This is a genomic window from Demequina litoralis (genome assembly GCF_030418455.1).
In the GTDB taxonomy this organism is placed as follows: domain Bacteria; phylum Actinomycetota; class Actinomycetes; order Actinomycetales; family Demequinaceae; genus Demequina; species Demequina litoralis.
Map to the genome: position 1 here is coordinate 57,672 of NZ_JAUHPW010000008.1, position 55,812 is coordinate 113,483.

The window sequence follows — 55,812 nt, forward strand, 5'->3', positions numbered from 1 at the left end:
TCGTCGCCCGCGGGCATCCGGAACGGCGGCTGGAACTGGAGCGCATGCTTGCTGGGGATCGACCACAGGACGGCGACGTCGGCGTCGGGCTCGTAGCCGTCGAGCAGGCCGCCGAGGCCCTTCAGCCGGGTGCCGATCCCGGCGATCTCGTCGTAGACACGGCCGGGCTCGAGGCTGTGCGGGAGCACGCCGCCCCAGTAGGTCTCGGCCCCGTAGGGCAGCGTGTTCCACTGCCAGTACTCGACGAGCGCCGCGCCGCGCGAGATCAGCGCGAAGGCCGCCTGCGCGAGCTGGCCCGGGTACGGCGGGTAGTTGGAGGCGGAGTCCCCGATCGCCTGCGCGTTGGTCTCGGTGACGAGGTAGCGCGCCTGCTTGGAGGAGAACATCCGGTCGCCCTGGCGGAAGAGGGTGGGCACGCCGCTGGTGGTCCAGTACTCGGTCGTGGGGCGGCGGTCCTCGATCGCGAGGCGGTCCTGCATCCCGTAGTAGGGGTTGCCGGCTGTCACGGTGAGCGCCTCCGCGGTGCGCTGGTCGTCGAGCGCGGCGCGCGGGTACTGGAAGCAGGTGGTGACGAACTGGGCGGGGTCGCGGTACTCCTCGACGAGCCCGGCCTGCCACGCGATGAACTCGGCGGTGAGGTCGGCCTGGAAGGTGCGCCACGCGAGGTCGTACTGGGGGAACGAGTTGCCGTCGGGCCGCCACAGCTCCGACCAGTCCTGGAGGCGGTGCGACCAGTAGGTGAGGCCCCACTCGCGGTTGAGCGTGTCGACGTCGCCGTAGGTCGCGGCGAGCGTCGCGACGAAGCGTGCGAACACCTGGTCGTTGTGGAAGATCTCGATGCCGGGCTCGTTGTCGACCTGGAAGCCGACCACCGACGGGTGGGACGCGTACCGGTCGAGGATCGCGCGGATGAGCCGCTCGGCGCGCGCGAGGAACTCGGGGTGGGTGAAGTCCATCTCCTGGCGGGCGCCCCACGGGATCGGCTCCCCGGTGGCGCGGTCGGCGGCGATCTCGGGGTGGGCGACCTGGAGCCACGGCGGCACCGCGTAGGTGGGGGTGCCGAGGATGACGCGGATGCCTCGCTCGTGCGCGGCGTCGAGGGTGGGCGCGAGCCACTCGAGGTCGTACCGGCCCTCGCGGGGCTCCCACGTCGACCACACGGACTCCCCCACGCGGATGGTGGTGATGCCCGCTTCGACCATGAGGTCGAGGTCGGTCTCGAGTCGGTCGTGACGCTGGTACTCGGGGTAGTACGCGACCCCGAGGTCGATGCGCCCGGGGGCAGCGGCGGTGCTGCTGTGCTCCATAGATCCACTCCGTTGTTGATCCGGCTGGGCCCCTGCTTCCCGGCTTTGTTACCGGCCACATTGGGGCATAACGGCGATGTTACCGGTAATATCGGGAAGCGCAAGGCCCCGAGATGTCACGGTTTCGTGACGTTGGGGCGGTACGGTTCAGCCATACGGCGTGCGATGGAGGGCGATGGGCATGACCGAGCAGGCAGCCCCGTCGGCGGGCTCGGGCTCCCGCGGCGAGCGGGAGGCCGGCGCGCGCGGCGAGCCGGGCGCAGGCGACGGCGCCGGCGACGAGCCGATCGCGCCCGAGCGCAAGGTCCGTCACGGCGCTGCCGCCGCGGGCAAGCCGGCGACCATCTACGACGTCGCTCATGCGGCGGGCGTGTCGCACCAGACGGTGAGCCGCTTCCTCAAGGGCTTCGCCGGCATCCGGCCGGAGACGCGCGCCAAGGTCGAGCGCGCCCTCGCGGAGCTCGACTACCGGCCCAACCTCACCGCGCGCTCGCTCACCACGGGACGGTCGCACCGCATCGGCGCCCTCACGCACGACATCGACAAGTACGGCCCCAGCAAGATCCTCGGCTCGGCTGCCGCGGCCGCCCGCGACGCGGGCTACGTCCTCGACATCGTCACGCTCGACACCACGGACGCCGCCTCGATCGACGAGGCGCTCGCGATGATCGCGGAGCACGACGTCGAGGGCGTGCTCGCGCTCTCCTCGACCGACGAGATGACGCACGCCTTCGAGCGGATCGACTTCCGCGTGCCGGCCTTCGTGGTCACCGAGCCCGACGAGCCGAGCCGCGTCCGGTCGCAGCTCGCGACCGAGGGGATGCCGGCGCTGGTCGCGCACCTGGCGCGGCTGGGCCACCGCAGGATCCTCTTCCTCGCGGGGCCGCACCACTGGTCCGCGGCCCGCAACCGCACGCGGGCGATCGAGGCCGCCGCCGAGGCGCTCGGGCTCGAGGTCACCGGGATCATCGAGGGCGACTGGTCGGCCGCCTCGGGGTACGCGGCGATCGCCGACCTCGAGGACCTCGATGCGACCGCCATCGTGTCGGCGAACGACCAGATGGCGCTCGGCGCGATGCTCGCGTTGTCCGAGCGCGGCCTCGCGGTGCCTCGCGACGTGAGCGTGACCGGCATCGACGACCTCCCCGACGCGGCCTTCTACACCCCGCCGCTCACGACGCTGCGGATGGATCTCGCGGGGCGCGGCCGCGCGGCCTTCGCCGAGCTCCTGAGCCGCATCGAGGGCTCCGCGGCGCACGAGCCGCCGGCCGTGCAGGCGGAGCTGATCGTGCGCCAGTCGACGGGCCCCGCGCCGAGGCGCACACCGCTCGATTCCCAATGACAAAGGTGACAGGTGGGACGGCACGTCCCACCTGTCACCTTTGTCATTGGGAATCAGAGGTCAGCGGGGGTTGCGGCGGCCGAAGATCACGTGGCCCAGCGGGATGAGCGAGCCGATCATGAGCACCCAGCCCTGACCCGGGTCGTCTGCATGAAGCCTGGCGCCCCCGACCAGCAGCGCGCAGAAGATCAGCGCGGACACGAGCCGCCGCGCCGTGAGCTCGAGCTTGGAGAACGTCTCCTCGAGGCGCGGCGTCGTCACCGCGAGGTTGCCGGTCTCGACCTTGTGCAGCACCGCGTCGAGCCGCTTGGGCATGTGGCGGATCACGCCGACGGCCTCGACCGCGTCGCGACCGACCTCGCGCGCCATGCTGCTGGTCTCGTCGCGCAGCAGCCGCTGCGCGTACGGCTCGACCGAGTCCCAGATGTTGTACGCCGGGTCGAGCGAGCTGCACAGCCCCGAGGTCAGCGACACCGCGCGGATGATGAGCAGGAAGTTCTCGGGCAGCTGGAACGGCAGCGTGAGCATGACGTCGGAGAACTCGAGCGCGAAGTCGCGGAACTCGCGCGGGTCCACGCGCCGCAGGTCCGCGAAGCCCATGCCGCCGAAGCGCGAGAACACCTGGGTCATCACCCGCTCGAGCTCGACGGTGTCGGCCGAGGGCAGCAGCACCCCCGCATCGTGCATCGCGCGGACCATGCCCTTGCCGTCGCGCGAGGCCGCCGCGATGACGACGGCGCGCAGCGCGCTGCGCAGGCGGTCGGGGACCTCACCCATCATCCCGAAGTCGACGAACGTGAGCCGCCACTCGGGCCCCTCCTCCCCCGCGGCGCGGGGCGTGACGAAGAGGTTGCCCGGGTGCGGGTCGGCGTGGAAGAAGCTGTGCCGGAAGAGCTGGTCGAGCATGACGTCGGCGAACACGTTCGCGACCTCGGCCGGGGAGATCCCCGCGGCCCGGATGCCCTCGACGTCGGTGATCTTGATCGCCGTGACGTCCTCGAGCGTGAGGACGCGGCGGGTGGTGCGCTCCCACACGACGGCGGGGACGTGGACACGCTCGTCCTCGGCGAAGGTCTCGGCGAAGCGGTCGGCGTTGGCGGCCTCGTGGAGGTAGTCGACCTCCTCGAGGCTGGTCTGCGCGAACTCCTCGACGAGCGCGGGCAGGTCGACCCGCTGATGGATGATCCGGATCCGCATGAGCCACATCGAGATGCGCCGCAGCGCGGACAGGTCGATCTCGACGATGTGGCCGATGCCGGGCCGCTGGATCTTCACCACGACGTCCGCGAAACCCACGGCATCCTTGTCGGTGGCGGCGAGCGTCGCCCGATGCGCCTGCCCGATCGACGCGGACGCGACGGGCGTCTCGTCGAAGGACGCGTAGATGTGTCGCAGCGGCACGCCCAGCTCGTCCTCGGCGAGCGCGTGGATCTGGTCGAAGGGCACCGCAGGGACCTCGTCCTGGAGGTCCTCGAGCTCCCTGGTGATCTCCGGCGGCAGCACGTCGAGGCGGGTCGACAGGAACTGGCCGAGCTTGATCATCAGCCCGCCGAGGTCGACCGCGAGCACGCGGAAGCGGCGCGCGAGGCGCTGCATGCGGGCCTCGCGCGTGCGCTCGGCGATGCGCGCCATGCCGAAGCGCGGCAGGAAGAGCTCGTACCACCACGTGACGATGAGGTGCCGCGCGGCGAAGCGCAGGATGCGGCGGTAGCGGGCGCGTCCGCGGGTGGCGTCGGGCATCGATTCTCCTCGATCCCCGACGGCCCGACGGCGTCTCGTCAGCCCTGCGCGAGGATCGAGTAAATCCTACGTCGTGCCTCGTCCAGGACCTCGACGACCTTCTCCTGCTCCTCCTTGGTGCCCGTGCGGGCGGCCTGCGCGGCGGCCTGCGCGAGCTCGAAGCCGGACTTCGACAGCGGGCCCAGCTTGGAGTTGTCCCACAGCGGCTGCGTCTCCCACGGCGCGTCCTTCGCGGCCGCGGCGGCCTCGTCCCGGCCGGCCTCGGTGAGCGAGTAGATCTTGCGGTCGTGCTGGGTCTCGGCGGACACGAGGCCCTCGTCCGCGAGCAGCTGGAGCGTGGGGTACACGGAGCCGGCGCTGGGCTTCCAGCGGCCGCCGGTGCGCTCCTCGATCTCGCGGATGATCTGGTAGCCGTGCATGTCGCCCTCGTGCAGCAGCGCGAGGATCGCGGCGCGCACGTCGCCGCGGCCCATGCGGGTCCCGACGCGCTTGTCGAAGCTGTGCTTGATCTGGTCCATCGCGTCCCACATCGCGTCCATCGCCTCGGACGGGCTGCGCGGGTTGAAGCCCCCGCCGCCTCCGGGTCGGGTCGTGCCGGTCATGGTGGCCTCCTTGCCGTCCGGCGGGATCGCCGAACGATAGCGAGCGATACATCGTTCAGTGTCGCTCCCGGTGGGACGATGCGCAAGGGGCTCCGCCGGATCCGGCGCCGTCGGGACGATGCGCGGGTCGGGCGGACCTGCGCGGACGGGTCAGGCGTGGACCGAGGATGCGACGAGCACCGCGGTCGCGACCACCACGGCGACGAAGAGCGCGGACTCCCAGCGCACCACCCCGCGGAGGTGCGCGTCCTCCGGCGCATCGTGCTCCCCCTCGCCGGACCTGGCGGCGAGCCGCGGCACGATGCGGAAGTGCGTGTACGCGCCGATCACGGCGACCACGGCGACGAGCGCCACCTTGACGAGCAGGACGATGCCCCACGTCGAGGTCCACAGGTCGGAGAGCTCCTCGAGGATCTCCCACGCGAGCACCACGCCGGCGATGCCGACGACGACGAACGACGCGGCGGCCACCACGCCGAACCGCGACGCCATCGCGCCGGCGTCGAGGGGGCGGCCCTCGCGGCTGCGGCGGCGCAGCACGGCGGCAAGGCTCACGACGCCTCCGACCCAGACCGCCGCGGCGACGAGGTGCGCGATGTCCGCCGTGAGCACCAGCCATCGCGGCTCGGCGGTGTTGCTGTGACCGCCGAGCACGTGACCGGCGCCCGCGACCAGCACCCCGACGGTCGCGAGCCACGAGCCGGCGACCGTCCGCATCGTGCCGACGAGCATGAGGAGACCACCGAGCGCCTGGAGGCCGAGGACCCACGCGAAGGTGCCGGCGAGGGCGTCCTGGAAGGCGTCCGCCTGGAGGCCGTCCGCGAACGACCCGCCGGCGATGAGCGCCGACCGCCCGATCACGCGCAGGGCGAGGCCGCCGAGCAGCAGCGCGCCGCACCACCGCACGCCGGCGAGGAGGCGGGGGACGTCGTCGGAGTCGCGTCCGCGCATGGCGATGCCGGCGAAGGCGAGCGCGCCGCCGGCCACGAGGAGCGACCACAGCGCGATGGCCGCGCCGCCGCGGGCGACGATGCGTGCCGCGAGGTCGCTCGCGGCTCCGCCCGCGGACTCGGGATCCATGGCCATGGTGGCCGTCGGGGAGGGCGAGGCCGACTGCTGCTCGGTGCTCGACGGGGAGGCGCTCGCCGTGGCGTCCGGCGTCGCCGATGCGGTGGCGGTATGCGTCGGTTCCGGAGCGACACCGGCGACGTCGAAGGAGAATGTGCCGTCGAGCGGGTGGCCGTCCTCGGCGGCGACCGTCCACGCGACCGTGTAGGCGCCGTCGCCCAGCGGCTCGGCGGGGGTCGCGACGATGACGATGCCGTCGTCGGTCTGCTCGATCGCCGCCTCGACAGGCCCGTCCGGCCCGGCGATCTCGACCGCCTCGCCCAGGGGCGTGACCGGCAGCGTGAACGTGAGGACGATCTCCTCGACCGCGTGGTCGACGGTGACGCCATCGGCGGGGTCCGAGTGGTCGAGGTCGGTGTGCGCCCACGCGGTATGGCCGTTCACCAGGGCGAACGCGAGCGCGAGGACGAAGATGAGCACCCATCGCGCCGCGGCCGGGACGGCGACGGCGGGTGGCGGGCGCAGGGCGGGGACTCTCTGCGGGGCGGACATTGCCGACCACCATAGGCATGCCTCGCGCGATCACGGTAGGGCCCGACTCCGTGCCGCACGTCCGCCCCGGCGCCACAGGTGCGGCGTCGGGGCGGACCGGTGCGGGCGTACAGGCCCGGCGTTCAGACCTGCGCGCGGCGGGCGCGGGCCGCGGCGGCGTGCCAGGCCTCCTGGTCCACGCCCTTGACGATCAGCCAGAGCGCGAACACGAGCTCGCCCGGGATGGCGAGCACGAGCACGATCGTCTCCCACGTGCCGGCCAGGCCGGGGGCCAGGAAGGTGCCGAAGCTCTGGACGAGGTAGCCGACGCCCGCGAGCGCCAGCAGGATCCCCGCGAAGCGCGGCAGGAAGCCGGAGCGCATCACCAGCCAGCCGGTGAGCAGGAGCGAGAGCGCGAAGCAGAAGCCCCAGATGAGGACGATGCCGTCGTTGGCCTCCTGGAAGTACAGCGCGAGGGAGTCGCGCTCCGCCGCGTCGAAGGCGGCGAGGGCTCCGCTGTCGCCGACCGCGACGAGCGTGAGGACGCTCGTGACGAGGCAGCCGGCGGCCATCACCACGGCCTCGGCCACGCGGGCCAGCGCGCCTGCCAGGGACATGGACCGGCTCACGGGCCGCAGCAGCGTGTAGAGGACGCCGGCGAGCACGATCTCGATGATCACGATGAGCGCCTCACCGGCCAGGCCCCACCGGAACAGGGCCTCCTGCGTGCGGACGTTGGCGGCGGTGGCGGCGGCATCCCCGGGTACCACGAGGCTCGCGCGGGCGAACGTCGCGAGGGGGTAGATCACGAAGATGGCCAGGTAGAGCGCTCCGGCGACGCGGGTGAGGCGACGCAGCCGCGGGCGGGTCGGGGACGCCGGCGCGGCGTCGGCGGGCTGGGTGACGGTGGTGGTCGACATGGCTGCTCCTCCGGGGTGAGCGGGTGGGTGGGGTGTCAGGGGACGAGGACGACCTTGCCGCGGGCCTTCCCGCGGTGGACGAAGTCGACGGCGTCGGCGGCGTCGCGCAGGGCGTACGCGGCCTCGACGGACGGGCGCACGCGGCCGTCGGCGACGTGGGACAGCACGGTCGCGAGGTCCTCGCGCCTCGGCGTGGCGAACAGCGGCCGGAGCCGCTGCGCGACGAAGGGCGAGAGGATGGCGGCCGCGGCGAACCGGCGCATGCCGGTGAGCGTGCGCGCCTTGCCGCCGCCGACGACGATGTAGGCGCCGCGGCGCGACGCGAGGCGGCGGGCGCGGGCGAGCGGGATCCGCCCGGCGAGGTCGACGACGAGGTCGTAGCCGCGGAGCGCGGCGACGTCCTCGACGGCGTAGTCGACGACGTGGTCGGCGCCGAGCGACCGGACCAGCTCCACGTTGCGGGTGGAGCAGACGCCGGTGACCTCGGCGCCGGACGCCGCGGCGAGCTGCACCGCGAACGATCCGACGCCGCCGGACGCGCCGAGGACGAGCACGCGCCGCGCGGTCTCGATGCCGCCGGCCTGGAGCGCCTGGAGCGCGGTGACCGCGGCGGTGGGCAGCGCCGCCGCCTCCTCGAAGGTGAGCCCCTCGGGCTTGGCGAGCAGGGACGATGCGTCGGCGAGCGCGTGCTCGGCGAAAGCGCCGACGGCCCAGCCCACCACATCGTCCCCCGGCCTCCAGGCCGTGACATCGGCGCCCACGGCGACGACGGTGCCGGCGACGTCGGTGCCGGGGACGGGCCGCTTGGGGCGGGTGAGCCCATAGGAGAGGCGGGCCGCGTAGGGCAGGCCCGCGATCGCGAGGCCGTCGCCGCGATTGATGCCGGCGGCGCGGACGCGGACGACGACCTGGTCGTCTGCCGGCGCGGGGATGTCGACCGTGCGGTGCCGCAGCTCGGCGGGCGAGCCGTAGCGGTCGAGCTGGACGGTGCGGGTGGTGGTGGGTGCTGTGGTGTTCATGCCCCTCACGCTAGGAACCGGCGAAGGGCCTGGTCTTGGCATCCGGGGCCGTTCCATTGACCGTTGCGGCCACCCCCGCACTAGGGTGGATCAACCCGCGCCCGAGGACCCCGAAGCGGAGGGATCGCATCGTGACGAGCGTCCGGAGCTCCGTCGTGAGGATCGTCGCGCGGGTCGCGAGCGCCCCGGTCCCGCCGGAGGAGCTGCTGGCAGGCCTCGGGCTGTCTCCGGACGCGGACGCGCAGCGCGCCGCGCAGGAGCGGGTCGAGGCGGACGACTACTACGACGTCCTCGAGCGTGCGACCCTGCCTCACGACGACGGGCTTCCGTACCGGTACGGCGCGCTGCTGCGGCCGGACGACCTCAGCGCGCTCGGGCTCGGCCTCAAGACGGCCGACACCCTGCGCGACGCGCTGCGCCGGCTGGTCCGCTACATCGTCCTGCTGAGCGATTCGCTCGAGTACGCGCTGGTCGACGAACCCGGCGACGTGACGACGCTGACCCTGTCGCGACCCGCGCCCCGCCGCGGCGCGAGGCTCGCGAACGAGTGCGCGTTCGCGGCGGTGATGACGATGCTGTCCGAGGCCGCCGGGCGCCGGGTGGTGCCGCGGGCGGTGACCTTCCGCCACCCCCGGCCGGCCTCGATCACGGAGGCGCACTCCTACTTCGGGTGCCCGGTGACGTTCGACGCCGGGCGCAACGCGATCGAGTTCGACGCCGCGACGCTCGCGCTCCGCGGTCGGCTCGCGGACCAGGGCCTGTCCTCCTTCCTGCTCGCCCACCTCGAGGAGCTCCGGTCGCAGGAGGGGGAGCGCTCGCTGGTCGACACGGTGCACGCGACCATCACCGACCTGCTGCCCGACGGGCCGCCGACCAAGGCGGTCATCGCGCGCCGCCTCGGCATGAGCGAGCGCACGCTGCACCGTCGCCTCGCCGAACAGGGCGAGACCTACCAGTCGCTCACCGCCCGGGCGCGGCGCGAGGGCGCGGAGGCGCTGCTGGCGGACTCGCGCCACTCGCTCGCGGAGGTCGCCTTCCTCACGGGCTTCTCCGACCAGAGCGCGTTCCAGCGGGCGTTCAAGGGCTGGACCGGGCGCACGCCGGCGTCGTTCAGGAACGACGCTCTGCCGGCCTCGTGACGCGCGCGGCGCCGCATCGTCCGACGGATAAGTTAACCAAGATTCACCTTCGTGCTATCGTGCCGACATGACGGCTCTCAAGGCTGAGCGTCGACACGAGCTCGACGCGCTCGACACCGGCGCCCTGCGCGAGGGCGCCAACTGGTTCATCACGCTGGCCGGCACCGCCAACGTGATCTGGCAGCTGTCGCTGCCCCCGGTCGCCTACGGGGTGATGGAGAGCACGGGCCCGGGCGCGCTGTTCCACGACCCCAAGCGACGCATGCGCACCACCATCGGCTACATCGCCGTGACGATGCTGGGGTCCGCGGAGGACCGTGCCGCCTACCGCGCCGCGACCAACCGCTCGCACGCCCCCGTGAGGTCGGAGCCGGGAGCGCGGGTGCCGTACCGCGCCTTCGACCCGGAGCTGCAGATCTGGGTGGCCGCGTGCCTCTACCGCGGCGCCGAGCACGCCTACGAGCGGGTGCGCGGGCCGCTCACCGGGGACCTCCGCGAGACCTTCTACCGCCAGGGCATGGTCTTCGGCACCACCCTGCAGATGCCGCCCGAGGCCTGGCCGGCCACGCGCGACGACTTCGAGACGTGGTGGAACGCGATGTCGGAGCGCCTCGCGATGGACGATGCGGCGCGCGCCTACCTCTGGCGCGTGCTGCGCCTCGAGTACCTGGGCCGCGAGGTGCCGGCGCCGCTGATCCGCTGGCGCGTGCGGATGACCGCCGGATACCTGGGGCCGCGGTTCCGCGAGCTCATGGAGCTCCCGTGGGACGACGACGAGCAGCGCCGCTTCGACCGCTTCAACCGGCGCATGGCCGCCTTCCAGCGCGCCGTCCCGCGCGCGATGCGGGAGGCTCCGCTCAGGCGTCCGCTGCGGGATTTGCGCACGAGGCTCGCCGCGGGCCGGCCGCTGTTCTGAGAGGGCGCGGCGCACTCAGGCGGCGACGGATGCCCTGCCGATCGTCGAGAACCGCTGGTGGAGGCGGTGCCGGGTCCGCACGAACGCCTCGCGGGACGCGCCCGCGACCACGAGCCCGGCGTCCGTGAGCGTCACGGTGACGCCGCGCCGATCCCCGGAGACGTCGCGCTCGCGCCGGATGAGGCCGTCGTTCTCGAGGCCGTCGAGCAGATAGGTCACGCCTCCGGGACTGAGCCGCAGATCATCCACCAGCGCGGAGGGGCGGCATGCGCCGTGCAGCCGGATCGCGTTGAGCGCCAGCAGGCGGTGTCCGCGGATGTGCTCGAAGCCGCGCTCGCCCAGGATCGCCCGGGTCACGTCATGGAGGTCGAGACCGGTCTCGGCGACGAGCGCCGCCAGCTCGAGCGCGCTGGCCGGCGCGCGCGACGGCGCGGGCGCGGGCGCCGGGGAGGACGTCGACACCGTGCTCAGCTCCGCGATCTCGCGGGCGAGCGCCGCCGACTCCGAGAAGAACGCCGCCAGCCTCGCGTCCGCCTCGCGGAGCCGACGGGCGCCGCGCAGCGTGAGCCGGGCGACGCGGCGGCGATGGTCGGCCTCGTCCGTGCCCAGCTCGAGCAGGCCGTGGTCCTCCAGGGAGCGCAGGAAGCCCAGGAGGCGACGACGGTCCATGCGCGCGATCGGCGCGAGGTCCGCGACCGCGTGCGGCTCGCGGTCGGCCAGCGAGACCAGGGCGGTGAACTGCCCGTTCTCGACGATCTCGGTGCCGAGGACCTCGTCGACGGCCGCGGTGAAGAGGGTCGAGTACTCGTCGACGCGACCGATGAGGAGGTCGAGGCTCTCGTCCCCCTCGTCGGCGTGCGTCATCGCACCATCCTACGGCGACAGCGCCCTAGTGAACGCCTGTCGAAGACGCCCGCGTGGCGCCGTTCCCGCTAGTTGTTGCGCTGCGGGTTGACGCGCTTGATCCAGTCGATGAGGTCGTTGCTGGAGCGCGTCTGGAGCCATACGCGACCCGGCCCGGTGAAGTCCGTCACCAGACCCTCGCCGCCGAGGATGGTCGACTTCCAGCTGCCGGCCTTCCTCACGCTGAACTGGACCGAGTCGTCGAAGGCGACCACGTGGCCCGTGTCGAGCGTGAGCGTCTCGCCGGCCGCGAGGGTGAAGCCCTGGATCGCGCCGTAGGAAGCGAGCAGCAGCTCGCCGGCCCCGGTGCAGCGCAGCAGGATCAGACCCTCGCCCGAGAAGAACGACTTGCCGCCGCCCCACTTGGAGTCGACCTGGATGGACGGGTCCGACGCGATCCACGAGCCCGACTGGACCAGCAGCGCGCCGGTCCCGTCGAGGGTGACCTCGGCCATGTCGCCCGGCAGGGTCGCAGCGACGCCGACCTGCCCGCCCGAGCCCGAGTGGAAGTCGTTGACGAAGAAGCTCTCGCCGCCCAGCGAACGCTTGAGCCCGCTCATGAACCCGCCACGCGTCGAGGTCTCCATCGAGACGTCGCCGCGCGTCATCGCCATCGCGCCCGCCTCGACGCGCACCGAGCCTCCCGGCGGGACCGTGATGGTCCCCATCGCGAAGGCCGGTCCGGCGGTGATCGTGACGTCCATGTCCGTGCTCCTTAGATCCCTGGTTCTCTTCTTACGCGTCGCGGCGGCTCATCGCGACCGATGCGGCGACGCACGCGCCGACCGACCACGCGAGCAGCACCGCCGTGCCACCCACGATTCCCAGATCGTCCGACGTCGCGCCGAAGGCACCGGCGCTCACCATCGAATCCGCGGCGCCGCTGGGCAGGTACGACGTGATGTGCGCGACCCACTCGAAGCCGAAGAACGCCGCGAACGGCAGCACGATCAGCACCACGATGACGGCCGTCACCGCGATGCCGCTCGTGCGCACGAGCGCGCCGATCCCGACCGCCATCACCGCGGTCATGATGCACGCCGCCGGCACCCCGATGAAGATCTGCCACGTATGCCCGAGCGTCCAGTCGATGGTCGCGCCCGCGCTGCCGTGCTTCGCGAGCACGATCGCGGTGTCCACCATCGTGACGGCGATCGACACGAGGCCGGCGAAGACCGCGAGCGCGGTCGCCTTGGCCGCGAGCCAGAGGTTGCGCCGCGGCACGACGGCGAACGACACACGGAACATGCCGGAGCTCCACTCCCCGGTCGCCTGCAGCGCCGCGTGGATCGCGAGGATCACCCACGGCATCAGGATCCCGCCGGCGATCGTCATGACCGTCCACTCCGCCACGGTCGCGTCGGCGGGAGCCGCCGCGCTCGAGGTCACGAGCATGAGGGCGCTCAGGCCCAGCGACCAGAGCGCGACCCAGACGAAGCCGCGGGTGGTCGTGAGCTTGAGGAGCTCGGCGCGGACGGCGCCTCCGAACGTCAGCTTGGCGGTGTCGACGGCGATGCTCACTGGAGCGCCCCTTCCTTCTCGGCGGCGTGGTACTCGACCGCATCGGCCGTGAGGCTGAGGTAGGCCTCCTCCAGGGTCGCGTTCGTCTTGACGAGCTCGTGAAGGTCGAGGCCCGCGCCCACGGCGAGCTGCGCGATGCGCGCCGGCTCCAGGCCGTCGACGACGAGCGCCTCGCTCGTGCTGGTCGCCTGGCCGCCCTCGGCTGCGACGAGGCGCGCCAGGTGCGCATCGTCCGACGTGTTGACGGTGACGGACCCCGAGGCGGCCTGCGCGGTGAAGTCGGCGATGGTGCCCTGCGCGAGGATCTTGCCGCGGCCGATGACGACGACGCGGTCCGCGGTGAGCTGCACCTCGCTCATGAGGTGGCTCGACAGCAGCACGGTGCGCCCCTCGGACGCGAAGTGGCGCGCGAGGTTGCGCACCCACAGCACGCCGTCCGGGTCGAGGCCGTTGACAGGCTCGTCCATGATCAGGGTCGACGGGTCGCCCAGCATCGCGGTCGCGATGCCCAGGCGCTGCCCCATGCCCAGCGAGAAGCCCTTCACCCGCTTCTTCGCGACGGTGTCGAGACCCGTCATCTGGATGACCTCGTCGACCCGCTTCGGGGAGATGCCGTGCGTGGCGGCCAGGATGCGCAGGTGGTTGCGCGCCGTACGTCCGGGCGTCACGGACTTGGCCTCGAGCAGCGCACCGACCGTGCGCATCGGGGCGACGTGCGCGGTCAACGGCTTGCCATCGATCGTGGCCGTGCCGGCGTCGGGGCGGTCCAGGCCCATGATCATGCGCATCGTCGTCGACTTGCCGGCGCCGTTGGGGCCCAGGAAGCCGGTGACCGAGCCGGCCGGCGCGGTGAACGAGATGTCGTCGACGGCCCTCTTCGAGCCGTACGTCTTGGTCAATCCGGCCACTTCGATCACGGCGTGACTCCCCCTTCATCCTGCGTCGATGTACGCCACACGCTAGACGATCCGGGGAGTTTCCGACAGAGTCGAAGTAATTCGGAACCTGCTCAGATATGGACGGTGCGCCCAGGATTCTCGCCGGGGACGATGCGCGCGGGCCGGCAGCGAACCCGTGGCACGCCCGACGTCACGCGGCGGCGTCGAAGGACTCGGCGTCCACCTCATCGGACTGCGCGGCGTTGTACCGCGGACCGGACACCGTGGCGGTGTCGATGAGCGCCCCGGCGCGCTCCAGCAGCGCCGGGTCGACCGCGAGCGATTCCGCGGCCTGGTTCTCGCGGAGATGGTCGAGGCTCGTGGTGCCGGGTATCGCCACCACGTGGGGCCCGCGCGACAGCACCCACGCGAGCGCGAGCTGCGCCGGCGTGCAACCGGCCTCGGCCGCGAGCGCGTGCCACTGCGGCAGCAGCGCGGCGTTGGCCGGCCAGTGCTCCGGTTGGAAGCGCGGCATGTTCCGCCGGATGTCCTTCGGCGCGAGATCGTCCGGATCCGCGACTCCTCCCGCGAGGAAGCCGCGCGCCACGGGCGAGAAGGCGACGAGCGCGACCCCGGCCTCGCGGGTCGCCTCGAGCATGCCGAGCTCGGGGTTGCGGCTCCACAGCGAGTACTCGTTCTGGACCGCGGCGATGGGCGCGACCGCGAGCGCCTCGCGGAGGCGCGCGACCGAGACCTCGGAGAGCCCGATCGCGCCGATCTTGCCGGCCTCGACCGCCTCGGCGAGCACGCCGACGCTCTCGCCGATCGGCACCGTCTTGTCCCAGCGGTGGAGGTAGTAGAGGTCGATGTGGTCGACGCCCAGGCGCGACAGCGAGGCGTCGACCTGGGCGCGCACGGTGTCGGGCCTGCCATCGATCGTCTTGACCCCGTCGACCATCGCCATGCCGCACTTCGAGGCGAGCACCGCATCGTCCCGCCGTCCCTGGAGCGCGCGGCCGACGAGCTCCTCGTTCCGGCCGCCGCCGTAGAGCGTCGCGGTGTCGAGGAGCCGCACGCCCTCGTCGAGGGCGGCGCGGAGCATCCGCTCGCCGTCCTCGGGCGACGGCGCGACACCGTAGGCGTGGCTGAGCTCCATGCAGCCGAGGCCCATCCGCGGAAGGATCACGCGAGCTGCTCCTCCAGCTGCCCGAGCACCCGGTAGCAGTCGATCACCTGACGCAGCGAGGAGTTGGGCTCGCGGCCCTCGCGGATCGCCGCGACGAACTCGCGGTCCTGCAGCTCGATGCCGTTCATGCTCACCGCGACCCGCGACACGTCGATGGGCTCCTCTCGCCCGTCGACCAGGTCGTCGTAGCGGGCGATGTACGTGCCGGTGTCGCCGATGTAGCGGAAGAACGTGCCGAACGGCCCGTCGTTGTTGAAGGACAGCGACAGCGTGCAGATCGCGCCGGACTCCGCCTTGAGCTGGATCGACATGTCCATGGCGATGCCGAGCTCGGGGTGGATGGGCCCCTGGATCGCGTTCGCCTGGACGATGCGTCCCGCCTGGTAGGCGAAGAGGTCGACGGTGTGCGCGGCGTGGTGCCACAGCAGGTGGTCGGTCCACGAGCGCGGCTCGCCCTTGGCGTTGGTGTTGGTGCGACGGAAGAAGTACGTCTGGACGTCCATCTGCTGGATGCCGAACTCCCCCGCCGCGATCCGCTGGTGGACCCACTGGTGGGACGGGTTGAAGCGGCGCGTGTGGCCCACCATCGCGACCAGGTCCGACGCCTCGGCCGCCGCGAGGGCGGCCTCGGCGTCGGCGAGCGAGTCCGCGAGCGGGATCTCGACCTGGACGTGCTTGCCAGCCGCGAGCGCCGCCTGCGTCTGGGCGGCGTGGAGCCCGGTCGGGGTCGCGAGGATCACCGCGTCGACGTCGTCGCGCTCGAGCACCTCCTCGTACGACAGGAGCGCCGTGGGCACGCCGTACTTCTCGGCGACCGCCTGCGTGGGCCCGGGCCGCGTACCGCTGACGACGGTCACCTCGGCGTCCTCGATCTGCGCGAGGCCGTCGAGGTGCTTCATCCCGAAGGCGCCGGCGGCGCCGACGACGGCGATGCGGGTCGTGGAAGCGGTCATGCATGGACCTCCTGCGGCAGCGCCTCGGCGGCGGGTGCCGGCTGGGCGACGGGGTTGCTCAGCACCAGGTGGCCCACCGCGGTGTTCGAGGCGGGCACGTGGTAGAAGCGGTGGTCGACGCTGGGGGCGCCGCCCTCGAACTGATCATCCATGGCGCCACGGGCGATGAGCCAGTCGACGAGCTCGATGCCCTCGGAACCGGCCTCGTCGACGTACTCCATGTGCGGCCACTGGGTCAGGCCCAGCGGGTCGGCGATGAGGTGGTCGAGGAAGGCGTTGTCCCACTCCTCGTTGATGAGGCCGGCGCGGGGGCCCTGGAGCTGGTGGCTCATGCCGCCGGTGCCCCAGATCTGCACGTTCAGCGGCTCCCCGTCCCACTTGTCGAGCGCGCGGCGGATCGCCTTGCCGAGCTCGTAGCAGCGGCGTCCCGAGGGGACGGGGTACTGCACCACGTTGACGGGCAGCGGGATGATCTTGCACGGCCACTCGTCGACGTCGCCGAAGACGAGCGACAGCGGCACGGTGAGCCCGTGGTCGACCACCATCTCGTTGACGAGGGTGAGGTCGAAGTCGTCCTGGATCACCGACTGCGCGATGTGCGCGGCCAGCTCGGGGTGGCCGTAGACGTCCGGCACCGGGCGCGGGCCGTAGCCCTCGTCCGCGACCGGGTAGTGCGCGCCCGTGCCGAGCACGAACGTCGGGATGATCGTCGAGTCGAAGGCCGTGGCGTGGTCGTTGTAGACGAGGATGATCACGTCGGGCGTGTTCTCCTTCGCCCACGTCCGCGTCCACTCGTAGCCGGCGAACATCTTCTTCCAGTACGGCTCCTCGGTCTTGCCGAGGTCCATCGCGGCGCCGATCGCGGGCACGTGCGAGGTGAAGAGCGCCGACGTGTACTTCGCCGGTGCGTCCTCGCGCATCGTCGTGGCCTTCTCGTTCGACGGCGGGGTCCACCCGTCGAGGTCCTTGAGGCGCACGCCCTCGGGGCGCCGGCCGCCGCCGATCATCATGTCGCGGTACGCGGCCTCGCTCATGCCGGTCATCGAGCCGGCCATCTGCTGGAAGCTGAGGCCGTGCGTCGCGCCGATCTTGCTGAGGAAGTAGATGTTGCCGCCCTCGGCCATCATCGCGTTGAGGTCCATGTCGAGCACCGCCTGCCGCTGGGCGGGCGTCAGCGGCCACTCGTCGAGGTACGCAGCGCGGTCCGCGAGGTAGCGCTCGCGGTTCTCGGGCTTCATGAGCGACATCGAGAACTGGTTGAGGTGGAACCCCTTCCGCGCCTGCTCGGCGTCGAAGATGATCGTGCCGGGGATGTCCTTGTAGGGCTTGTCGAGTGACATCTCATGCTCCTTCCGGCCAGTACAGGCGCTGGGGGTTGTCGACGAGCAGCTTCCGCTGCAGCTCCGCCGTGGTGGCGATCTGCGGGATGTGGTCGACCAGCAGCCCGTCGTCGGGCATGTGGTCCTTGAGGTTGGGGTGGGGCCAGTCGGTGCCCCACAGCACGCGGTCGGGGAACTCCTCGACCACGCGTCGGGCGAACGGCACCACGTCGGTGTAGGCGTGCCGCTCGCCGTCGAGCGCGCGCGGACCGGTGACGCTGAGCCGCTCGGGGCACGACACCTTGGTCCACACGTTCGGGTTCTCGCGCATGAAGCGCAGGAAGAGGGCGAACTCCGGCCCGTCCACGTCCTTGGTGACGTCGGGGCGGCCCATGTGGTCGACGACGACGTCCGTGGGGATGCCGGAGAAGAACTCGTAGAGGTCGGGAAGGTCCTCGGCCTCGAAGTAGATGACCACGTGCCACCCGAGCGGCGCGATCTTCGCGACGATCTCGTCGAGCGAGTCGGTGGGCACCCGGTCGACCAGCCGCTTGACGAAGTTGAAGCGCACGCCGCGGACGCCCGCGGCGTGGAGCTCGGCGAGCTGCTCGTCGGTGACGTCGCGGCGGACGGTCGCGACGCCGCGGGCGCGGCCCTCGCTGCGCTGCAGCGCGTCGACGAGCGCGCGGTTGTCGGCGCCGTGGCAGGTGGCCTGCACGATGACGTTGCGGTCGAAGCCCAGGTGGTCGCGCAGCGCGAACAGTTGCGCCGCCGAGGCGTCGCACGGGGTGTACTTGCGCTCCGGGGCGAAGGGGAACTCGCCGCCGGGCCCGAAGACGTGGCAGTGCGCGTCGACCGCTCCCTCGGGGAGGCGGAACACGGGGGTCGCGGGGCCGTCGTACCAGTCGAGCCAGCCGGGCGTCTTGTCGAATCCGCCCGTGGTCTCGCCGTGGCGCGCCGCGACGGGGGCGTCAGGGCCGGGGCTGTCCTTGATCACGTGTGGCGTCCTTGTCACTCGCGGGTCTCTCTACCGCCGACTCTAGGCGCGCCCTCAACTGTGGTCCAATAGATTCGAGCGTCTCGCCCCATAGATGGGATTGATGAATGGCACCGGCCGATCTCAACCAGCTGCGCACCTTCGTGGTGCTCTACGAGATGCGCAGCCTCACCGGCGCGGCCGACCGGCTCCACGTCACGCAGCCGACCGTCAGCTACACGCTCGCGCGGCTGCGCAAGCGCTTCGGCGACGACCTCTTCCGCCGCGAGGGTCACGTGATGGCGCCCACCCCGCGCGCGACGCAGCTGTTCGGGCCGCTGCACGAGGCGCTCGCCCAGATCGACGCGACCGTGACCGACAGCGCCGCCTTCGACCCCGAGGGCTTCGACGGCGAGCTCACGCTGGGCCTCACGTCGATCGGCGAGCAGACGTTCCTGCCGCCGATCATGGCGGCCCTCGCCCGCGCGAGCGCCTCGCCGCACCTCGTGGCCAAGCGCCTCGATGCGGAGGCGGCCGAGGAGGAGCTGGTGCGCGGCGCGATCGACGTCGCGCTCACCGTGTCGGTGATGGACACCGCGCGCCTGTGGCGCACGCCCGTGCGCGGCGTCGAGTGGGTCGCGCTGACGTCCCGCGCGCACCCGCTGCCCCCGACGGGGCCGGGGATGTTCGAGGGACGGCGCTTCATCCGGGTATCGACGCGCGGCGGCCACGTGTTCCCCCGGCAGGCGCTCGTCGAGCACGGCCTCACCCCGCAGGTCGCGCTCACCGTGGAGGAGCACTCGACCGTGCCCGCGGTGCTGGTCTCGACCGACCTCGTCGCACTCCTGCCCCGCCACGTCGCCGACGTGTTCTGCGGGTGGTTCCCGTCGCTCGAGTCGGCGGACCTGCCGTGGCCCGGCGCGAGCACGCCGGTCGCGCTGTACACCCGCCGCGAGATGAACCTCTCCCCCGCCCAGCGGTGGTTCCGCCGCCTCGTGCTGCACGCGGTCAGCAGCGGCGAGTTCACCGACGACGCTCAGCGCTGAGGGCGGTTCCAGCTCGCCCGCGCGGGGAACATCGGGCTGCGCACGGGGATGGTCCACGACGAATGCGGGTGGACGGTGAGGAGCGCCCGCTCCCACCACGCGCGCGCCTCGTCCGACAGGCGCGGGAGCACGGCGTCCTTGTCCGCATCGTCCTCCGGCCGGGGGCTGAAGCACTTCCACACCAGCTGCACCTCGGGCGCGCCCGTCGGGATGCCGTCGAGGTCGAGCACCGCGCGGTCCCAGGGCAGCTGCAGGCGCGCGTCCCGGCGGTACACCCACACCCGCGGCGCGCCGTCCTCGACGTTGACGCGCAGCACCCAGGCCGCCGCATCGTCGCCCCAGACGAGCACGGGCTGCAGGTCGGCGTCGTCCGCGGCGTCGGCGATCGGCATCACCCCGTCGCCGTCCGGAACCCAGGCGCTGTACCCGGCGGGCAGCGCGCCGAGCAGGGCAGGCAGGTCCGCGGCGGTGGTGCTGACGTCGATGTTCCCGCGCTCACGTATCGGGGAACCGAGCCAGCGGTCGAGGGCCGCCCCGCCCGACAGCCACCAGCGGGCGCCGCTCGACCCGAGGAGCCCCGCCACGGCCTCGGCGGTGAGGGGTGCCCACGCGGAGGCGGGAGAGGGGGTCGCCGGCGACATGGTCCGAGGCTACTCCCGCGCGCTGTGGCATCCTGCCGCCGTGGCCAACTCCCCCTCCGGCGACTCGGTGACCGACCGGCTCGTGCGGGTCCTCGAGACCTTCACGCCGACGCGCACCGTGCAGACCGCGACGGAGATCGGGCGCCGCGCCGGGCTGCCCTCGTCCACCGCGCATCGGGTGGTCGGCGAGCTCGTCGATGCGGGCCTGCTCGACCGCGACGCGGAGGGTCGGATCCGCGTGGGCGTGCGGCTGTGGGAGCTGGCGACGCGCTCCTCGCTCCCGCTGCGCGTCCGGCAGGCGGCGCTGCCCGCGATGGAGCGGGTCCAGGCCCGCGTCCGCGAGCACACGCAGCTGGCGATCCTCGAGCAGGACGAGGCGCTGTTCCTCGAGCGGCTGAGCAGCCCCGAGGCCGGCGCGAACATCACCCGGGTCGCCGGACGGCTGCCGCTCCACGCATCGTCCTCGGGCCTGGTGCTGCTGGCCTTCGCGGATGCCGCACTGCAGGAGCGCGTGCTGTCCCGCCCACTGCGGAGGCTCTCCCCGCGTACCCCCACCGATCCGGCGGCGGTGCGCCGCAAGCTCGCGGAGGTGCGCCGGCTGGGGCACGCGATCGCGCCGGGGTACATCGAGGAGGTCTCCACGGGCGTCGCCGTGCCCGTGCGCGACGACTCTGGGCGTGCGGCCGCCGCGCTCTCCGTGGTCCTGCCGGTCGACGCGCCGCCCGGGCCGGCGCTCGAGGAGCTGCATCGAGCCGCGCGCGACGTCGAGCGCGCGCTGGCGGGCCACGACCGTCGCAAGTAGATTCCCATTCAACGGGAGTTCGAGTCCGTCGGGCGACGGCCCGACGGACAATGGCGTCGCGTCTTGTCAAAGGAGACATCATGACCACGACCGTGCGCACCCGGGTCGCCATCGTCGGCGCCGGCCCCGCAGGCCTCGTCCTCTCGCACCTGCTCGCCTCGTCCGGGATCGACTCGGTCATCCTCGACCAGCGCTCGCGCGCGGACATCGAGCAGACCATCCGCGCCGGCATCCTCGAGCAGGGCACCGTCGACCTCCTGGCCACGATCGACGGCTCGCGCGTGCATACCGTCGGGCAGCGCCACGACGGCATCGAGCTGCGCTTCGAGGGCGAGGGCCACCGGATCGACTTCCCCGGCCTCGCCGGCAGGTCCGTATGGCTCTACCCGCAGCACGAGGCGCTCAAGGACCTCCTCGCGGCCCGCATCGGCGCTGGCCAGGACATCCGCTTCGGCGTGACCGCGACGGCGGTCGAGGGCGCCGACGGCGACCGCCCGCGCATCGTCGCGGTGGACGATGCGGGGGTGCCGTTCGAGGTCGAGGCCGACTTCGTCGTCGGCGCCGACGGCTCGCACTCGGTGGTGCGCAAGGCGATCAGCGGCTCCCACGGCGGCTTCTTCCGCGAGTACCCGTTCGCGTGGTTCGGCATCCTGTGCGAGGCGGCGCCGAGCGCGGAGGAGCTCATCTACTCGAACTCGCCCGACGGCTTCGCGCTCGTCAGCCAGCGCTCCGCCACGGTGCAGCGCATGTACTTCCAGTGCGACCCGACCGCCGATGCGGACGCGTTGAGCGAGGCGCAGATCTGGGAGACCTTGCAGCGGCGGGTGCCGGGCACGACGCTGGTCGAGGGGCGGGTCTTCCAGCGCGACGTGCTGCGCTTCCGTTCGTTCGTCGCGCGCGACCTGCGCCGCGGCCGCGTGGCGATCGTCGGCGACGCGGCCCACACGGTGCCGCCGACCGGCGCGAAGGGCATGAACCTCGCGGTCGCCGACGTGATCCTGCTGGCGAGGGCGCTCGAGGCGCTGCTGCTGCGGTCCGACGAGGCGCCGCTCGACGGGTGGGCGGAGGCCGCGCTCGTCCGGATCTGGAAGGCGCAGCACTTCTCGTGGTGGATGACGAGCATGCTGCACGTCGCCCCCGAGGCCTCCGAGTTCGACCGCCGACGTCAGCTGGGCGAGCTGCGGTCGGTGGTGTCCTCGGAGGCGGGACGGACCTATCTCGCCGAGGGCTACACGGGGTGGCCGTTGGGTTGAGGCTCGTGGGCGGCCGACCGCACCCTTGCTCCCGTCGCCCTGCACCCCCGCCCCCACGCTCCCGTCGCCCTGCACCCCCGCCCCCACGCTCCCGTCGCCCTGCGACCCGCCCCCACGCCCCCTGTCGCCCTGTGAGGCACTCCGTGCTCAACGGGCCTTCCGAGCGCCTCGCGGGAGGTGGTGCAGCACCACCGTCCGGTGTGGTGATCGGGCTCCTCGGCGCGTGCACGTCGGGCGCGCTCAGGTGCATGTCGTGTTCGCGAGTTTCAGGAATCGCTTGAACAGCGCAGCAGGCAACCGGTTCCATTGCCCGCTGCGCGGGGCTGTTCAAGCTCTCGCTGAAATACGCGGAAGCGACGTGCGCGCCGGCACATCGACACGCGCGAGCGCCCACGCGCTGGGGATCGAGGAGCAGCAGCGCCCCGCGCGACTCGGTTCGGGCAAGTGGCGGGCCAGTGGCTCGACCGACCCTGGCCGCCACCTGATTTTCGTATTACGATATTCGTGTGGACGAGCGAGAGACCATCGACGGCATCCCCATCACCGAGGAGCAGATCGAGGCGTGGGCCGCTGAGGCGGAACGCGGCTACGACGTGAAGGCGCTCAAGAAGCGCGGCCGCGGACGCCCTGGCCGTGGCGCGGAAGCCTCCCAGGTGATCGCACTGCGCCTCACTCCGGACGAGGTGGCCGCATTGGATGCTCGGGCCGCGCGCGAGCACAAGACGCGGTCAGAGTTGATCCGCGAAGCCCTGACCGCACTCGACGCGTGAAGGTCCATCGATCCGCACTGAAGCACGGCATCGCGGCCGAAGACGCCATCCGCGCGGCCGATTGGCCGATCCGGATCGAGGATCTGGATGATGACTCTCCAGCCCGCCAGCTCCGCCTTGGCTTCGACACCCGGGGCCGACTCCTCGAGATCGTCGTCCTCACGTTCGACTCGGGCAACGAGCTCATCATCCGTGCGATGAGGGCCCGTCCGCAGATGCTGGACCTGCTGCCCTGAGCGCTACTCGCCACCCCACATCAGTCTTCTGCGCCGCCCGGCGGCAATTGCTCGGGAAGACGCCATCGGGCGCGGTCGCCCGGGCGTCGGGAAATACGTCTGCGTAGGGCTTGCCCGCCAGCGCGGCGATGAGAAGGTCGTACTGGTGGGTCTCCGCCCCGGGCGCATCGGGCGCGCTCAGGTGCATGTCGTGTTCACGAATTTCAGGAATCGCTTGAACAGCGCCGCGGGCAACCGGTTCCATTGCCCGCTGCGCGGGGCTGTTCAAGCTCTCGCTGAAATACGCGGAAGCGACGTGCGCGCCGGCACATCGACACGCGCGAGCGCCCACGCGCGGGGGATCGAGGAGCAGCAGCGCCTCGCGCGCGAGGAAGTGCGGAGCCGGGCCGCCGGACAACGCAGAAGGCCCGGTCTCTCGCGAGACCGGGCCTTCCGGAACGAGCCGCCTGTGGGAATCGAACCCACGACCTATTCATTACGAGTGAATCGCTCTGCCGACTGAGCTAAGGCGGCGAGTGCCCCTCGCGGGACACCGGCGTACCCCTGAGGGCACGGAAAGACATGATAGCGCCTCAGCAGCGCTTTCCCGAAACCGGCATCTCGCCACCCACCAGGTACCCGTCGACGGCGTCGATGATGCACTGGTTCGAGCGCCCGTACGCGGTGTGCCCCTCGCCCTCGTAGGTGAGCAGCGTGGAGCTCGCGAGCTGCTCGGTGAGCGACTCGGCCCACGCGTACGGCGTGGCGGGATCGTTGGTTGTGCCGATCACCAGGATCGGCGCGGCATCGTCCGCCGCCTCGAGCGCGGTCACCGGCTCCTTCGCGGTCCACGGCCAGCCGTCGCAGCCGAGCGTGTCGGCGAACCACCAGCCGAACGTGGGCGACGCCTCCTCGATCGTCTCGCGGAACGCGTTCGCCTCCTCGAGGGTGACCGGCTCGGTCTCGAGGTTGTCGACGCAGCTGATCGCGGTGAACGCCCACTGCGAGTTGGAGTTGTACTCCTCGCCGTTGGTGTCCTTGTCGAGGTAGAAGTTGGCGAGCTGGAAGAAGATGTCGGCCGTGCCCTGGCGCAGCACCTCGTCGAGCCCGGCCTCGAGGTAGACCCACGAGCCCTCGTCGTACATCGTGATGACCATGCCGTAGACCATGAGGTTGCCGTTGACCGGGTCGCCGTCGAGCGACTCGAAGCCCACGTCCCGCGCCTGGATCGCGATGTCGTAGACCTGCTGGCGTGCCTGCTCGGGCGAGCCCGAGAGCGGGCACGTGTCCTGATCGAGGCACCAGTCGATGAAGTTCATCAGCGAACCCTCGAAACCGCTCGCCTGCCCGGCGGCGAACTCCTCGCCCGGCAGCAGGAAGTCGACGGCGCCGTCGAGCACCATGCGTCCCACGTTCTGCGGGAACAGCTCCGCGTACACCGCGCCCAGCTGGGTGCCGTACGAGTACCCGAGGTAGTAGAGCTCGTCGTCGCCGAGCACCGCCCGGATCACATCCATGTCACGCGCCACCGACGAGGTGTCGACGTTCTCGATGAGCGGTCCGCTGAGCTCGCGGCAGCCCTCCGCGAACTCCGCGGTGATCTGGCGCGCCTCCTCGAGGGCCGCCTCCGTGTCGAGCGTGCGGTCGGTGAGGTAGTACTCGTCGATGACGTCGGCGTCGCCGCACGCGAGCGGCGTCGAGTCGGCCACGCCCCTGGGGTCGAAGCCGACGATGTCGAAACGCTGCACCACGTCCTCGCCCGCCGAGGTCACGACGCCCTCGGTCAGCTCCTTGCCGCTGCCGCCGGGCCCGCCCGGGTTGATGAGGAGGCTGCCGATCCGCGCGTCCTGATCGAGCGCGGGCCGCCGGTTGAGCTCGAGGTCGATGGTCGAGCCGTTCGGATCGCTCCAGTCGACGGGCACCTGGATGGTGGCGCACTGGAGCCGGCCACACGAGTCCCACACCACCTCCTGCGCGTAGACCGCGGCGTCCTCCGGAGCGACGTCATCGGCCGGCGCCTCCGACAGGAGGCCCGTGACCGAGGGGTCGGACGGCTCGATCTGCGTGCGGTCCGGCGTGCAGGCGGCGAGGAGGGACGATGCGGCGATGAGGGCGGCGATCGCGGCGAGGCGGCGTCTCATCCGGCCACCCTAGCGACGGCTCGGGGTGCGGGGTCGCAGGTCGAGCGCCATCGCCTCGAGCGCGAGCAGCGGTGCGACGTTGCCCGCGAGCCGCTCGCGCGCGGTGCCGAGCGCGTCGAGGCAGCGCATCGTGTCGGCGAGCGTGGTGCGCGCGGCGAGGTCGCGGACATGGCCCTCGTGCGCGAGGTTGACGAGCTGGACCGCCGCGCCGGTCTGGGCGACGGCGACGTCGCGGTAGAGCGACATGAGGTCGGTGATCGCGCGATCGAGCACGTCGCGCTTGTGACGGGTGGCGCGCCGCTTCTGGTGCTCCTCGAGCTGGCGCAGCTGCGCCCGCAGCGCGGGCGGGATGCGCCCGCCGTCCTCGACACCGAGGGTGGTCATGAGCTGCGCCTTCTCCTCGGCGTCCCGCTCCTCGGTGGCCGCCTTCGCATCGGTGTCCGCGACCTCGACGAGGTCCGCGGCGGCGAAGATCGCGTCGCCCACGCCGCGGATGTCCGTGGCGAGCGCGAGGACCTGGTCGCGGCGGGCGCGCGCCTCGGGGTTGCGCGCGAGGCGCCGGGCGATGCCGATGTGGCTCTGGGCGGCGAGCGCGCATTCGAGCGCGAGCCCGGGCTCGACGCCGTCGCGCTCGGCGAGCAGGCGGGCGACGTCCTCCGGGTCGGGGGTGCGCAGCCCGACGATGCGGCACCGGCTGCGGATGGTGACGGCGACGTCCTGCGGGCTGGGCGCGCACAGCACCCACACGGTGCGCGGCGGCGGCTCCTCGATGGACTTGAGCAGGACGTTGGAGGTGCGCTCGGTCATCCGGTCGGCGTCCTCGACGACGATGACGCGCCAGCGGCCCTGGCTGGGCGAGGTCGCGGCGAGCCCGATGAGGTCGCGGACCTCGTCGATCGAGATGGTGACCTTCTCGGTGGCGACGAGCGTGACGTCCGCGTGCGAGCCCGACAGCGCGGTGGTGCATGCCCGGCACTCGCCGCAGCCGCCCCGCTCGCACTGGAGCGCGGCCGCGAAGGCGCGCGCGGCGTACGAGCGCCCCGAGCCCGGTGGTCCGGTGATGAGCCACGCGTGGGTCATGGAGCCCGGGTCGTCGATCGCGGCGCGCAGCGGCCCGACCTGGCGCTCCTGGCCGACCACCTCGGCCCACACGCTCACGGCGTGCCCCACGGCTCGACACCGAGGTCCGACCCTGCCGCCGCATCGGCCTCCCGCGCGGCCTTGGCGGCGATGGCCTCGAGCACGGCGACGACCACAGAGCCCTGCACCGTCTCGACGGGGCGGGCGGCGTCGACGACGGCGTAGCGGCCGGGGTCGAGCGCGGCACGCGCGAGGAAGGCGGCACGCATCTCGGCGGCCTTGGCGATGGTCTCCCGCTCGACGCGGTCGAGGTCGCGGCTCATGCGCGAGGAATCGGGCTCCATGTCGAGCACGATCGTGAGGTCGGGCAGCAGCCCCTCGGTCGCCCACAGCGAGATGCGCTCGACCTCGTCGCCGAGGCCGCGGGCTCCTCCCTGGTAGACCACGGACGAGTCGAGGTAGCGGTCCTGCAGGACCACGGCGCCGTCCTGGAGCGCGGGCCGCACCTTGGTCGCGATGTGGTGGGCGCGGTCGGCGGCGTAGAGGAGGGCCTCCGCGCGCGGCGCGACGTGGTCGCCGTGCATGATCGCCTGGCGCAGCTCGACTCCCAGCGGGGTGCCGCCGGGCTCGCGGGTGGTCACCACCTCGCGTCCGCCACCGGCGTCCGACCGCAGGTACTCCGCGAGCAGCTCGACCTGCGTGGTCTTGCCCACGCCGTCGGCTCCTTCGAACACGACCCAGAAGCCCGGAAACACCATGGGATGAATCTACCGGGAGGCTCCGACGCTCCTCGCCCGGGACGATGCGCGACCCCCCGGAGAACCCGACGTGACCGCATGCTTCCCCCGGGGTCGCGCAGGCTGTACATTCTGCTTGCCCGGCACCGCATCTCCGCAGGTGACACCGGGCTTTTCTTGACTCTGAGGGGAACCCACGTGCATCACCGCACCCTTGCGACGGCCGCCGGCGCGGCCGTCGCCACCGCCGCCCTGCTCGGCTCCGCGACCGCAGCCTCGGCGACCGACGACCCCGAGATCCACGTCGGCATCATGGCGCTCCTGGTCGCCCCCAGCGAGGACTTCCTCATGAAGATGCTGCTTGTCGACGACGTGGTCGTCGGGGACGGCCCGGAGCTCACCGCGGCCGACGTGCTGCCCGAGTCCGACGACGTGTGCGGCGACCTCGAGGTCGACATCGACCTCGTCGCGAGCACGGTCACCGTCACCGGCGCGGGCGACGAGTGCGAGGTGATGATCGCCGCGATGTCGGTGTTCTTCTACAACGGCCCGGTGCTCGAGGACGTGTCGCTTGTGAGCGATGGGCTCTTCGGCGAGAGCGACCTCTTCGCCGGCGTCGAGTCCTACGATTTCGGCTTCGATGCCGCCTGGATGAACCCGGCGCTGTTCGAGGCCGAGACCTTCGAGGAGCTGCCTCCGGGCGGCATCCTCGGCGGCAGCTCCGTCTTCGCGCTGACCTTCGGCGAGGACCTCATCGAGGACCTCTTCGAGGAGATCCCCGACGTCGAGGACGACCCGAGCGTGGGCGAGTTCCTCGAGGACGCGGCGGCCGAGGAGACGGTGGTCGAGGCGGAGGCCGAGGCCGCGGCGCCCGTCGCGGCGACGCCGACCTTCACGGGCTGACGAACGCGAGGGACGATGCGCCGCCCACCGGGCCGCCGCATCGTCCCTCCGCGCTACACCTCGTTGGGGTAGCGCAGGCCGATCTGCATGCGGACCTCGTCCATGATCTCCATGATCTCGACGGACTGGTCGAGCGTGAGGATCGGGCTCTCGGTGTCGCCCGCGTGGATGCGCCGCGCGACCTCGGCCGCCTCGTACTGGAACCCGTTCGGCAGCGTGCCGTCGTAGGTCCACGAGGTGCCGTCGACGCGCGTCACGGTGAACGAGGTCGGGTTGTAGAACGTGTCGTGCACCTCGATGCGGCCCTCGGTGCCCCCGATGAGCGCGACGTTGGGGGTGCGGACCTCCATGGTCGTGGTGAGGATCGCCTGCGCGTGCGCGTAGTCGAAGATCATCGACGCCTGGCCGTCGACGCCGGTCTCGCGGAGGCGGCCCGTCGCGGTGATCTTGTCGGGCACGCCGAGGAGGTCGTGCGCGAAGGCGATCGGGTACACGCCGAGGTCGAGGAGCGCGCCGCCCGCGAGCGCGGGGTTCCACATGCGCTCGACGTGAGTGAGCAGCTGGCCGTGATCGACCTGGACGGAGACGAGGTCGCCGATCTCGCCGCGTGCGATGAGCTCGCGCAGCGCGTGCATGTGGGGCAGGTGGCGGGCCCACATCGCCTCCATGAGGAACACGCCCTTGGCGCGGGCCGCGGCGACCACCTCGCGCGCCTGCGCGGCGTTCTGCGTGAAGGCCTTCTCGCACAGGACGTGCTTGCCGGCCTCGATCGCGAGCAGCGCGTGCTCGTGGTGGTGGCTGTGCGGGGTCGCGACGTAGACGACGTCGATGTCCGGGTCCGCCACCAGCTGCTCGTAGGAGCCGTACGCGGTCGGGATCCCGGCGGCGTCGGCGAACGCCTGGGCCTTCGCCTCGTCGCGCGAGCCCACGGCGACCACGGTGGAATCCGTGTAGTGGGTGACGGCGTCGGCGAGCTTGCGGGCGATGCCCCCGGCGCCGAGGATGCCCCAGCGGACGGCGGGCGCGGACATGGGCAGCGGTGCACTCATGTGGCCAGCATAGGGGGACGATGCGGGGGCGCGGCGGGCGTCAGCCGAGGCCACCGCGCCTGACGCGCCGCCGCGGCGAGGGACGACGCGGGGAGGCGCACCCCGCATCGTCCCCTCCCCCGGTGCGGGCGACGGAGGGCGACGCCGCCGACGCCTTTGCGGTCCACCGGGAAGGTGTCACGGCCGCCCGCCGTGCAGGATCTGTGCGCACTCGTCTCGCCACGCGGCGGTGGTGCTCGCGGCGATGTCGGCGCACTCGGCAGCGTCCGGCATCCGTCTCAGCAGCTCGCCCAGCCGCACGCCGTCCTCCGTGCGCAGGCGGGTGCTGGCACCGAGCGCGACGAGCTCCCGCGCCGTGTCCGCACGCCCCGCGTGGATGGCCGCCTCGAGCGGGCTCGTGCCTTCGTCGTAGTTCACCGGGACGCCCAGCTGCGCCAGCGCTCGTACCGCCCGCGGCGTGCCCTCGATCGCGGCGTAGACCATGACGTGCTTCTCGGGGATCGCGGTGCGCGTGGACCCCCAGACGTCGCGGATGACCTCCGCACCGCAGGAGCGGATCGCCGCGCTCAGGGCGGCGTCCTCCCCGACTCGGCCGTCGTCGGACATCCGCAGCGCGCCCGCACCCGTCAGCACGTGGAACATGTCGAGGTCGCAGGCCACGATCGCGAGGCGCACGGCCTCGGTGGGGCGATCGAGATCGAGGTCGGTCAGGGCACCGTCCGCGACGAGCGAGTCGACGAGGCGCGCGTCGCCCGCGACGATGGCGTCGACGAGCTGGTCGGCGAGCGGCACCGTCGGGCCGTCCAGGGTGCGCGCCGCCCCCGCTCCGACGAGAGCCACGATCCCCACCGCCAGCACGACCCGGAGCACGCGGCGACGGCGGCGGGTGTCGACCGCGAGCGCGTCCAGGCCCGCGAGCGCGCGGGCCGCCCGGCCGCGCATCGTCCCCGCCGCGTCCTCCGCCGCGACGGTGAGCGCCTCCGCCACGCTCGCCGGCGCGGGTCGCGGAGGGGGACGCTCCGTCATGGTCGGGTCGCCGCTAGGGACCGCCTCGGGCGCGGTGCGAGGTCACCTCGACCTCCTCACCGGCGTCGATCACGTCGCAGGGAAGCCCGAGGGCGGCGGCGACGGCTCCGGTGCCGTCGCGCAGCGCCGATGCGGCCGCAGCCTCCGGCACGCCGAGCGCCTCCGCGATGTCGCCGGTCGAGAGCTTGTCGACATGACCCAGGATCGTCGCGGCCCGCTGCCGCGGCGTCAGCACGCGAAGCACGCCGACCACGCCGGTCGCGGGCTCGGCTCCCGCGTGGCGCCGACGGCGCCGGGCACGGCGGACATGGAGCTCGGCCATCACCGCACGGGCGCGGTGCTCCAGCGTTCCGCTCCCGCGCGCGGTAGCGGTCCGCAGCGCCGCGGCGTGCAGGAGCCGTTCGGCCGCGTCGGGGTCCCCCTCGAGGAGGAACGCGTCCGTCGCGAGGCGCACTCGAGCGCCCTCAGACAGCCCCGCGAACGTGGCGTCCATCGCGCCCCCTCCGTGAACCACGGTCCCTCGCTCGGCGGGTCCATGCAAGGGCGCGCGGGATGAGCGCGCGACTTCCTCAGGGACGCGGCGACGGGCCGCGGAACCGTGCGCGTGAGAGCGTGCTCACGCAGGAAAGCCAGGCTAGAGGTCGCCCTGCCTGGGGCCGAAGCGGCCGCCCAGGATGCCGCCGAGGAACGCGAGCGCGGCGATGATCGGCACGCTGACGTCGAAGCTGAACCCCATGACCGACACCGAGCCCGAGTCGACCGTGAGCACCACGGCGCCGAAGCCGAGCACGAGGCCCAGGTAGCCCAGCCACCGCATGTTGACGGAGCGCTCCGCGCCCTTGCCCTCGGCCATGTCGCCTCCGCTCACTTCTTGCGCGTGGTGGTCTTCTTCGCGGCGGTGCGGCGCGCCGGCTTCTTGGCGGGGCCCTTGGCACGCTTCTCCGCGAGCAGCTCGATCGCGCGCTCGGGCGTGACCGACTCGACGCTCTCCGTCTTGGGGATCGTGACGTTGGTGACGCCGTCGGTGATGTAGTCGCCGAAGCGGCCCGACTTGGCGACGATCGGCTTGCCCGAGGTCGGGTCCTCGCCGAACTCCTTGAGCGGCGGTGTGGCCGCGCGGCCCCGGCCGCGCTTGGGCTGCGCGTAGATCGCGAGCGCCTCCTCGAGCGTGATGTCGAGCAGCTGCTGCTCCGACTCGATGGTGCGCGAGTCCGTGCCCTTCTTGAGGTACGGGCCGAAGCGCCCGTTCTGCGCCGTGATCTCCTCGTTGGTCGCCGGGTCGACGCCCACGACGCGCGGGAGGCTCATGAGCCGGAGCGCGTCCTCGAGGGTGACGGTCTCGAGGTCCATCGACTTGAACAGGCTCGCGGTCTTCGGACGGCCCTTGGCTTCCTCGGGGAGCACCTCGGTGACGTACGGGCCGAAGCGGCCGGCCTTGGCGACGATGTCGAGGCCGCTCTCCGGGTGCTGGCCGAGCACGCGCTCGTCGCCGCCCTGGTTCGCGAGGAGCTCCTCCGCCTTGGCGACCGTGAGCTCGTCGGGCGCGAGGTCCTCGGGCACCGACGCGGTCTGCTTCTCGCCGTCCGCCTCGCGCTCGAGGTACGGGCCGTACTTGCCGACGCGCAGGGCGATGCCGGAGCCGATCTCGAACGTCGAGTTGGCGCGGGCGTCGATGTCGCCCAGGTCGTCGACCAGGCGCTTGAGGCCCTGGCCGCGACCGTCCTCGTCCTCGCCGGAGCCGAAGTAGAACTCGCTCAGCCAGTCGACGCGGGAGACGTCGCCCGCGGCGATCTTGTCGAGCCCCTCCTCCATGTCGGCGGTGAAGTCGTAGTCGATGAGCCACGCGAAGTGCTCCTCGAGCAGGCGGATCATCGCGAACGCGAGCCACGTCGGCACGAGCGCCTGCTTGACGACGTTGACGTAGCCCTTGTCGATGATGACGTCGACCATCGCGGCGTACGTCGACGGGCGGCCGAGCTTGCGGTCCTCGAGCTCCTTGATCATCGAGCCCTGCGTGAAGCGCGGCGGCGGGGTGGTCGCGTGGGTGAGTGGCTCGATGCCGTCGCCCGTGACCTGTTGGCCCTCCGCGAGCACCGGCAGGCGGGACTCCTTCTCGACCTTCTGCTCGTCCTCCTCGTAGCGCGCCTTGTCGCGCGACTCCTCGTACAGCGCCATGAAGCCGGGGCTGGTGAGGATGGTGCCGGAGGCGGAGAACTCGACCGCGTGGTGCGCGGCCGTGGTCGCGCCGATGCGCACCGTCGAGGTGGTGCCCACCGCATCGGCCATCTGCGAGGCCAGGGTGCGCTTCCAGATCATCTCGTACATGCGGAACTCGTCGCCCGTCAGCTCGGTGCGCACCGAGTCCGGCGTGCGGAACGAATCGCCGGCGGGGCGGATGGCCTCGTGGGCCTCCTGCGCGTTCGAGTCGGCGGACGCGTAGATGCGGGGGCTCGCGGCCACGGCGTCCGCGCCGTACAGCGCGGTCGCCTGCTTGCGGGCCGCGCGCACCGCCTCGCCCGACAGCACGGGCGAGTCCGAACGCATGTAGGTGATGTAACCCTTCTGGTACAGCGCCTGCGCCACGCCCATCGCCTGGCGAGCGCCCAGGCGGAGCTTGCGGCTCGACTCCTGGATCAGCGTCGACGTGATGAACGGGGCGGCCGGGCGGCGCTTGTACGGGCGGGAGTCGACGCCCGCCACGGAGAACGATGCGTCGGCGAGGCCCGCGGCGAGGGCGCCGGCGAGCGCGCCGTGCACGTGGACCACCTTGTCGTTCTTGAGGCGGCCGCGGTCGTCGAAGTCCTTGCCGGTCGCGACGCGCTTGCCGTCGACCGTGGTGAGGCGCGCGTCGAAGCTGCGGCCGGCGTCCTTGCCCTCGGTCGCGGTGAACGTGCCCTTGAGGTCCCAGTACTCGGCGGACTGGAACGCCATGCGCTCCCGCTCACGGTCGACGACCAGGCGCAACGTGACGGACTGGACGCGGCCGGCCGAGAGCCCCGACTGGATCTTTCGCCACAGCACGGGCGAGACCTCGTAGCCGTAGAGGCGGTCGAGGAGGCGGCGGGCCTCCTGCGCCTCGACCAGCTCCATGTCGACCTCGCGCGGGTTCCCCAGCGCACGGCTGATGCCCTCGCGGGTGATCTCGTGGAAGGCCAGGCGCTTGACCGGCACCTTGGGCTTGAGCACGTCGAGCAGGTGCCAGGCGATCGCCTCCCCCTCGCGGTCCTCATCAGTCGCGAGATAGAGCTCGTCGGCCTCCTTGAGGCGCTTCTTGATGTCCGCGACGATCTTCTTCTTGTCCGAGCTCACCACGTAGTAGGGCTGGAAGCCGCCGTCGATGTCGATGGCGAACTTGCCGATGTCGGACTTCTTGAGCTCGGCGGGCAGGTCGGACCGCTCGGCGAGGTCCCGGATGTGACCCACCGACGACACCACGTCATAGTCGGCGCCCAGGTAGCCGCCGATGGTGCGCGACTTGGTGGGCGACTCGACGATCACGAGCTTGCGGGTCATGGAACCTTCTCTCTGGGATCAGCGTCCCGGCGGCGTGACCTGCCAAAGACGCACTCAATATACATACGGGTTCTGACGGCGCGGGCGGGACCTGGGGACGACCCCGCCGCGTGAACGTCCGGTGTCCGCGCATCGTCCCTGCGCTGCGGGGTGGGAGGCGCGTGGTTCGATGGGCGCATGGAGCCCATCCTCGATGCCGCCTCGCGCGCGGCCGTCGGCGAGGCCATGCGCCGCGTCGCGGACGCCGAGATCCGTCCCCGCTTCCGCGCCCTCGCCGAGCACCACGTCCACCTCAAGGGACCCGGCGACTACGTCACGGAGGCCGACCTCGAGGCCGAGCGGGCGCTGACGCCGCTGCTGAGGGAGATCCTCGACGTGCCGGTCGTCGGCGAGGAGGCGACCGCGGCAGACGCGTCGGTGGCCGCCGTCCTCGCGACCGAGGGCACGGCCTGGACCGTCGACCCGGTGGACGGGACCGCGAACTTCGTCGAGGGCTCCGAGACCTACGCCGTCATGGTCGGGCTGGTCGAGGACGGGGTGCCCGTGGGCGGCTGGATCCTCCAGCCCGAGCTCGGGCGGATGTTCGAGGCGCTGCAGGGCGTGGGCGCGTTCGTGGACGGCCGCTCGCTGTCCGCGGGCGTCGAGGCGTCGCGCGGCGCGGAGGCCCGGGCGTCCCTGCGGGGCGAGGAGCCGCGCGGGGCGGTGTCCGTGAAGTTCGCGGTCAAGGACGTGAAGGCCGGCCTGCTCGCCGCCGAGCCCGAGCTGGGCGGCTACGACGAGCTGCGCATGTGCGCGGGCTTCGACTACGCGGATCTCGTGACGCAGGAGGTCGGCTTCCTCGTCTACACGCGCGCCAAGCCGTGGGACCACGTGCCGGGCGCTGCCATCGCCGCCGAGGCGGGCTTCACCGTCGGGCGCGTCGACGGGTCCGGCTACCGGCCCGCCGTCGAGGTCGGGGCGCCGCTGCTGGCCGCCCGCACCGACCGGTGGGAGTCGATCCGCGAGGTCCTCGCGAGGAACCTCGGGCTGTAGCGGCCGACGAGCGAGCGGCTACCGGCCGGCGTCGCCGACCGGCGGGACGCGGTACTTGAAGCCGACGTGCGAGTCGGCGAAGCCGAGCCGCACATAGAAGCGGTGTGCGTCGGCGCGCCTGGCGTCCGAGGTGAGCTGGACGAGGGTCGCCCCCAGCTCGGGCGCGGCGACGTCCGTCACCCAGCGCATGAGCGCGGTGCCCACGCCGCCCGAGCGCCGGCTGCCGTCCACGCGCACCGCCTCGACAAGCAGCCGGGTGCTCCCTCCCCGCGCCATGCCGGGGATCAGCGTGAGCTGCAGCGTGCCGACGACGGCTCCGTCGCCGTCGATCGCGACCACGAGGTCGTTTCCCGGATCGGCAAGGATCGCCTCGAGCCCCCGCGCGTAGGCCCCCTCCTCCGCCTGGTCACCGCGGGACGCGCTCACCGCATCGTCCGTCAGCAGCCTGACGATCGCCACGAGGTCGGTCCGCTCGGCGCGCCGGACGGTCAGGCTCGCGGACGCGGTCGGGAGGGCGGCGGGAAGCGTGAGGGAGGCGAGCACGCGTTCATGCTCGCACGCCCTCGGACACGACGAAGCGGGCGGGCCCCGAAGGACCCGCCCGCTTGAGAGGGGTGATCGTCAGACGATCGCGAGCTCGCGGTCGTCGACCTTGACGGCGGCACGGGCCGCGTCACGCTTGGCGACGTCGCCGGCGATCCAGAAGGCCGCCACGCCGAGGGCCAGGAACAGGAGGCCGAGGCCACCGATCAGGCCGACGATGCCGAGGCCCAGCTTGAGGGTGGACGCGGTGACCGAGCCGACGCCCAGCTCGCCGAAGAGGCCGTGGGCCACGCCGGTCCAGGCCTGCGCACGGACCTGCATCGCGATCTCGTTGCCGTACTCGAAGTCGGCCCAGTACTGCTCGCCGACCGGGACCTCGTAGGTGCCGGGCTCGTAGGTCTCGCCCAGGTACTCGGTGGTCTCCGTGACGGTGACGGTCTGGGTGCCGGTGAGGATGTGGGTGCCGACGGTGGCCATCTGGTACATGTACTCGGTGCCCGTGTTGACCAGCGGGTCGTTGGGGTCGAGCTCGGACTCGACGACCTTGTAGCCCCACTCGTTCTCGAGGCGGTCGAGGATCGCCTCCGCTCCCTCGACGGAACCGCGGTCGACCAGCTGCCCGTCCTCGTTGTACGAGAGCTCGACGCCCTGCGCCTCGGAGAAGCTCTGGAGCGAGTCCTGACCCGCGGCGACCTCGGAGTAGGCGAAGCCTGCGGCGCCGAGGAAGCCGAGACCTGCGAGGGCGAGACCCGCGCCGACGATACGAAGCTTGGTGACCATGATGATTCCTTCCTGGGGAGTTGTTGAGCTGTCACCAAGAACCCTTCCGGCACCGGCCCGCATATACGCGGGACGTTGGCCCCGAAACATGCCCGTAACACGACAAGATCGATCACGGTTGGGTAAAAAACGGCGATATAACAGGTGTGATGGCGTCTCAGAGGCCCCGCGAACCTAGGACCGAGGGCCCGGTTCCCCTGCGCGGACGGCCGGCCGCGCCGCATCGTCCGGGCATGCGAAAGCCCCCGCCGCGCAGGCGACGGGGGCTTCCGGAAGGCTGGTTCAGCGGCGCGCGAGGTCCGGCAGGTCCTCGTGCGTGATGACGTCGTAGATGCCGCGGTTGCGGAGCGCGCGGCGGTAGCCCGCCGAGGCCCAGGCGCGACGAGGCTGCTGCAGCACCGGGGCGTGGAAGCCGCGGTGGATGAGCGCGCGGACGGTCGCGAGGATGTCCTCCCGGGTGTGCACGGTCGGGTCGACGGTGATCTGGACCTCGTAGTCGACGCCGGACTCGTGGACCGACTCGAGCGACGCCCATGCCTGCGTGCCGGCGGTGTCCGAGCCGGTGATGTGCGCGTACATGTCCGGGGTGCCCTTGAGGTCGAAGCCGACCCAGTCGACCTCGGGGAGCACCGAGGCGAGGCGGCCGGGGTGCGCGCCCATGGTGTGGAGACCCACCGCGTAGCCCATCGCGCGGACCTCGCGGATCGCGGGGATGAGGCCGTCCTGGGCGGTCGGCTCGCCGCCGCCGAACACGACCGCGTCGACCATGCCGCGGTGCGACTCGAGCTGCTCGAGGACGCGCTGCCACGTCACGCGGCCCTCACCGGTCGGGTCGTGGCTCTCGGGCGTGCCGCAGTAGGCGCACAGCCACGGGCAGCCCTGCAGCGTGAGGGTCGCGGCGATGCGGCCGGGCCACGCATGCGTGCAGGAGGACAGGAAGTCCGCGATGACCAGGCCGTGCGCGGACTGGATCGCGATGGCAGAGGTGTCGAGCTCGGTGGTGGACATGGGGGTTGCCTCCTGCGTCGGCGGTAGCGCGGGTTCTCCGCGGCATCCATTTCTGACGGCCGGTTCGGACGTCTTCAGGGTGCGCCGACGCGGCGTCGTGAGACGCGCCGACACACCGTCGTGTGGGATTTCGTTGGCGAGGGGGCGACGGGGGTCCATCTGCACCACCTCGGCATCACCATTCTCACCCCCGAAGGGGGTCGTCGGGACCAGTTGAGGCCCCTCAGCCCCTGCTCCCGGCGCGAACGTCGATGTCACCCCTCAAGGGTAGTTTTGCCACTTGGTGACCGCTTCGGACCAGGGTCCCGTATCTGGTGTGGTCGGCCCCAGGACAGGACCAAGGTCAGGCAAAGATGCCGCGGGGTTCGGCCAAAATCGCCCGCCCCGGTCTTGACGGTGACATCCCTGGAAAATGCCAGTGAGATTGGCCACTCGACCGGCGTGTCGGGACGATGCGAGGCGGACGGCGCCGCTACTCGAGGAATCCGTCCGCGACCAGCTCGCGCACCGCCGGCACCAGACCGGCGATCATGCGGCTCGCCTCGACGTCGAGCAGCGCGGCGAGCGCATGCGCGATCTGGCCCGCGGTGAGCTCGCCGTCGCAGGCGCCCACGAAGCCCGCGAGCGCGGTGTCCATCGACACCGACCGGCCGAGCCCCGCGCCCTGCCGCAGCAGGATGTAGGACGGGTCGGCCTGGAGGACCGGCCCGTAGGACTCGCGCGTCACGTCGGCCGCGGCGGTCCAGGCGGTGTCCAGCAGCGCCTCATCGGACAGCGCGGCGACCCGGTCGTGGGCCTCCAGCGCGGAGACCAGGTAGGCCCCGAAGGGCTCCTGCAGCGCACCCTCGTGCTGCTCGAGCCGGCGCAAGGTCGGGGCCCCCGACGCGGGCCGGCGCAGCAGCATCATCCCGAAGCCGATCGCGCGCACGCCGCGCGCGTCGAAGTCGGCCAGGTACGCCTCGTAGGCCGCCTCGAACTCGGCACGGCCCCGCTCGGGCGTCACGCCCGCGTCGCGCAGCCACGTCTCCGCGTACTCCGCGGCGTCCAGCCGGTCGCGCTCGATCACCCACGCGTCGAGCGGGTACCCGGCGGAGGCCGACGCTTCGAGCCACGCCTCGATCCCCTCGGACCACGACTCCCCGTGGACCTCCCAGTTGCCCAGCATCTGCGCGACGCCGCCGGGCGCGAGCACCGACCCGACGGACGACACCAGGGAGGACACGATCCCGTCGCCCGGCATGCCCGCGGCGCGGTACTCGAAGCTCGGCGCCCCTTCGGGCGTGATGACGAACGGCGGGTTCGACACCACGAGGTCGAACTCCTCCCCCGCGACCGGCTCGAGCATCGACCCCTCGCGCAGGTCCCACGCGAGGCCGTTGAGCGCCCGGTTGAAGGCCGCGTAGCCGAGCGCGCGCCGCGAGATGTCCGTCGCCACCACCGACCCCGCGTGCCGCGACGCGTGCAGCGCCTGCACGCCGCAGCCGGTACCCAGGTCGAGGACGCGGCCGACCGGCGCGCGCATCGTCATCCCGGCGAGCGTGAGCGACGCCCCGCCGATGCCGAGCACGTGGTCGTCGCGCAGCCGGCCCCCCGTGACGGACTCGGGCTGGTCCGAGGCGACCCACCAGCGCGCCTCGCCCTCCGCGTCGACCGCGGCGTACGGGCGCAGGTCCACGCGCGCCCGCGCCTCCCCGCCGGACAGCTCGATGAGGCCGATGCGGGCGGCCCCGTCCGCACCCACCGACGGCAGCGCGGCCTCGATCTCGTCGCGGCCGAGCGTATCCCCCAGCAGGAACAGCCGCGTGAGCGCCGCCTCCCGGGTGGACGATGCGCGGGCGGCCCGGCGCGCGGGCAGCACCTGCTCGCGGGACATCGCGCGCATCGCGCGGTCGCCGACGACCGCCTCGACGGCGTCGAAGGTCCAGGAGTCGAGGTCGGCCCGGAGGGCCGCCGCGGAGGCGGCGTCGGGCAGCGCGGGAACGTCGAGGCTCACGCCTCCGAGGCTAGTGCGGCGGGTGCTTGACCGCGCACGCGGCGACGGTGATGCTTGCGCCATGCCCGCTGCCTGGGGTCTCACCGCCGATGTCGAGCATCCGGGGCTTCGCGACGTGCTCACGGTGCGCGACGACGCGCTCGTCTCCGCCGGCATCCGCTGCACTGTCAACGCGTCGAGCCTCGACTGCGTCGAGGCGGTCGAGGGCGAGCCCGTGTTCTCGATGATCGACGTCGAGTGGGCGGCCGACCCGGTGCCGTACGGCACGCTGCTCGACGCCGGCCAGGAAGGGTGGTTCGTGATCGTGGGCGCGACCGCCGAGCCGCTGAGGGTCGGCGACGGCCCGGCCAGGCCCCTGGCCGAGGTGATCGCGATGGCCGGCGAGCCCGGCTACCCGCCGTGGGAGCCCGCGCTCACGCAGTGGGGTCCGTGGCTGGGCCTCGCCGCGCTGGCCGTGGCCGGCGTGGGCCTGCTGGCCCGGCGCCAGCGGCGGCCTCACCGTGGACAGCCTGGCGATCCGGCGCGCGAGTCCCCGTAGCCCGCGAGGCTCAGAGCGCGCGGGCCATCTGCAGCTCGCGCCCCAGGGCGGTCTCGGCCTCGTGGCCGGTGAGCGCGAACCCGAGCCGCGCGTACGCCGCACGCGCGCGCGGGTTGTCCGCGTGGACGTCGAGCTCGATCCGGTCGAATCCCTGCTCCCGCGCCCAGCCGCATGCGGACTCCACCAGGGAGTCCAGCACGCCGGCGCCGCGCGCCGCCGGGCTCACGTAGACGCCGATGAGCACCGCGCGGCGCTCCTCGACGACGGCGCCGAAGTAGTCGCGCTCCCCCGCCTCCTGGGCGAGCACGGCGACGGTGCCCACGAGCCTGCCCTCGTCCTCCGCGAGCAGCTGGAAGCGGGACTCCCCGGACGCACCGTTGCGGGCACGGTCGATCCAGAACTGGTCGGGCCGGGCGCTCGCCACCTCGAGGGTGTCGAGGAACGCGACGGGTGCGGCCGGGTCGGCGAGCGCCTCGAGGCGCTGGTCGCGCGCGGCGGCCCAGTCCTCGGGGACGATGCGGCGGATGGCGACCGCCATCACGCGAGCCTGTCCGACGTGAGCAGCGCGCGGTAGAAGGCGACGCCGCGGCCGAGCGACTCGACCTCGACCTTCTCGTTCGGTCCGTGCACGGCCTCGCGCTGCGGCTTGGTCATCCGCAGCGGAGCGAAGCGGTAGGTCGCGCCCGCCATCGGGGCGAGGTGGCGCGAGTCGGAGGCGGCGAGCATCACGTACGGGATCGTGAGGGCGTCCGGGTACGACGCCGCCACGGCCTCGTGCATCGCCGCCCACCGCGCATCGTCCCCGCGCGGCGAGACGGGCGAGGGCTCGGACGGCGTCTCCACCTCGATCGTGACCCGCGGGTCGCGCACGACGCGGCGTACGTGGTCGACCGCCTCCTCGACGCTCGACCCGACGGCGACGCGGATGTTGAGCACCGCGGTCGCGCGGGTCGCGAGGACGTTGTGCGCGGGGCTGCCTTCGAGCTGCGTGATCGCGACGGTGGTACGCACCATCGCGGCCAGCTCGGGGCTGAGGCGCGGCATCACACGCGCGAGCACGCCACGGAGGGACGATGCGCGGCGCAGCAGCGCGCCGAGAGGGCCTCGCAGGCGGCCTGCGACGAGCTCGAGCATCTCGACCGAGACGTCGTTGACCTCGGAGGGGTGCGGGTTGTCCTCGATGCGGGCGAGCGCCCGCGCGAGGATGCCCGGCGCGGACTCGCGCGGCGGCGTCGACGCGTGGCCGCCGAGCCCCTCGACCGTGAGGCGGAGGTCCACGATGCCCTTCTCGGAGACACCGATGACGGCGGCCTCGCCGGACAGCCCCGGGAAGGCGCCGACGGCGACGGCGCCGCCCTCGTCGAGCACCATCCACGGCGTCACGCCGCGCTCGGTCAGGAGCGCGGCGGCGGCGGTCGCGCACTGGCCGTACGACTCCTCGTCGGCGCCCATGAGGAGATACAGGTCCTGCGCGGGGGCCCAGCCCTCGTCGAGCAGCGATTCGACCGCCTCGAGCATGACCGTGAGCGCGCCCTTGTCGTCGAGCGCTCCGCGGCCGAAGACCCAGCCGTCGACGATGGCGCCCTCGAAGGGCTCGTGCTCCCAGCCCTCGGCCTCCCAGTCGTGCGGTACCGGGACCACGTCCTGGTGGGCCATCAGCACCACGGGTCGCTCGGCGGCGGCACCGGGGATGCGCAGCAGCAGGCCGGCGCGCCCCACCGTCTCGGCCTCGTGCGAGAAGACGCGCGGGTAGAAGGTGCGCAGCGCCTCGTGCAGCGCGGAGAACGATGCGGCGGTGGCCTCGTCGTGCGGGCCCGGGCCCGTGGGAGTGACCGTGGGGATGCGGATGAGCGCGGCGAGGTGCTCCGCGACGACCTCGGACGCGGGGACGGTCACGCGCGGCCCTCGTCGCCGTCGAACAGGTCCACGCGCGAGGCGACCACATCGGGTCCGACCGCCTCGAGCGGGGCGACGCCCTCCTCGACCTCGACGTTCGAGGTGAAGGCGACCTTGGGCACCGCGAACAGCGCGATCGCCGCGACGATGGCGGTGCCGCCGCAGATCGCCCACACGGTGATGTAGCCGGACAGCGTGCCCGCGGTGGACTCGCCCGCCCCCGCGCCGGCGGCGGCTCCCGAGACGAGCGCGATCGCGAAGGCGGTGGACGCGAACGCGCCGCCGATCGTCTTCGTCGTGTTGGTGAGGCCGGTCGCCATCGCGGTCTGATGGGGCGGTGCGGCGGACGCGGCTGCGGCCGGCAGCGCCGCGACGAGCGCGCCCGAGCCGAGACCCGCGACGATCATGCAGGACACCACCACGGCGGTGCTGCCGTGCAGCGGGATGAGCGCCAGGTAGCCGCCCGCCACCAGGAACGATGCGGCGATGAGGACGGCACGCGGGCTGAAGCGGGCGCTGAGGCGGGCGAAGAGCAGCGCGCCGACGAGCAGCGACATCACGTACGCGCCGATGAGGTACGACGTGGTCGCAGACGTGAGGCCGAGGCCGTAGCCGACCTCGGCCGGGTCGGTGCGGGCGAAGGTCGACAGCGGGCCCTGGGCGCCGAGGACGCTCACGCCGAACAGCGTCGCGGTGAGGATGACGGGCCACACGGTGGGTCGCTTGAGGAGGTCGATGTCGACGAGCGGCTCGTCGGTGCCCTTCTCCACCCGCACGAACAGCCACATCAGCGCGAGGCCGAGCGCCATCATCGCGACCACCCACGGCGAGAAGCCGTCGAGGCGGATGAGCGACAGGCCGCCGGTGAGGGCGAGCAGGCCGAGCGTCAGCACCACGGTGCCGCGGGTGTCGATGGTGCCGCCGGCGCGCGCGCCGGTGTCGGGGACCTTGAACAGCACGACGAACAGCGCGATGGTCACCATCGCGGCGGGCACGCTGAGCGTGGCCCACAGCGGCAGCATGCCGCCGAGCTGGCCGCCCGCGAGCGCGCCGAGGATCGCGCCGGCCTGGAGCGCGGCGACGATGATGCCGGCGCCGCGCCTGGTGAGGGCGGCCCCGTTCTCCATGTCACGGGCGCGCGAGTGGATGATCGCGACGTTGAGCGGCAGCCACACCACATAGAAGCCCTGGATGGCCCATGCCAGCACGAAGAGCGGGAAGCTCGGGGCGAAGGCGAGCGCCCAGCTCGACAGCGCGGTGACGACGAGCGACGCGATGAGGATCTTGCGGTGGCCGATCATGTCGCCCAGGCGCGCGAGCACCGGGACCACGATCGCGCTCAGCAGCAGCTGTGCCGCCTCGAACCAGTTGACGTCGGCGTCGTGGATCCCCAGGTGACGGGCGATGTCCGTGAGCAGCGGCGTGTAGTACCCCTGCAGGACGCCCGACGTGCCCTCGACCACGACGAGGGCGCCGACGACGCCTCCCGCGAGCTTGACGTTCATCGATGCCATGGCGGCATGGTTCCAGACCCGTATGTCGCGAACGTTGCGCGGCGCGGTCCGGGCCCGCGCATCGTGACCCGATCGAGACGCGGTGCGGGGCGGCGCTGGGCGGGGCGCTGCTGGGCGGGGCGGCGCTGGGCGGGGCGGTGCGGGGCGGCGCTGGTCGTGCGCGCGTATTCCAGGAATTGCTGAAACAGCCCGCGCGGCGTCGAGCAAGGAGCCCGCCGACCAGGGACGTCGGCGCCGCCCGCCTCACCATTTCAGCGGACGCTTGAATACGCGAACGCGACACACGCTCAGGACCGCGGCGGCTCGCCCTCCCGGAGCGCGGCGATCAGGCCCTCGACGAGCTCGAGGTCGCACTCGAGCGTGGACCCGCCGAGGTGCGGGGTGATGACCACCTGCTCGAGCGCGAGCAGCGGATGGTCGGCGGCGAGGGGCTCGTCGCCGTGGACGTCGAGGCCGGCGCCCGCCAGCGACCCGTCCCGCAGCGCGTCGAGCAGCGCCGCCTCGTCGACCACGGGTCCGCGCGCGGTGTTGACGAGGATCGCGCCGGGCTTCATGCGCGCGAGCTCGGCGGCGCCGACGGTGCCGCGGGTGGACTCGTCGAGCGGCAGGAGGACCACGAGCACGTCGGACTCCGCGAGCAGGGTCGGGAGGGCCACCTGGCGGGCACCGGTAGCCGCCGCGACGGCGGGCAGGTCGCGCGCGTCGGTGAACAGCGCTCGCGCCTCGAGGGCCGCGAGCATGCGCAGCAGCGGCGCGCCGATGCGCCCCGCGCCGAGCACGCCCACCGTGGAGCCGGCGAGGTCACGGCCCGAGTAGGGCACCTTGAGGTCCTCGTGCGGCCAGCGGCCGGCACGGATCGCGGCGTCCGCCGCCGGGACGCGACGCAGCGTCGCGAGGATGAGGGCGAGCGTGTGCTCGGCCACGGTGCGCCACAGGCGGCTCGACTCAAGCACGGCCATCCCGTGGGCGCGGGCGTGGTCGTGAACGTCCGGCGGCGCGAGATGCACCGCGAGGGCGCGCAGCCGGGGCGCGCCACCGAGCTCCTCCACGGTGGGCGGGCCGTACGCGAGCAGCCCGTCCGCGGCGGCGAGAGCCTCCGCCCGCGCCACTGCCTCGCGAGGAAGCGGCGCGACGTCCGCGGCACCGTCGAGGGCCGCCAGCGCCGCGGGATGCAGCGACATGTCGACGAGGACGCGCGGGCGCGAGAGGGTCACCGCGCCAGCATGGCACGGGCGGTATCGCGCTGAGCTCCCGCGAGCCCGGCATGAGTCGGGCGCGGCGCCCGCCCGCTGGGAGGCTGGGACAGGCGCCGCGCCGCTCGGGGGCGCGCCGACCCTAGCGCTGCTCCCCTCCCGCGGGCGTGCCCGCGGTGGTCGATGCGGCCTCCGCCGCCGGGTCATCGGCCTCCGAGGCGGTCGGGCCGTGGCCCTCCTCGGCGGCCGCCGCATCGGCCTCGCTCGCGATGCCGCCGGCGTGCGCGCGACGCGACGCCAGGCCGACCGCGGTCACCGCCACGACCGCCGCGACCCCGGCGATGAGCCCGCGCATCCACGGGTTCGCGGAGTCGCCGTACGTGAGCAGCACCACCGCCGGCGCGATGAGCAGCGCGACCAGGTTCATCACCTTGATGAGCGGGTTGATCGCCGGGCCGGCGGTGTCCTTGAACGGGTCGCCGATCGTGTCGCCGATGACCGTCGCCTCGTGCGCGGGCGAGTTCTTGCCGCCCCAGTAGCCGTCCTCGACGATCTTCTTGGCGTTGTCCCACGAGCCGCCGGCGTTCGCGAGGAACACCGCCATGAGCACGCCCGTGCCGATCGCGCCCGCGAGGAAGCCGGCGAGCGCACCCACGCCGAGCGCGAAGCCCACGAAGATGGGCGCCATCGCAGCCAGCAGGCCCGGCGTCGCGAGCTCGCGCAGGGAGTCGCGGGTGCAGATGTCGACCACGCGGCCGTACTCGGGCCGCTGCGTGCGGTCCATGATCCCCGGCATCTCGCGGAACTGCCGGCGCACCTCGAAGACGATCGCGCCGGCCGCCCTCGTGACGGCGTCGATGGCCAGCCCGGAGAACAGGAACACGGTCGCGCCGCCGATGATGACGCCGACGAGCGTGAGCGGGTGGATGATCTCGTAGGAGAACGATGCGGCGGTGGCCGCCGCGTCCTCGAGCGCGTGGGTGACCGCGTCGGAGTAGCTGCCGAACAGCGCGGTCGCGGCCAGCACGGCCGTCGCGATCGCGATGCCCTTGGTGATGGCCTTGGTGGTGTTGCCGACCGCGTCGAGGTCGGTGAGGGTCTTCGCGGCCTCGTCGTCGACCTCGCCGGACATCTCCGCGATGCCCTGCGCGTTGTCGGAGACCGGACCGAACGTGTCCATCGCGACGATCACGCCGACCGTGGTGAGCAGTCCGCAGCCCGCGAGCGCCACGAGGAACAGCGCGAGCGTGACGGACCCTCCCGCGACCGCGAACAGCACCACCACCGCGCCCGCGATCACGGTCGCGGTGTAGACGGCGGACTCGAGGCCCACGCCGATGCCGGCGAGCACCACCGTCGCGGCCCCGGTGAGGGAGGTGCGCGCGACGCGACGCGTGGGCCGCTGCGCGGTGTCCGTGAAGTAGCCGGTGATCCACAGGATGAGGCCCGCGAGGCCGATGCCCACGAAGACCGCGACCATGGAGACGATGCGCGGGTCGCCGGACTCCCCCTCGACCGAGGCGCCGTTGAGCTCCGCGAAGGACGACGGCAGGTAGACGAACGCCGCGATCGCGGCCAGCACCGCGCCGGCGGCGGCGGCGGTGTAGAAGCCGCGGTTGATGGCCTTGAGGCCGGGCTCGTCGCCGCGGACCTTGGTGATGGCGACGCCGAGCGCGGCCACGAGCGCGCCGATCGCGGTGACGATGAGCGGGAACACGAGGCCCTGCTCGCCGAAGGCCGCCTTGCCGAGGATGAGCGCCGCGACCAGGGTCACGGCGTACGACTCGAAGAGGTCCGCCGCCATGCCGGCGCAGTCGCCCACGTTGTCGCCCACGTTGTCGGCGATGGTCGCGGCGTTGCGGGGGTCGTCCTCGGGGATGTGCTTCTCGACCTTGCCGACGAGGTCCGCGCCGACGTCGGCGGCCTTGGTGAAGATGCCGCCGCCGACGCGCATGAACATGGCGAGCAGCGCCGCCCCGAAGCCGAAGCCCTCGAGCACGGCCGCCGCATCGTCCCGATAGAGGAAGACCACGGCCGCCGCGCCGCCCAGGCCCATGCCGACCACCGACATGCCGACCGCGCCGCCGGTGCGGAACGCGATGCGCGCACCCTCGGCGCGCCCGCCCTGGCGGGTCGAGGCGGAGGCGACGCGCACGTTGGCGCGCACCGCGAGCCACATGCCCATGTAGCCGATGGTCGCCGAGCAGCCCGCGCCCAGCAGGAAGAAGAGCGACCGGCCCACGCGGATCCCGGCGTCGCCGGGCAGCAGGAACAGCAGCGCGAACACGAGGGCGGCGAACAGCGCGAGCGTGCGCAGCTGACGGTTGAGATACGCGGAGGCGCCCTCCTGGACGGCGGTCGCGATCTCGTTCATGGACTCCGTGCCGGCCGGCGCCTGCAGCACGTTCCGTCGCAGGAACCAGGCGGCGACGAGCGAGACGGCGGCGATGATCCCGATCACGACCACGATGGTCGCGTTCCCCGAGCTCACCTCCAGCGCGGTTGCCGTGGCGTGCATACGTCCTCCTCGACGTCTCCCCGACGCGACTCCGTTGTCGCGCCCGCAAGGGGTACCAGGCCACTCTAGGGGAGAAGGTCGGCGAGTCGTCGAGTCCCGACCCAACGTTTCTGCCACCGTGCCCGTCAACGTTGCAGGGCACGACGAGGTGGGGGACCTGATGAGCGACTGGCGGGAGACGATGGCGCAGCTGGTGCGCGATCGCGAGCGGGCGCTGCTCGGATACGCGTACCTGGTGTGCGGGGACGGCACCATGGCGCAGGATCTGGTGCAGGACGCGCTGGTGCGGACGTTCTCGCGTCCGCGGCCGGGGCTGACCTCGGTCAAGGCCGAGGCGTACGTCCGACGCGCGATCACGACGTCCTACATCGACGGCTACCGGCGCGACCAGCGCTGGCGTCGGGTGCAGCACCTGTTCCGGCCCGCCGCACCGCTGGCGGACCCGCTCGCGGGCGTCGAGGCGGGGGCGGACGTGCTGGAGGCGCTCGCCACCCTCGCGCCGCGGGAGCGCGCGTGCGTGGTGCTGCGCTTCTTCGACGACCTCACCGTGCCCGACATCGCCCAGCACCTGGGCCTCGCGCCCGGCTCGGTGAAGCGGTACCTGCATGACGGCCTGGCCCGGCTCGAGCTCCTGCTCGGCCCCCTCGAGGACGATCCTCGGGACCAGGCGGACGACGAGGTCGACGTGGCGACGCGTCGACGGACGGAAGGCGGCTGACATGAAGCTCTCGGATGCCCTGCGCGGCGCCGCGGACCGGGCCCCGCTCGACGGGCTCGCGATCGACACCCGCCGCGCGCAGCGGCGCGTCACCACCCAGCGCGGCCTGCGCACCGGCTCCGGCGGCGTGCTCGCCGGCGGCATGGTCGTCGTGCTCGGCTTCGGCATCTCGGGTGCGGTGAGCGGCTCCTCGGCCTCGAGCGGGGACGATGCGACGCGCGACGAGGCCGCGGCCGTCACCGAGGACTCGGCCGGCGGCTTCGCCGGCGAGGCGGACGGCGGCGAGATGGCCGGCTCGTCCGCGCTCGCGTGGGGGCTGTGCGGCCAGGAGCTGCCGTTCCTCGACTCGACGGGCGCACCCGTGGAGCTCGAGGCCACGGTCACGGGCGAGCCCGCCGTCGGCGAGGAGCTGGCGGTCACGGCGACGACCACGGTCGTGACGGGCGGCTCCTTCGAGACCTTCGGGCTCGACGGCGTGGTGCTGTGGGACGGCATCGTCGTGGGGACCCTCGGCTCGGGCGACGTCGACGGCGTCTCGCTGGTCGACCTCGTGGAGGGGAGCACCACGTCCGAGGACCTGGGCGTGCCCCTCGAGAACTGCTGGGACGGCGAGCCGCTGCCCGCCTCGAAGTACGAGCTCGTGCTCACCCAGGAGTACTACGCGACGGCCGTCGACGAGCCCCCGGTCGTCGAGCCCGCCGAGCCCACGGATCCGGCCACCGATCCGGCGACGCCCGAGGCCGTCGACTCGGAGGAGCCCGGTGGCGGAGAGGCCGTCGACGGCGAGGCGGGTGCCACCGGCGGCGACGACGCGGTCGTGGACGACGAGGCGGGCTCGTCCGTCGGGTCCGACGCGACCGACATGCCCGGGTCGGTCGTCGCCGCGGGCGGACCGGCGCTGCGGGCGATCGCTCCGCCGGTCGGCTTCGTGGTCGCCGGCGACGCGGTCGACGAGCCGTTCGCGGCCTACCTCCGCGTCGACGAGCCCGAGCCGGTGCCCACCACCCCGGCGAACGAGGACGCGCTCGACGCGGCCACCGCCCGGATGCTCTACCGCGACGCCCTCGCGGGACCGTGGGACATGGCCGCGGGGACGCAGCGGTGGATCGTCTCGGGCGACTCGACGGGCGCGCTGCCGAGCACCTGGTTCGGCTGCGCGTGGGACGGCGACGGCGGTTTTCCCGCCCGATCCGCGGCGATGGACCTTCTCGACGTCGCCGTCGACGCCCCCGCGACCATCGACGTGAGCTACGGCTGGATCGTCGACGGCAACCCGGCGCTGACCAGCCGGGTCGCCAACGCCTCCGCGTGGGACCTCGACTCGTTCTGGGATGCGCGCAGCGTCCAGCTCGCGCTGGTGCGCGACGGGCGCGTCGTGGCCGAGGCGTACCCGGTGAGCCCCTACCAGCACGGCGACGTGGCCATCGCCGAGCCCGCGATCGGTGCGGACGGTGCCGAGGACGCGACGATCGCGATCGAGCCGTACGGCTACTCCGAGGGCGGGCTGGCGCGCGGCGAGTCCGTGGAGTCGACGCTGCTGTGGCGCGACGTCAACGGCTGCTGGTCGGACTCCGGACAGACCGCGGTCGACCCCGGCACCTACACGCTGCTCGCGATGCACTACCTCAGCGTCGGCGGCGGGGACCTCGTCTACATGGACGGGTCCGACGAGGCGCTGCTCGAGGAGCAGTCGGCCCGCGACGCCGACCTCGGCGGCACGCTGGGCAGCGACGACGAGCCGCTGCTGGTCGAGCCCGACTCGACCGATGCCGGCGAGGCCACCATCGGCGGCGGCGCCACGGGCAGCGCGATCGCACCCGCGCCCGACGTCTTCGAGGTCTACGACGCCGTCGACTTCCAGGTGTGGACCTCGCTCGGCACCGTCACGGTCCGGTGAAACCCCTGTTACCTCGGGTTACCGATGTGGGCTTTGTCACAACCCACGCACAAGCACCACGACACGCGCGACGCTGTTATAGAAATGCAACCGATTCGGCGTATTGAATCGGGGTACGCGAACGCCGATGGCGTGAGCGCATGGATTTCCTGACAGCGGCACGATCCCTCAGCCGTCCGCTGGCAGGAATACCGTCGGCGGCGGTCCGACCCCCCTCAGCTCGGGCCGCCGCCGACACCTTCCTCCCGGCCCTCGCGGAGGCCTCCCTCCCCCCGACCTCGACGGTCACGGTGACGGCGCCACGGCCGCCCACGACGCAACGGAGAAGCGAGCCGCCCGTCCGCGCCGCCGCGATCCGGGCGACCGCGCATGCGGCGCTCCCGTTCCCGGGCGAGGCCCTCGCCTGCGCCGCCCGGACCTCCCACGCGCCCGCGAGCGCGGCGGCGTCCGCCGCGGCCTGCGCCTGAGCGCGTGCCGTGACCGCCCCGACGGCGGTCGCGAGCGCGAGGATCACCGTCAGCGCCGCCAGCGCGACCGCGAGCGCCGCCACGGTCCCGGCGCCAGCATCGCCTCGCGCGCGAGCGAGGGCCACGGCTCGGTCGGCGGCACCCGTGGGGCCTCGACCGGCAGAGCCGGTCATGGCTCGACCGGCGGCGCCGGTCGTGGCTCGAGCAGCAGCGCCGGTCATGGCTCGAGCGGCAGCGCCGCGCGTGCCTCGCGCACGCCCCACGGCCAGCCCCGGTCCACCGCGACGGCCACGTCGATCCATCCCGCGGACCGCGTCACCGCCACCGAGGCGTCGCGGCCGGCCGCGCGCCGGGCCGCGGCGACCGCCGTATCGTCCCCCGCGACGGCGCCGGCACGGGCGCCGGCCAGGGCGGCCGCCGGCACGCCGACGCCCACCGCGGCGGCCTGCACCGCGGACAGGGTCGCGGCGAGCACGACGACCGCGGCCGGCAGGGCGAGCGCGAGCTCCACCGCCGCCGATCCGCGGTCGCCGCGCGGCCTCATGCGCCCAGCGCGCCGCGCAGGATGCCCAGGAGCATCCCGCGCACCTCGTCGGACTTGAGGATCACCACGAGCAGGCCCGCGAAGCCCGCCGCCGCGACCGTGACGAGTGCGTACTCGACCGTCGCCATCCCCTCGTCGCCGTGGCCGTCCGTGTCCATGCGTGCTCCCTTCGTCGGTGCTCATCAGCGTCGGCCGCGAGGGCGCGTCGCCGCACCCGTCGGATGCGCTTCGGTGGGGAGCGAACCGCCGCAGGTGCCTGGGGACATCGCCGCGCCCTAGAGTGGCGGGAGGGTCGTCGCGACCCGCCGCTCCATGCCCGAGGGGGACCATGACCGACGCCGCGCCCAGCCCGAGCCCCGCCGTCCTGGCGAGGTCGGCGGTGCCCGCCACGCTCGTCGGCGCCGGCGCGGCCGTGCTGCTCGTCGGCATCGACGAGCTCGCGCACCTCCTGCACGAGGTGTGGTGGTCGCACCTGCCGGATGCGCTCGGGGTCGACGGCGACGCACGCTGGTGGGCCGCCCTCATCCTCACGCTGACAGGGGCGCTCGTCGGCCTCACGCTGTGGAAGGCCCCGGGCCACGGCGGGCACGACACCGCGACCGTCGAGCTCGCGTCGCCGCCGCTCCCGCTGCGGACGCTTCCCGGCGTCGCCGTGGCGCTCGTCCTGGGCCTCGCGGGAGGGGTCAGCCTCGGCCCCGAGGGCCCGATCATCATGGTCGCGACCGGCCTCACGGTGGTCGCGTACCGCCGCTTCCTCCCGGCCGTGCCGCTGCCGGTGGTGCTGATGATCTCGACGGCCGCGATGCTGGGCGCGATGCTCGGCACCCCCGTCGCGGCGGCCCTCGTGCTCACGAGCGTGCTCGGCGGGAACGTGCCCGGCCAGCTGTGGGACCGCCTCTTCACCCCGCTGGTCGCGGCCGGCGCCGCCTCGGTGGTCTACCACCTGCTCGGCGGCGCGTCCTGGGACATGGGCCTGCCCGACTACACCGCGCAGTGGGTCGACCTGCTGTCCGCCTCGGTGATCGCGTCCGTGGGCGCGGCACTCGGCGCGGCCGCCGCGTGGACGTTCACCCCCGCCCACCGTGCGTTCCGGCGGCTGCGCCACCCCCTGCTGTACGTCACCGTCGGCGGCGCGGTGCTCGGCGTGCTCGCGCTCATCGGCGGGCAGATCACCATGTTCAAGGGCGCGGAGGAGACCGCGGAGCTGCTCGCGGACCTCGACTCGTACACCGTCGGCGCGCTCGCGCTCATCGTGGTGGTGAAGCTCGCCGCGATCGTCGTCTCGGGCGCCTCGGGCTTCCGCGGCGGCCGCATCTTCCCTGCGATGTTCACCGGCGTCGCGCTGGGCGCGTTCGCGCACGCGCTCGTGCCGGGCATCCCCCTCACGCTCGCCGTCGCATCCGGCGTGCTGGGCGTGGTGTTCGCGGTGGGGCGCGACGGATGGCTCGCGCTGTTCGGCGGCGTCCTCATCTGCGGCGCCGTGACGGTGCTCCCGATCCTCTGCGTCGCGGCGCTGCCCGTGTGGCTCGTGCTGACGCGAGCGCCGCACATGCTGGTGCACGAGGAGCCCGCGGAGGCGTCCGAGCCGCCGGCGGTGCCCACGCGGTAGACGCCGCGGCACCGCGCCCGGGAGACGCGCCCGGGGAGACGCGCCCGGGGAGACGCGCCCGACGGACACGTGCCCGCCCGCCTCCCGGGCGGCCTACGGCCCCCACCCTCCCTCCGCGACCGTGCCGCCCACCACGGCGACGAGCAGCGGCAGCAGACCGACCGCGACGAACGCGGGCAGCAGGCACAGCGCCAACGGCAACGTCACGCGGACGCCCAGCTCGCCGGCGGCCATCGCGGCGTCGGTCCGCGCCCGCCGCGCGGCGGACCTCGCCGCGGCGTCGAGGGAGGCCGCCGGGCTCGCGCCCGCGCGGATCGCCGGCACGAGCGCCCGGGTCAGCGGCTCCCAGCGGTCGTCACCGGGCGGCGACGGCCCGCGCGGGTCGCCGTCGAGCCGGTCCGCGACCGCCGCGAGGGCCGGCTCGCCCAGCGCCTCGCCGACCGCCCGCAACGCGCCGGCGACCGGCGCCCCGGCCGCAAGCGCGGCGGCGACCAGCGCCGCCCCGACCACCACCGCATCGTCCCCCTCCCCGGCCGCGCCGGCCCGGCCCACCAGGCGGCCCGTCCACGCCCGCCCGGCCCACGTGAGCGCCGCGCCGACCGCCAGCAGGGCCCACCCCAGGGGCGTCAACGCGAGCACGCGCACCGTGCGCGGATCGACGAGAGCACCGAGAGCGAGCCCCGCCAACGGCAGCCACAGGAGGATCCGGGCGCTCAGCCGGGGCCCGGCCAGCGCCGCCCGCCGGAGCGCCTCGGCCTCGCGCGCGTCGGCCGCCGCCCCGGCGATCGCGAGCAGCATCGCCGCGAGCGGCGCCCCGGTGCGGGTCGCGAGCCGATCGGCGCCGGCGACCGCGCGGTCGAGGGTGTCCTGCGGGTGCGTGGGGACCGTCGCTCCGGCGCGCGCCCAGGCCGTCGGCGCCGGCAGGCCCGCGCGCAGCAGGCCCACGACGCGGGGAAGCGCGTCTTCCCAGCCGTCGTCGATGGGCGCCGCGCCGCTCACGCCGCGACCCCGTCCGCGAGCGCCCGCACCCCCGGCCACGCGGGCCCGTAGCGGACGCCCGCATCGTCGCGCTCGTAGGCCGTGACGGCGGCGAGGCCGCCCGCGTCGGCACGCAGCCGGGCCACCTCGGCGACCCGCCGACCCCCGGGCGCGCGCACGACGTGGACGATCACCGCGAAGGCGGCTCCCGCCTGGGTCGCGAGCTGCACGGGGGTGAGACCCGCGAGCAACGCGAGCGCCTCGAGCCGGGCGGGCACGTCGCGCGCGGAGTTCGCGTGCAGCGTGGTGAGCGCGCCGGCGTGGCCCGTGTTGGCGGCGGCGAGCACCTCCCGCAGCTCGGACCCGCGGCACTCACCCAGGACGATGCGGTCGGGACGCATCCGCAGCGCCTCCCGCACGAGCCGGGCGAGCGGGACGCCGCCTGCGCCCTCGACGTTGGGGCGTCGCTCGACGAGCCGCACCACGTGCGGGTGGCCGAGAGCGAGCTCGCCCGCCTCCTCGACGAGCACGATGCGCTCGCCCGGGTCGGCGAGCGCGAGCAGGGTCGCGAGCAGCGTGGTCTTGCCCGCACCCGTGCCGCCGGACACCAGGATCGGCACCCGCGCCCGCACGAGCGCGGCCAGCAGGTCCGCGACCTCTCCCGTGAGCATCCCGCCCGCGACGAGGTCCTCGACCGCGAACGGCGCGGCGCGGATGCGACGCAGCGAGATCGCGGTGCAGCCGTCCGCGACGGGAGGGAGGACCGCGTGGAGGCGGGTGCCGTCCGGGAGGCGGGCGTCGACGGTCGGCTCGGCGTCGTCGAGCCGCCTGCCGGCCGCCGCGGCGAGGCCCACCGCGAGCGCGCGCACGCCCTCGACGCCACCGCAGTCGAGCGGGCGCCGCTCGAGCCCGCGCCCACGGTCGATCCACGCGGCGTCGGGTGCCTGGACCAGCACATCCGTGACGCCGGGCAGCGCGAGCAGCGGGGCGAGGGGTCCCGCGAGGGGGTCGGACACCTCCCCAGCATCCGGCGCCGCGGCCTACCCGGGCGCGCCACGCATCGTGCCCGTGGACGGCGGCGGGGGCCGCAGGGGACGGGGACATCGGGCCGAACCGCCGCGCCGCGGCGCCCCGCCAGAGCCCCGCCGGCACCACGCCTGCGCCACCGCACCGCGCCTCACCCGCACGTCGGCGACACCCCTGCACCGCTGTCCGTGGCGGCGGTTAGAGTGACGCCATGGCGGCATCCGGACCGCGCCGCAGCGCGGCCTTCTTCGACCTGGACAAGACCATCATCGCGAGGTCCTCGTCCATGGCCTTCTCGCGCTCGTTCTACGAGGGCGGCCTCATCACGCGCACCAAGGCGCTGCGGACCGCGTTCGCGCAGTTCCTGTTCGAGATCGGCGGCGCCGACGAGCGGCAGACCACCCGCCTGCGCGACGCGCTCAGCGAGCTGATCACCGGCTGGGACGTCGCGCACGTCGACGGCATCGTCGCGGAGACGCTGCACGAGCACATCGACCCGATCGTCTACCAGGAGGCGCTCGACCTCATCCGCCGTCACCAGGCCAACGGCCGCGACGTGGTCATCGTGAGCGCCTCCGCGCACCAGGTGGTCGAGCCGATCGCGTCGCTGCTCGGCGCGGACGCCGTCGTCGCCTCACGCATGGAGGTCGAGGACGGGCGCTTCACGGGCGAGATCTCGTTCTACGCCTACGGGCCGGCCAAGGCGGAGGCCATCCGCGCGCTCGCCGAGGAGCGCGGCTACGACCTCGACGCGTGCTACGCCTACTCCGACTCGATCACCGACACCCCCATGCTCGACGAGGTGGGGCACGGCTTCGCGGTCAACCCCGATCGCGCCATGCGCCGGGCGGCACGGCGCCACGGGTGGGGCGTGCTCACGTTCCGCCGCCCGGTGGGCCTGCGGTCGCGGCCGGCCGTGCGCCCCGCGGTGGTCGCCACCGTCGCCGTGGCCGCGGTCGCGGCGGTCTGGATCCTGGCCCTCGCGGCCCGCCGCACGCCCGACGACGCGTAGCCGGACCGCCGTCCCCGCCGTGCGCTAGGGTGACGGGGCCGCCTCGCGCGGCACGCGGAGTCTGAGGGGATCACGCAATGAACAAGGCACTTCTTGCTGCACTCGTGGGGGTGCTGGCGATGGGGCTCGGCATCGGCGCCGGGTGGGCGTGGGACACGATCCGCGGAGACGGCGCGGACGCGCCCACCGCGACCCCCGACGCGTCGGTCGGAGCCGCCCCCGCATCGTCCTGACGGGCCCGTCCCCAGATCGGGCGCTCCGGGCCCCCGAAACCGGGCGAGCCGGGTCGGGACGGACCCCCCGATGACGTATCCTCGCCACAGCCCCCTCGCGTCGCCGGTGGGCTGAGCCCACCCCTTCTCGAGGACGTCCATTGCGCAAGATCCTTCTCGCCCTCGCCGCGATCATGGTCGCGCTCGCCTCGGCCGCCGCCGGCTGGTTCGGGGTGAAGGCCTGGAAGGCGTCGCAGGGCGACGAGACGCCCGCCTCGGCACCGGTCACGAGCCAGGAGACCAGCGGCGAGACCGTGCCGCTGACGTTCCGGCTGTCCGAGGTGGAGGCCTCGGGGGACGACCTCTTCACGCCCCCGGCGTGCGGCGAGACGTGGACCCCGACGTCCGACGAGGCCAACGGCGTGCTGCCCAAGGTCGACGCGTCGCTCCGCCAGGTCGAGGGCGTCGACACGGTCACCGTGGTGCCCGGCTACACGACCTCGACCGCGGGTCTCGGCTTCCTCGCCTCCGAGGGCAGCATCATCGTGACCAGGGACGATGTGGTGGTCACCCCGGATTGGGGCGGCGAGTTCGTGCCGGAGTACTACGTCGCGACGCCGGACGAGACCACGCTGACGCAGAACAACGTCGAGATCACCGGCGCGCTGCTGTGCGACGTGGCCGACGGGCTCAACGAGGTCTGGCAGGGCTTCGACTGGTCGACCGCGACCGACGACGAGATCGCCGCCAAGCAGGCCGAGGCGGCCGCCTTCTACGCCGCGCACGAGCAGCTGCCGGCGGGCACGTACCGCGTCTACCAGTGGTCGCCGATCATCCT

Annotated in this window: 53 protein-coding genes and 1 tRNA gene (2 of these 54 running past the window's edge); 17 read left to right on the forward strand and 37 right to left on the reverse strand. The window is 73.1% G+C overall.

What is annotated here, in order from left to right; all coding sequences use genetic code 11:
* A protein-coding gene (locus tag QQX09_RS10770; protein ID WP_301134506.1) for a beta-galactosidase crosses the window boundary here: on the reverse strand, window positions 1-1,307 show its 5' portion. 829 nt of this gene lie to the left of the window's left edge; the window shows 1,307 of its 2,136 coding nt (coding positions 1-1,307); the start codon lies at window positions 1,305-1,307; its stop codon lies beyond the left edge, outside the window.
* Window positions 1,308-1,488: 181 nt separating this feature from the next.
* On the opposite strand from QQX09_RS10770, the gene QQX09_RS10775 reads away from it, so the two are divergent.
* Window positions 1,489-2,649: a LacI family DNA-binding transcriptional regulator gene (locus QQX09_RS10775; protein ID WP_301134508.1), complete on the forward strand. Its 1,161-nt coding sequence runs from the start codon at window positions 1,489-1,491 to the stop codon at window positions 2,647-2,649.
* Between the two features lie 60 nt (window positions 2,650-2,709).
* Here QQX09_RS10775 and QQX09_RS10780 read toward each other — a convergent pair whose 3' ends face one another.
* From QQX09_RS10780 to QQX09_RS10800, 5 genes are all read right to left on the reverse strand, one after another.
* Entirely contained in the window at window positions 2,710-4,389 is a 1,680-nt protein-coding gene (locus tag QQX09_RS10780) for an ABC1 kinase family protein (protein WP_301134510.1), read from the reverse strand.
* A 38-nt stretch (window positions 4,390-4,427) separates the two neighbouring features.
* Window positions 4,428-4,991 carry a PadR family transcriptional regulator gene (locus QQX09_RS10785; protein ID WP_301134512.1) on the reverse strand — a complete coding sequence of 188 codons (564 nt, stop codon included), beginning with the start codon at window positions 4,989-4,991 and terminating at the stop codon, window positions 4,428-4,430.
* A gap of 150 nt (window positions 4,992-5,141) precedes the next feature.
* Window positions 5,142-6,539: a copper resistance CopC/CopD family protein gene (locus QQX09_RS10790; protein WP_301134513.1), complete on the reverse strand. Its 1,398-nt coding sequence runs from the start codon at window positions 6,537-6,539 to the stop codon at window positions 5,142-5,144.
* 194 nt (window positions 6,540-6,733) lie between these two features.
* Entirely contained in the window at window positions 6,734-7,510 is a 777-nt protein-coding gene (locus tag QQX09_RS10795) for a DUF4386 domain-containing protein (protein WP_301134515.1), read from the reverse strand.
* A 35-nt stretch (window positions 7,511-7,545) separates the two neighbouring features.
* On the reverse strand, window positions 7,546-8,529 hold the full coding sequence (locus QQX09_RS10800; protein WP_301134517.1) for an NAD(P)-dependent alcohol dehydrogenase: 984 nt from the start codon (window positions 8,527-8,529) through the stop codon (window positions 7,546-7,548).
* Between the two features lie 131 nt (window positions 8,530-8,660).
* Here QQX09_RS10800 and QQX09_RS10805 point away from each other — a divergent pair, with 131 nt between their 5' ends.
* On the forward strand, window positions 8,661-9,668 hold the full coding sequence (locus tag QQX09_RS10805; protein ID WP_301134519.1) for an AraC family transcriptional regulator: 1,008 nt from the start codon (window positions 8,661-8,663) through the stop codon (window positions 9,666-9,668).
* Window positions 9,669-9,735: 67 nt separating this feature from the next.
* Window positions 9,736-10,584, forward strand: a complete 849-nt coding sequence (locus tag QQX09_RS10810) for an oxygenase MpaB family protein (protein WP_301134521.1) — start codon at window positions 9,736-9,738, stop codon at window positions 10,582-10,584.
* Window positions 10,585-10,599: 15 nt separating this feature from the next.
* On the opposite strand, the gene QQX09_RS10815 is transcribed toward QQX09_RS10810, so the two are convergent.
* From QQX09_RS10815 to QQX09_RS10850, 8 genes are all read right to left on the reverse strand, one after another.
* The gene (locus QQX09_RS10815; RefSeq protein ID WP_301134524.1) at window positions 10,600-11,448 is read right to left on the reverse strand and encodes a MarR family winged helix-turn-helix transcriptional regulator; all 849 of its coding nucleotides are present in this window, start codon (window positions 11,446-11,448) and stop codon (window positions 10,600-10,602) included.
* 68 nt (window positions 11,449-11,516) lie between these two features.
* Window positions 11,517-12,191 (reverse strand): TIGR00266 family protein, encoded by a 675-nt coding sequence (locus QQX09_RS10820; RefSeq protein WP_301134527.1) that lies wholly within the window; start codon window positions 12,189-12,191, stop codon window positions 11,517-11,519.
* Window positions 12,192-12,222: 31 nt separating this feature from the next.
* Window positions 12,223-13,008: a hypothetical protein gene (locus QQX09_RS10825; RefSeq protein ID WP_301134530.1), complete on the reverse strand. Its 786-nt coding sequence runs from the start codon at window positions 13,006-13,008 to the stop codon at window positions 12,223-12,225.
* Window positions 13,005-13,925 carry an ABC transporter ATP-binding protein gene (locus QQX09_RS10830; RefSeq protein ID WP_301134533.1) on the reverse strand — a complete coding sequence of 307 codons (921 nt, stop codon included), beginning with the start codon at window positions 13,923-13,925 and terminating at the stop codon, window positions 13,005-13,007. Before QQX09_RS10830 ends, QQX09_RS10825 begins: the two co-directional genes overlap by 4 nt.
* Before the next feature lie 172 nt (window positions 13,926-14,097).
* Window positions 14,098-15,072, reverse strand: coding sequence for an aldo/keto reductase (locus tag QQX09_RS10835; protein ID WP_301134537.1), 975 nt, complete (start codon window positions 15,070-15,072; stop codon window positions 14,098-14,100).
* Window positions 15,069-16,025: a Gfo/Idh/MocA family oxidoreductase gene (locus tag QQX09_RS10840; protein WP_301134540.1), complete on the reverse strand. Its 957-nt coding sequence runs from the start codon at window positions 16,023-16,025 to the stop codon at window positions 15,069-15,071. The genes QQX09_RS10835 and QQX09_RS10840 overlap by 4 nt, the downstream gene beginning before the upstream one ends.
* Window positions 16,022-17,365: a protocatechuate 4,5-dioxygenase subunit alpha/beta gene (locus tag QQX09_RS10845; protein WP_301134543.1), complete on the reverse strand. Its 1,344-nt coding sequence runs from the start codon at window positions 17,363-17,365 to the stop codon at window positions 16,022-16,024. Before QQX09_RS10845 ends, QQX09_RS10840 begins: the two co-directional genes overlap by 4 nt.
* A gap of 1 nt (window position 17,366) precedes the next feature.
* Window positions 17,367-18,341, reverse strand: coding sequence for an amidohydrolase family protein (locus tag QQX09_RS10850; protein ID WP_301134545.1), 975 nt, complete (start codon window positions 18,339-18,341; stop codon window positions 17,367-17,369).
* A 107-nt stretch (window positions 18,342-18,448) separates the two neighbouring features.
* Between QQX09_RS10850 and QQX09_RS10855 the strand changes: the two genes are divergently transcribed.
* Entirely contained in the window at window positions 18,449-19,366 is a 918-nt protein-coding gene (locus QQX09_RS10855; RefSeq protein WP_301134548.1) for a LysR family transcriptional regulator, read from the forward strand.
* Here the strand turns inward: QQX09_RS10855 and QQX09_RS10860 are convergent.
* Window positions 19,357-20,007 (reverse strand): nucleotidyltransferase domain-containing protein, encoded by a 651-nt coding sequence (locus tag QQX09_RS10860; protein ID WP_301134551.1) that lies wholly within the window; start codon window positions 20,005-20,007, stop codon window positions 19,357-19,359. The two genes, QQX09_RS10855 and QQX09_RS10860, sit on opposite strands and share 10 nt — an antisense overlap.
* A 40-nt stretch (window positions 20,008-20,047) precedes the next feature.
* On the opposite strand from QQX09_RS10860, the gene QQX09_RS10865 reads away from it, so the two are divergent.
* The 4 genes from QQX09_RS10865 to QQX09_RS10880 all read left to right on the forward strand — a co-directional run bounded on the left by QQX09_RS10865 (window position 20,048) and on the right by QQX09_RS10880 (window position 23,068).
* Window positions 20,048-20,809, forward strand: a complete 762-nt coding sequence (locus QQX09_RS10865; RefSeq protein ID WP_301134553.1) for an IclR family transcriptional regulator — start codon at window positions 20,048-20,050, stop codon at window positions 20,807-20,809.
* A gap of 80 nt (window positions 20,810-20,889) precedes the next feature.
* Entirely contained in the window at window positions 20,890-22,062 is a 1,173-nt protein-coding gene (locus QQX09_RS10870) for a 4-hydroxybenzoate 3-monooxygenase (protein ID WP_301134555.1), read from the forward strand.
* A 506-nt stretch (window positions 22,063-22,568) separates the two neighbouring features.
* Window positions 22,569-22,832, forward strand: coding sequence for a ribbon-helix-helix protein, CopG family (locus QQX09_RS10875; RefSeq protein WP_301134557.1), 264 nt, complete (start codon window positions 22,569-22,571; stop codon window positions 22,830-22,832).
* Window positions 22,829-23,068, forward strand: coding sequence for a toxin (locus tag QQX09_RS10880; RefSeq protein ID WP_301134559.1), 240 nt, complete (start codon window positions 22,829-22,831; stop codon window positions 23,066-23,068). The genes QQX09_RS10875 and QQX09_RS10880 overlap by 4 nt, the downstream gene beginning before the upstream one ends.
* A gap of 440 nt (window positions 23,069-23,508) precedes the next feature.
* On the opposite strand, the gene QQX09_RS10885 is transcribed toward QQX09_RS10880, so the two are convergent.
* The 4 genes from QQX09_RS10885 to tmk form a co-directional block, all read right to left on the reverse strand.
* Window positions 23,509-23,581, reverse strand: a tRNA-Thr gene (locus tag QQX09_RS10885).
* 59 nt (window positions 23,582-23,640) lie between these two features.
* Entirely contained in the window at window positions 23,641-25,188 is a 1,548-nt protein-coding gene (locus QQX09_RS10890) for an alpha/beta hydrolase (protein ID WP_301134561.1), read from the reverse strand.
* A 9-nt stretch (window positions 25,189-25,197) separates the two neighbouring features.
* Window positions 25,198-26,346 carry a DNA polymerase III subunit delta' gene (locus tag QQX09_RS10895; protein ID WP_301134562.1) on the reverse strand — a complete coding sequence of 383 codons (1,149 nt, stop codon included), beginning with the start codon at window positions 26,344-26,346 and terminating at the stop codon, window positions 25,198-25,200.
* Window positions 26,343-27,026: a dTMP kinase gene (gene tmk, locus QQX09_RS10900; RefSeq protein WP_301134564.1), complete on the reverse strand. Its 684-nt coding sequence runs from the start codon at window positions 27,024-27,026 to the stop codon at window positions 26,343-26,345. The genes QQX09_RS10895 and tmk overlap by 4 nt, the downstream gene beginning before the upstream one ends.
* Window positions 27,027-27,203: 177 nt before the next feature.
* Between tmk and QQX09_RS10905 the strand changes: the two genes are divergently transcribed.
* Window positions 27,204-27,908: a hypothetical protein gene (locus QQX09_RS10905; protein ID WP_301134566.1), complete on the forward strand. Its 705-nt coding sequence runs from the start codon at window positions 27,204-27,206 to the stop codon at window positions 27,906-27,908.
* 53 nt (window positions 27,909-27,961) lie between these two features.
* Here the strand turns inward: QQX09_RS10905 and QQX09_RS10910 are convergent, their stop codons facing one another.
* From QQX09_RS10910 to topA, 5 genes are all read right to left on the reverse strand, one after another.
* A complete protein-coding gene (locus tag QQX09_RS10910; RefSeq protein WP_301134568.1) occupies window positions 27,962-28,957 on the reverse strand; it encodes a Gfo/Idh/MocA family protein in 996 nt (331 codons plus the stop codon).
* A gap of 177 nt (window positions 28,958-29,134) precedes the next feature.
* Entirely contained in the window at window positions 29,135-29,983 is an 849-nt protein-coding gene (locus tag QQX09_RS10915; protein ID WP_301134570.1) for an ankyrin repeat domain-containing protein, read from the reverse strand.
* Between the two features lie 13 nt (window positions 29,984-29,996).
* Window positions 29,997-30,476 carry an RNA polymerase sigma factor gene (locus QQX09_RS10920; RefSeq protein ID WP_301134572.1) on the reverse strand — a complete coding sequence of 160 codons (480 nt, stop codon included), beginning with the start codon at window positions 30,474-30,476 and terminating at the stop codon, window positions 29,997-29,999.
* 141 nt (window positions 30,477-30,617) lie between these two features.
* The gene (locus tag QQX09_RS10925; protein WP_062299318.1) at window positions 30,618-30,836 is read right to left on the reverse strand and encodes a hypothetical protein; all 219 of its coding nucleotides are present in this window, start codon (window positions 30,834-30,836) and stop codon (window positions 30,618-30,620) included.
* An 11-nt stretch (window positions 30,837-30,847) separates the two neighbouring features.
* Window positions 30,848-33,496 carry a type I DNA topoisomerase gene (gene topA, locus QQX09_RS10930; protein WP_301134576.1) on the reverse strand — a complete coding sequence of 883 codons (2,649 nt, stop codon included), beginning with the start codon at window positions 33,494-33,496 and terminating at the stop codon, window positions 30,848-30,850.
* A 177-nt stretch (window positions 33,497-33,673) separates the two neighbouring features.
* Here topA and QQX09_RS10935 point away from each other — a divergent pair, with 177 nt between their 5' ends.
* The gene (locus QQX09_RS10935) at window positions 33,674-34,528 is read left to right on the forward strand and encodes an inositol monophosphatase family protein (protein ID WP_301134578.1); all 855 of its coding nucleotides are present in this window, start codon (window positions 33,674-33,676) and stop codon (window positions 34,526-34,528) included.
* Window positions 34,529-34,546: 18 nt separating this feature from the next.
* Here the strand turns inward: QQX09_RS10935 and QQX09_RS10940 are convergent, their stop codons facing one another.
* The 4 genes from QQX09_RS10940 to QQX09_RS10955 all read right to left on the reverse strand — a co-directional run bounded on the left by QQX09_RS10940 (window position 34,547) and on the right by QQX09_RS10955 (window position 38,852).
* On the reverse strand, window positions 34,547-35,071 hold the full coding sequence (locus tag QQX09_RS10940; protein ID WP_301134579.1) for a GNAT family N-acetyltransferase: 525 nt from the start codon (window positions 35,069-35,071) through the stop codon (window positions 34,547-34,549).
* Between the two features lie 78 nt (window positions 35,072-35,149).
* Entirely contained in the window at window positions 35,150-35,851 is a 702-nt protein-coding gene (locus QQX09_RS10945) for a hypothetical protein (protein WP_301134582.1), read from the reverse strand.
* A 282-nt stretch (window positions 35,852-36,133) separates the two neighbouring features.
* Window positions 36,134-36,859 (reverse strand): anaerobic ribonucleoside-triphosphate reductase activating protein, encoded by a 726-nt coding sequence (locus QQX09_RS10950; protein ID WP_301134585.1) that lies wholly within the window; start codon window positions 36,857-36,859, stop codon window positions 36,134-36,136.
* Window positions 36,860-37,331: 472 nt separating this feature from the next.
* The gene (locus QQX09_RS10955) at window positions 37,332-38,852 is read right to left on the reverse strand and encodes a DUF7059 domain-containing protein (protein WP_301134588.1); all 1,521 of its coding nucleotides are present in this window, start codon (window positions 38,850-38,852) and stop codon (window positions 37,332-37,334) included.
* Between the two features lie 61 nt (window positions 38,853-38,913).
* Here QQX09_RS10955 and QQX09_RS10960 point away from each other — a divergent pair, with 61 nt between their 5' ends.
* Entirely contained in the window at window positions 38,914-39,390 is a 477-nt protein-coding gene (locus QQX09_RS10960; protein ID WP_301134592.1) for a hypothetical protein, read from the forward strand.
* Between the two features lie 10 nt (window positions 39,391-39,400).
* Here QQX09_RS10960 and QQX09_RS10965 read toward each other — a convergent pair whose 3' ends face one another.
* The 5 genes from QQX09_RS10965 to QQX09_RS10985 all read right to left on the reverse strand — a co-directional run bounded on the left by QQX09_RS10965 (window position 39,401) and on the right by QQX09_RS10985 (window position 46,511).
* On the reverse strand, window positions 39,401-39,928 hold the full coding sequence (locus QQX09_RS10965; protein ID WP_301134595.1) for a GNAT family N-acetyltransferase: 528 nt from the start codon (window positions 39,926-39,928) through the stop codon (window positions 39,401-39,403).
* On the reverse strand, window positions 39,928-41,286 hold the full coding sequence (locus QQX09_RS10970) for a M20/M25/M40 family metallo-hydrolase (protein ID WP_301134599.1): 1,359 nt from the start codon (window positions 41,284-41,286) through the stop codon (window positions 39,928-39,930). The genes QQX09_RS10965 and QQX09_RS10970 overlap by 1 nt, the downstream gene beginning before the upstream one ends.
* A complete protein-coding gene (locus QQX09_RS10975) occupies window positions 41,283-42,800 on the reverse strand; it encodes an MFS transporter (RefSeq protein WP_301134601.1) in 1,518 nt (505 codons plus the stop codon). The genes QQX09_RS10970 and QQX09_RS10975 overlap by 4 nt, the downstream gene beginning before the upstream one ends.
* 287 nt (window positions 42,801-43,087) lie before the next feature.
* Window positions 43,088-44,014: a 2-hydroxyacid dehydrogenase gene (locus QQX09_RS10980; protein WP_301134604.1), complete on the reverse strand. Its 927-nt coding sequence runs from the start codon at window positions 44,012-44,014 to the stop codon at window positions 43,088-43,090.
* A 121-nt stretch (window positions 44,015-44,135) separates the two neighbouring features.
* Window positions 44,136-46,511, reverse strand: a complete 2,376-nt coding sequence (locus QQX09_RS10985) for a sodium-translocating pyrophosphatase (protein WP_301134606.1) — start codon at window positions 46,509-46,511, stop codon at window positions 44,136-44,138.
* Window positions 46,512-46,671: 160 nt separating this feature from the next.
* Between QQX09_RS10985 and QQX09_RS10990 the strand changes: the two genes are divergently transcribed.
* Window positions 46,672-47,229 carry a sigma-70 family RNA polymerase sigma factor gene (locus QQX09_RS10990; protein ID WP_301134608.1) on the forward strand — a complete coding sequence of 186 codons (558 nt, stop codon included), beginning with the start codon at window positions 46,672-46,674 and terminating at the stop codon, window positions 47,227-47,229.
* Between the two features lies 1 nt (window position 47,230).
* The gene (locus QQX09_RS10995) at window positions 47,231-49,126 is read left to right on the forward strand and encodes a hypothetical protein (protein WP_301134610.1); all 1,896 of its coding nucleotides are present in this window, start codon (window positions 47,231-47,233) and stop codon (window positions 49,124-49,126) included.
* Between the two features lie 684 nt (window positions 49,127-49,810).
* Here QQX09_RS10995 and QQX09_RS11000 read toward each other — a convergent pair.
* Together QQX09_RS11000 and QQX09_RS11005 are read right to left on the reverse strand one after the other, a co-directional pair.
* Window positions 49,811-50,137 (reverse strand): hypothetical protein, encoded by a 327-nt coding sequence (locus QQX09_RS11000; protein WP_301134612.1) that lies wholly within the window; start codon window positions 50,135-50,137, stop codon window positions 49,811-49,813.
* The gene (locus QQX09_RS11005; protein ID WP_301134620.1) at window positions 50,134-50,295 is read right to left on the reverse strand and encodes a DUF4244 domain-containing protein; all 162 of its coding nucleotides are present in this window, start codon (window positions 50,293-50,295) and stop codon (window positions 50,134-50,136) included. The genes QQX09_RS11000 and QQX09_RS11005 overlap by 4 nt, the downstream gene beginning before the upstream one ends.
* A gap of 170 nt (window positions 50,296-50,465) precedes the next feature.
* Here QQX09_RS11005 and QQX09_RS11010 point away from each other — a divergent pair, with 170 nt between their 5' ends.
* The gene (locus tag QQX09_RS11010) at window positions 50,466-51,746 is read left to right on the forward strand and encodes an ion channel protein (protein ID WP_301134622.1); all 1,281 of its coding nucleotides are present in this window, start codon (window positions 50,466-50,468) and stop codon (window positions 51,744-51,746) included.
* Window positions 51,747-51,839: 93 nt separating this feature from the next.
* Here the strand turns inward: QQX09_RS11010 and QQX09_RS11015 are convergent, their stop codons facing one another.
* Window positions 51,840-52,745 (reverse strand): hypothetical protein, encoded by a 906-nt coding sequence (locus QQX09_RS11015; protein ID WP_301134624.1) that lies wholly within the window; start codon window positions 52,743-52,745, stop codon window positions 51,840-51,842.
* On the reverse strand, window positions 52,742-53,740 hold the full coding sequence (locus tag QQX09_RS11020) for a TadA family conjugal transfer-associated ATPase (protein ID WP_301134627.1): 999 nt from the start codon (window positions 53,738-53,740) through the stop codon (window positions 52,742-52,744). Before QQX09_RS11020 ends, QQX09_RS11015 begins: the two co-directional genes overlap by 4 nt.
* Window positions 53,741-53,961: 221 nt before the next feature.
* Here QQX09_RS11020 and QQX09_RS11025 point away from each other — a divergent pair, with 221 nt between their 5' ends.
* The 3 genes from QQX09_RS11025 to QQX09_RS11035 all read left to right on the forward strand — a co-directional run.
* Window positions 53,962-54,762, forward strand: a complete 801-nt coding sequence (locus QQX09_RS11025) for an HAD family hydrolase (RefSeq protein ID WP_301134630.1) — start codon at window positions 53,962-53,964, stop codon at window positions 54,760-54,762.
* A 77-nt stretch (window positions 54,763-54,839) separates the two neighbouring features.
* A complete protein-coding gene (locus QQX09_RS11030; RefSeq protein WP_301134633.1) occupies window positions 54,840-54,995 on the forward strand; it encodes a hypothetical protein in 156 nt (51 codons plus the stop codon).
* A 140-nt stretch (window positions 54,996-55,135) separates the two neighbouring features.
* Window positions 55,136-55,812, forward strand: partial view of a hypothetical protein gene (locus QQX09_RS11035; RefSeq protein ID WP_301134635.1) — the 5' portion only. The gene runs 283 nt beyond the window's last position; the window shows 677 of its 960 coding nt (coding positions 1-677); the start codon lies at window positions 55,136-55,138; its stop codon lies off the right edge, out of view.

What these genes read in the sequence shown, in the direction of transcription:
- QQX09_RS10775 (WP_301134508.1), top strand. Translation starts at nt 1,489, where the DNA reads ATGACCGAGCAGGCAGCCCCGTCGGCGGGCTCGGGCTCCCGCGGCGAG.
- QQX09_RS10780 (WP_301134510.1), bottom strand. Translation starts at nt 4,389, where the DNA reads ATGCCCGACGCCACCCGCGGACGCGCCCGCTACCGCCGCATCCTGCGC.
- QQX09_RS10785 (WP_301134512.1), bottom strand. Translation starts at nt 4,991, where the DNA reads ATGACCGGCACGACCCGACCCGGAGGCGGCGGGGGCTTCAACCCGCGC.
- QQX09_RS10795 (WP_301134515.1), bottom strand. Translation starts at nt 7,510, where the DNA reads ATGTCGACCACCACCGTCACCCAGCCCGCCGACGCCGCGCCGGCGTCC.
- QQX09_RS10800 (WP_301134517.1), bottom strand. Translation starts at nt 8,529, where the DNA reads ATGAACACCACAGCACCCACCACCACCCGCACCGTCCAGCTCGACCGC.
- QQX09_RS10810 (WP_301134521.1), top strand. Translation starts at nt 9,736, where the DNA reads ATGACGGCTCTCAAGGCTGAGCGTCGACACGAGCTCGACGCGCTCGAC.
- QQX09_RS10815 (WP_301134524.1), bottom strand. Translation starts at nt 11,448, where the DNA reads ATGACGCACGCCGACGAGGGGGACGAGAGCCTCGACCTCCTCATCGGT.
- QQX09_RS10820 (WP_301134527.1), bottom strand. Translation starts at nt 12,191, where the DNA reads ATGGACGTCACGATCACCGCCGGACCGGCCTTCGCGATGGGGACCATC.
- QQX09_RS10840 (WP_301134540.1), bottom strand. Translation starts at nt 16,025, where the DNA reads ATGACCGCTTCCACGACCCGCATCGCCGTCGTCGGCGCCGCCGGCGCC.
- QQX09_RS10845 (WP_301134543.1), bottom strand. Translation starts at nt 17,365, where the DNA reads ATGTCACTCGACAAGCCCTACAAGGACATCCCCGGCACGATCATCTTC.
- QQX09_RS10855 (WP_301134548.1), top strand. Translation starts at nt 18,449, where the DNA reads ATGGCACCGGCCGATCTCAACCAGCTGCGCACCTTCGTGGTGCTCTAC.
- QQX09_RS10860 (WP_301134551.1), bottom strand. Translation starts at nt 20,007, where the DNA reads ATGTCGCCGGCGACCCCCTCTCCCGCCTCCGCGTGGGCACCCCTCACC.
- QQX09_RS10870 (WP_301134555.1), top strand. Translation starts at nt 20,890, where the DNA reads ATGACCACGACCGTGCGCACCCGGGTCGCCATCGTCGGCGCCGGCCCC.
- QQX09_RS10890 (WP_301134561.1), bottom strand. Translation starts at nt 25,188, where the DNA reads ATGAGACGCCGCCTCGCCGCGATCGCCGCCCTCATCGCCGCATCGTCC.
- tmk (WP_301134564.1), bottom strand. Translation starts at nt 27,026, where the DNA reads ATGGTGTTTCCGGGCTTCTGGGTCGTGTTCGAAGGAGCCGACGGCGTG.
- QQX09_RS10910 (WP_301134568.1), bottom strand. Translation starts at nt 28,957, where the DNA reads ATGAGTGCACCGCTGCCCATGTCCGCGCCCGCCGTCCGCTGGGGCATC.
- QQX09_RS10915 (WP_301134570.1), bottom strand. Translation starts at nt 29,983, where the DNA reads ATGACGGAGCGTCCCCCTCCGCGACCCGCGCCGGCGAGCGTGGCGGAG.
- QQX09_RS10920 (WP_301134572.1), bottom strand. Translation starts at nt 30,476, where the DNA reads ATGGACGCCACGTTCGCGGGGCTGTCTGAGGGCGCTCGAGTGCGCCTC.
- QQX09_RS10925 (WP_062299318.1), bottom strand. Translation starts at nt 30,836, where the DNA reads ATGGCCGAGGGCAAGGGCGCGGAGCGCTCCGTCAACATGCGGTGGCTG.
- topA (WP_301134576.1), bottom strand. Translation starts at nt 33,496, where the DNA reads ATGACCCGCAAGCTCGTGATCGTCGAGTCGCCCACCAAGTCGCGCACC.
- QQX09_RS10935 (WP_301134578.1), top strand. Translation starts at nt 33,674, where the DNA reads ATGGAGCCCATCCTCGATGCCGCCTCGCGCGCGGCCGTCGGCGAGGCC.
- QQX09_RS10945 (WP_301134582.1), bottom strand. Translation starts at nt 35,851, where the DNA reads ATGGTCACCAAGCTTCGTATCGTCGGCGCGGGTCTCGCCCTCGCAGGT.
- QQX09_RS10950 (WP_301134585.1), bottom strand. Translation starts at nt 36,859, where the DNA reads ATGTCCACCACCGAGCTCGACACCTCTGCCATCGCGATCCAGTCCGCG.
- QQX09_RS10960 (WP_301134592.1), top strand. Translation starts at nt 38,914, where the DNA reads ATGCCCGCTGCCTGGGGTCTCACCGCCGATGTCGAGCATCCGGGGCTT.
- QQX09_RS10965 (WP_301134595.1), bottom strand. Translation starts at nt 39,928, where the DNA reads ATGGCGGTCGCCATCCGCCGCATCGTCCCCGAGGACTGGGCCGCCGCG.
- QQX09_RS10975 (WP_301134601.1), bottom strand. Translation starts at nt 42,800, where the DNA reads ATGGCATCGATGAACGTCAAGCTCGCGGGAGGCGTCGTCGGCGCCCTC.
- QQX09_RS10985 (WP_301134606.1), bottom strand. Translation starts at nt 46,511, where the DNA reads ATGCACGCCACGGCAACCGCGCTGGAGGTGAGCTCGGGGAACGCGACC.
- QQX09_RS10990 (WP_301134608.1), top strand. Translation starts at nt 46,672, where the DNA reads ATGAGCGACTGGCGGGAGACGATGGCGCAGCTGGTGCGCGATCGCGAG.
- QQX09_RS10995 (WP_301134610.1), top strand. Translation starts at nt 47,231, where the DNA reads ATGAAGCTCTCGGATGCCCTGCGCGGCGCCGCGGACCGGGCCCCGCTC.
- QQX09_RS11000 (WP_301134612.1), bottom strand. Translation starts at nt 50,137, where the DNA reads ATGAGGCCGCGCGGCGACCGCGGATCGGCGGCGGTGGAGCTCGCGCTC.
- QQX09_RS11005 (WP_301134620.1), bottom strand. Translation starts at nt 50,295, where the DNA reads ATGGACACGGACGGCCACGGCGACGAGGGGATGGCGACGGTCGAGTAC.
- QQX09_RS11010 (WP_301134622.1), top strand. Translation starts at nt 50,466, where the DNA reads ATGACCGACGCCGCGCCCAGCCCGAGCCCCGCCGTCCTGGCGAGGTCG.
- QQX09_RS11025 (WP_301134630.1), top strand. Translation starts at nt 53,962, where the DNA reads ATGGCGGCATCCGGACCGCGCCGCAGCGCGGCCTTCTTCGACCTGGAC.
- QQX09_RS11030 (WP_301134633.1), top strand. Translation starts at nt 54,840, where the DNA reads ATGAACAAGGCACTTCTTGCTGCACTCGTGGGGGTGCTGGCGATGGGG.